Raw genomic sequence first — 56582 nt, 5'->3', positions numbered from 1 at the left:
CAGCCCTTGGTGTCGTCCTTAGGGTAGAAGTAAAGCACCAGGTTCTTGCCCTTGGCGTCCGCCAGCGCGAACGTCTCTTCCTCGGAAACGGGAAGGGAAAAATCGGGGGCCTTGTCGCCTTCTTTCAGTTCGGTCAAATTCTTACTCCTTTGTTCATTTAGCGTTCAAGCACAGGTCGGCATAAATGGCGACCGGATGGAGAGTTGCGCGCTTGCCAGCGATGCGCTTCGTCGTGAATATGCCTTCAGAGATTCGCGCCGGGCAGACCTGTTTCAGCGCAGTTTATACGCTTACGGAGCGGCTTTGGACGACAGCAAGCAAAAAGATTCCCTGATCAGAGGCGAACGTACCCGTTTCGGCCGCGGCGAAAACGTTTCGCTCCACAAGCTGCCTTCGGCCCAGGCGCATGAGCCGATGATCGTGCGCGCGTCGACGCATCGCAGCTTCACCCGTCACTGCTTTCGTTTCCTGGCGTTTTTCGGACTGTTCGCCGGCGGTCTTCTCCTCATCGTCTACTATGTGATCGAAAGCGGATCGCTGGACCGGTTTCTGGCCGCCAAGGCCAATGAGCAGATCGCGGCGGCGATGCCGGATGGCTATCACGCCCGCATCGAGACCGCGCGGCTGAGACTGAGCGGTGATCTTGACCTGAATCTCAGCGTGCGCGGCGTGACGCTGCTCGGCCCGGGCGAAAAGCAGATCGCGTCGATCGGAACCATGGATTTCGCCGTGGACCCGATCAAGCTCGCCGGCGGTCAGGTGACCGTCAATTCCGTGTCCGTCGATGACATCGCGGTTGATTCTGCGGCGCTGCCTTCCACCGGGACCTTCCGCCTCACCGAGCACCGGGTCGACAGCCTGCCGGTTCTGGTGGAGCAGATGTTCACCCATACCGATTTCGCCCGCGGCATTCTCACAGCCGCCGATACCCGCTCGATCTATCTGAGCGACATCGTGTTTCCGGTTGGCAGCGCTTCGCCGGGCAAATCCGTCAATGTCGATATCCGCGAGATCAATCTCAACCTTCTGGCCGACGGTATCCTGCGGGTCGATGGCGAGGTCCTGCTGGACGGAACGGCGGCCGCGTTTTCTGCCGAGTCGGTGGAGCAGGACGGCCGCACGCAAAGCCTGCAGGCCGAGGTTTCCAACCTGGTGCTGACGCCGTTTCTGCTGAGGACGAAGGAAGACGGCGAACCGATGCTCGGCCTTGAGGGGACAGCCGACCTCGTGCTTTCGCTTGAGCGGGCGCGCGTTGACGGCGAGCCCGCGGTCGCCGCGCAGATCGATGTCGGCGCCGGCCGTTTCGTCGCGGATTCGATCGCGCGACCCTTCAACGACGCCAATCTGAACCTGATCTACGATACCACCAAGAAATCGATCGAAATCAGCGATTCCTCGTTCGAATTCGACGGCAGCCAGTTTCCCTTCACCGCCGGGATCATCGATCTCGACCGCTACCAGCCGGATGCCACGGATGGCTATGCGCTGGACGTGCTGGTGCGCGGGGGACGGTTCAAGTCGCGCGAGCCGGGCCTGCCGCCGCTGATCTTTGACGCCAAGTTCACAGGGGAATACCGCGCCTCGATCCCGCGTCTGCTGCTCGACGATATCTCGATCAGCTCGCCCCAGGGCATGATGGCGGCCTCGTTCAAGGCGGTGTTCGGCGACGCAAGCCCGGAACTGAGCTTCGGTGCGCGGATCGAACGGATGGATACCGAGGCGGTCAAGCAGCTCTGGCCGTTCTGGATCGCCCGGAAGCCACGCGAATGGGTCAGCCGCAATCTCCATGGCGGCGTGATCACCAATGGCGACATCGCCATCTATCTCTCTGCCGGGCGTATCGAGGGACCGGGCATTCCGGTTCAGCTCGACGAGACCGAGATGAAGGTCGCCTTCGATATCGATGACACAAGGATCACGCTCAGCGACCAGATGCCCGATGTCGAGCGCAGCGACGCCCGCGTCGCGATCAATGGCGGTCGGGTCGATGTCGAGATCAGGGACGGCTCGCTCAGCGTTGCCAAATCCCGCACGGTGAAGCTGAAAGAGGGCACCTTCGCGATCGCCGACACCTATTCCAAGCCGCTGACCGGGGCTGTCGACATCATGCTCGCCGGCGAAGTCCGCGATCTGGTGAAGCTCGCCGAGGCGCCGCCGATCAACGCGCTGAAATCGACCGATTTCACCTCCGACCAGTTTTCCGGAAGCACAGAGGTCAATCTCAGGGCGAGCTTCCCCCTCGATCGTGACGTCGCCTTCGATCCGGACTGGCATGTCGTGGCCGATATCACCGATGGCGCGATCGCCACGCCGATCAGCGGCCACCAGGTGAGCGGTCTCAACGGACTGGTCGAGATCGTGCCCAGCCGGATCTCCTACGAAGGCAAGGGCAGTGCGGACGGCATACCGCTTGACGTGCAATGGAGCATGCCGCTCGGCAAGCCGAGTGCGGATGCCGAGGATGCTCAATCGGTGCTGTGGCTCGCCGGCAATCTGAGCGATGCGCAGCGCAACCAGCTTGCGCCCGGCCTTGAGGAGTATGTCAGCGGCCCGGTTTCCGTCACGGTCGAAGGCGGCGATGAGGGCAATATCATCGCGGTCGACCTGCAGCAGACGACCCTGTCTTTGCCCTTCATCGGCTGGCAGAAGCCGGCGGGCGTGCCCGCGACGCTGTCCTTCACGCTCACGCCCGGCGAAAACGGGGTGACGACGCTCGATGATCTGCGCCTGTCGGGCAGCGGGCTTGGCGCCAGGGGGCAGGTTACCCTCGACAAGGTTGGCCTTCTGGCCGCGACGCTGACCGATGTGGCGATCTCGCCCGGCGACAGCGTCAATATCGGCATGCAGCGCGGCGCGAGCGGGCTCGACGTGACCCTGACCGGCCGGTCCTTCTCGGCCAAGCCGCTGCTCGACCAACTCGTCAAAAGCGGCAATGGTGGTTCGATCGGCGGCGGGGGAAGCGGCGGCGGCAATGTCGACGTCCATTTCGATATCGCCCGGGTTTCAGGCGAAAACGACCGGCAGCTTTCCGGCGTCAACGGCGACATCAAGGTTCGGGCGGGCAAGATGGCGGATGCCACGCTGAAGGCGACCACTGCCTCGTCGCAGCCGATGGCGCTGACCGTGGCGCCCGACGGCGACCGGCAGTCGGTGTCGCTCAAGACCAGCGGCGCCGGCGCGCTGCTGCGTTTTCTCGGCATCTACCAGAAGATGACGGGCGGCTCGCTCAATCTCGACATGATCGAGACCGATGCCGGCTGGCAGGGCATGGCGACGTTGACGGATTTCCGGCTGATCAAGGACGAGCAGCTCAAGAAAATCCTGTCGGACCCCGTCGCCGCCAATGGCAAGAGCCTGAACGCCGCCTACAAGAACCAGATCAACGAGACCGACCAGCGCTTCCAGCGCGCCCAGGCTGTGATCGATATATCGAACGGCGTGCTGCGGGTCTCCGACGCCTTCGTGCGCGGCGATCAGGTGGGCGCGACCATCAAGGGCGTGGTGCGCGACGCCGCCGGCAATATCGACATGACCGGCACCTTCATGCCGGCCTATGGGCTGAACCGGATTTTCGCGGAAATCCCGATCTTCGGTCCGCTGCTTGGCAACGGCAACGACAAGGGCCTGTTCGGCATCACCTTCCGGCTCACCGGCAAGACGGAAAAGCCGGAACTGATCGTCAACCCCCTCTCGGCCATCGCGCCCGGCGTGTTCCGCAAGATCTTCGAGTTTCAGTGATGTGAGGCTTTGCGGCTTGTCGTGATGATCACATTCAGGGGAGTATCCGCATAGCCCCCCAATCTTCTCGCCCCGGAGGGGAGAGATGTCGCGAAAGCGACAGTGAGGGGGGAGCCTATCACCGCGAACGCCCTCACATTTGGAAATGCTGCGCCACCCTCACTGCCCCTTTCGGGGCATCTCTCCCGCCAGCGGGAGAGAGCATTGGGAGCAAGCTGCAGAGCTATGTGAGACATCCGGCCTTAGAGCAAGAGGCGAGTAGGCGATCGTAGGACGCCGACACCGCAGCCCGTTGTCACACCGGCCGCACCAGAATGTGCTTCTTCTTGCCCACCGATAGCTTGGCCACGCCTTCCTGCGACAGCGCGTCGGCTCCGACCGTCATGCGGTCGTCGGAGACTGCGGCGTCGTTGAGCTTCACCGCGCCGCCCTTGATATGACGGCGGGCCTCGCCGTTGGAGCCTGCAAGACCGGCCTGGACCATCAGCGTCAGAATGCCGATGCCGCCGTCGAGTTCGGCTTTCGCCACCTCGATCGTCGGCAGGTTTTCGGCGAGCGCGCCTTCCTCGAAGGTCTTGCGGGCGGTTTCGGCGGCTTCCTCGGCAGCGGCGCGGCCATGCAGCATGGCGGTCACCTCGGTCGCAAGGATCTTCTTGACCTCGTTGATCTCCGACCCGCCGAGCGCTGCAAGCCGCGCGATCTCGTCCATCGGCAGCGTGGTGTAGAGCTTCAGGAAGCGGCCGACATCGGCGTCCTCGGTATTGCGCCAGTACTGCCAGAAATCATAGGCCGACAGCATGTCCGGGTTGAGCCAGATCGCGCCATTGGCCGACTTGCCCATCTTGGCGCCCGATGCCGTCGTCAGAAGCGGCGAGGTCAGCGCGTAGAGCTGCGGGCAATCCATGCGGTGGCCGAGATCGATGCCGTTGACGATGTTGCCCCACTGGTCCGAGCCGCCCATCTGCAACCGGCAGTCATAGCGCTTGCAGAGCTCCACGAAATCATAGGCCTGGAGGATCATGTAGTTGAATTCCAGGAAGGACAGCGACTGCTCGCGGTCGATGCGCATCTTGACACTCTCGAAGGACAGCATCCGGTTGACCGAGAAATGGCGGCCGACATCGCGGAGAAATTCGAGATAATTGAGCCCGCGCAGCCATTCGGCATTGTTGATCATCAGCGCGGACTTTTCGCCGGCGTCGTAATCCATGTAATTGGCGAACACGCGCTGGATCGAGTTGATATTGTCCTCGATCATGTCGAGGGTCATCAGCTTGCGGGCCTCGTCCTTGAACGAGGGGTCGCCGACCATGCCGGTGCCGCCACCCATCAGCGAGATCGGCCGGTGACCGGTCTTCTGCAGCCAGTGCAGCATCATGATCTGGATCAGCGATCCGGCATGCAGCGAAGGCGCCGTCGGATCAAAGCCGATATAGGCCGTCACCCGCTCCTTCGAAAGAAGGTCATCAAGCCCGGTCTCATCGGAAATCTGATGAATGAAACCGCGCTCGGAAAGCGTGTGCAGGAATTCGGATTTGAACGTCGACATGGGGCTATCTTCGATTGCTGGATAAAGGTCGCGCGGGCTTTAGCACGGTTTTTCAGCCATGTGCACCTGTTTTGACGATGATCTGCGTTCAGTTGGCATGAAGACAATATTGCCCCGGGGTAGTCAGATCCTTCCTCTGTTATCCCCGCTCAGGGCGGCTCGCTTAAACTCTGAATCGAAGACTGAGTTTGCAATGAGGGAAGATGAATGATCAATACTGCCTATGGTACTTCGCCGGTCGACGCATTGCGGAAGCTTTCCGGTCATATAAATCGAGAGAAATTTGAAAAGAAATTCCGACAATTCGACGTATGGGCCGGTCCCTTGATTTGGGGGCCTTGGACTGAAGTTTGGGCCCAGTATGGAGTGAAGGGACCTGATGCAGACCGGCATGTCAGCTATGTCAAAATCTCTTTCGATACATTGTCCGATGCTCCGTCGCCGTTCCAAGTGGAAATAAAGGGAGGTGAACGGTTCATCAGCTCGGTTGGGCCGGGTGATGAGACAGTCACCGTTTCTGGCAACATTTCGACAGCAATTTCCGTAAGGTGCAAAAGCGCAACGCTCGGCCAGCATGTGCTGGTCACTGTCGAATAAGCGGTAGCAAAATCACCTTAATGATCGGGTAAATGGCGTAGACGATCGAAAAGTAGCCAACCAGAACGAAGCCGATAATGTTCAGGATTATAGTGGCGACTGCGAGCTTGATGTGTTTTCTCATAAAAACATAGTTAAGTCCCTGCAACAGGACCATCACCAATACGCCGATATAAATTGAATTCCCGATCGTCACGATACCCGAGAGGCGAACGAGATAGGGAAGGAGCGCATTAATGACGAGCCAGACTGCGAGTAGTCTGTATTTTGTTAGATCGTCCATCGCTCCGGTCCCGGTTGTTTCCCTTCTTAAATCTATAATTGATGGCCGTGGAAACCAAAGCGATATTTCCCTTAAGTTGAGATTCCGCCGGGAGATCACGTAAAAATTGCTTACCTGATCCGCTTCGGCGCCGGCTCCGGCACCAGTTCGCCGTCGAGGCGGCGGTCGAGGTAGTCCTCGCATTCCGCGAGCAACTCGTCATTCTTGCCGGAGAAGAAGTGGTTGGCGCCTGCCACCGTCTTCTGGGTGATCAGGATGCCTTTCTGGGTCTTCAGCTTTTCCACCAGCCCGTTGACGTCGCGCTGCGGGGCCACCTTGTCGGCATCGCCGTGGATGATCAGGCCGGAGGAGGGGCAGGGGGCGAGGAACGAGAAATCGTAGATGTTCGGCTGCGGGGCGATCGACATGAAGCCCTCGATCTCCGGCCGGCGCATCAGAAGCTGCATGCCGATCCAGGAGCCGAAGGAATAGCCGGCGACCCAGCAGGTCTTCGAATCGGGGTGCAGGCCCTGCACCCAGTCGAGTGCGGCCGCCGCATCCGACAATTCGCCCGAGCCGTGATCGAACTCGCCCTGGCTGCGGCCTATGCCGCGGAAATTGAACCTGAGCGTCGTGAAGCCGCGCTTCTGGAACATGTAGAACAGTTCGTAGACGATCGGATTGTTCATCGTGCCGCCGAAGCGGGGGTGGGGATGCAGCACGATCGCGATCGGTGCATTCTTTTCCTTGGACGGCTGGTAACGGCCTTCAAGGCGACCGGCCGGACCGTTGAAAATCACTTCGGGCATTTGCTCTCCGGAAATTTCGGCTCAAACACTCCAACCGGCTTGCAGCGACCCGTTTGACTTGACTAATAGGGTCATCTTTTCTAAAACCAGTTTAGAATTGTTCGAAAGAAAGAGGTCTTCTGTTCTGCGGTCCAAATAGGGCAAGCGGGCAGTGAATTTCAAGGAAAATGCGTTGCCGGGCTGTTTTGCCCGTGTAAACAGGGCCGCCAAAAGAAAGAACATGAGCACCAACCGGATTTATCTCGACTGGAATGCCACCGCGCCGCTTCTGCCTGAAGCGCGCGAAGCGGTGCTGGACGGTCTTGATCTTTGCGGCAATGCCTCCTCCGTTCACCGCGAGGGGCGGGCCGTCAGGGCGCGCGTCGAGGCGGCGCGGCGGCAGGTGGCGGCGCTTCTGGGGGCGGACCCCGCCCATGTCACGTTCCTCGCCGGCGCCACGGAAGCGGCAAACCTGGTGCTGACGCCCGATTTCCGCATGGGGCGCAGGGCTGTGACGCTTGGCGGGCTCTATGTTTCCGGCATCGAACATCCGGCTGTGTTTGAAGGCGGACGCTTTTCCGCCGAGCAGCGTCATGAAATTCCGGTTCTGCCCACCGGCGTGGTCGATCTCGATGCGCTCGATGCCATGCTTTCCGCCCATGACAAGAGCCTTGGCCTGCCGATGGCGGCGCTGATGCTGGTCAATAACGAGACAGGCATCATTCAGCCCGTCGCGAAGGCGGCGGAGATCGTGCATCGGCATGGCGGGCTTCTGGTGGTGGATGCTGTGCAGGGCGCGGGCCGCATTCCGGTATCGATCGAGGCGCTGGAAGCGGATTTCTTGATCCTGTCATCGCACAAGCTTGGCGGGCCGAAGGGCGTCGGCGCGCTGATCTCGCGCGGCGAGACGCTGATGCCGGCCCCGCTGGTGCGCGGCGGCGGGCAGGAAAAGGGCCATCATTCCGGTACGGAAAACGTTCCGGGCATTCTGGGCTTCGCCGCTGCCGCAGCTTATGCGGCGCAGGATATCGAGGCACGGAACCAGCGAATCGCGGCGCTGCGCGACCGGCTGGAGAATGGCATGCGCGCTGCGGCCGCCGATGTCGAAATCTACGGCGCGGACCTGCCGCGGGTGGCCAATACCGCGTTCTTCACCCTGCTGGGTCTGAAGGCGGAAACCGGGCAGATCGCCTTTGATCTCGAGGGCATCGCTCTGTCGGCTGGCTCGGCCTGTTCGTCCGGCAAGGTCGGCGAGAGCCAGGTGCTGAAGGCGATGGGGCGCGATACGCGCCTTGGCGGCTTGCGCGTCTCGCTCGGCTGGGCGACCACGGATGAGGATATCGACGCGGCGATCGCGGCTTTCGGAAAAATCGCCGCGCGCCGCAGGGCGGCCGGACAGGCCGCCTGAAAAATTGACGAATCGCAGGCCGCGCGGGGTGTAATTGCCGCGCAGTCTGATTAAATAGAGCGGTGAACCCGCTTGGGAATGCGAACCGCCGGACCTTGAACCCGGTTATGAGTGGAGTGACAATATGGTTGCCGTAAAAGAGACCGTCGATCAGGTCGCTGAGATCGACGTCGATCAGTATAAATACGGTTTTGAGACGATGATCGAGGTGGACAAGGCGCCCAAGGGCCTGTCCGAGGACATCATCCGTTTCATCTCGCACAAGAAGAACGAGCCCGACTGGATGCTGGAATGGCGTCTGGAGGCCTATCGCCGCTGGCTTACAATGGAAGAGCCGAGCTGGGCGCGCGTCAGCTACCCGAAGATCGATTTCAACGACATCTACTACTACGCTGCGCCGAAATCCTTCACTGGGCCGAAGACGCTGGACGAGGTCGATCCGGAGCTGCTCAAGACCTATGAGAAGCTCGGCATTCCGCTGCAGGAGCAGGAGATTCTCGCGGGCGTCGAGGAAAAGCAGCACCAGCCGAAAAACCGCGTTGCCGTTGACGCCGTGTTCGATTCGGTTTCGGTCGTCACCACCTTCAAGAAGGAACTTGCCGAGGCCGGCGTGATCTTCATGTCGATCTCGGAGGCGATCCGCGAATATCCGGAGCTGGTTCAGAAATATCTGTTCTCGGTCGTGCCGCGCGGCGACAACTACTATGCCGCGCTGAATGCCGCCGTGTTCACCGATGGCTCGTTTGTCTACGTGCCGAAGGGCGTCCGCTGCCCGATGGAACTGTCGACCTATTTCCGCATCAACGAGAAGAACACCGGCCAGTTCGAGCGCACGCTGATCATCGCCGAGGAAGGCGCCTACGTCTCCTATCTGGAAGGCTGCACCGCGCCGCAGCGTGACGAGAACCAGCTTCATGCCGCCGTCGTCGAGCTGATCGCGCTGGACGATGCCGAGATCAAGTATTCCACCGTCCAGAACTGGTTTCCCGGCGACAAGGAAGGCAAGGGCGGCATCTACAACTTCGTCACCAAGCGCGGCGATTGCCGGGGCGACAATTCGAAGATCTCGTGGACGCAGGTCGAAACCGGCTCGGCGATCACCTGGAAATATCCCTCCTGCCTGCTGCGCGGCGACAATTCACGCGGCGAGTTCTATTCGATCGCAGTCTCCAACGGTCATCAGCAGATCGATTCGGGCACCAAGATGATCCATCTCGGCAAGAACACGTCGAGCCGCATCATCTCCAAGGGCATTTCGGCGGGCGTTTCCAACAACACCTACCGCGGCCAGGTCTCGGCCCACCGCAAGGCGGAAAACGCGCGCAACTTCACCCAGTGTGACAGTCTGCTGATCGGCGACAACTGCGGTGCCCACACCGTGCCCTATATCGAGGCCGGCAATGCATCCGCCCGCTTCGAGCACGAGGCCACCACCTCGAAGATTTCCGAGGACCAGCTGTTCTACTGCATGCAGCGCGGCATTCCCGAGGAAGAGGCAATCGCCCTGATCGTCAACGGCTTCGTCCGCGAGGTGATCCAGGAACTGCCGATGGAGTTTGCTGTCGAGGCGCAGAAGCTGATCGGGATTTCGCTTGAGGGCTCGGTCGGCTGATCGGTGCCCACCGCTTTTAGACATGTATTCAAGCGCTTGGAGCGCTGACTTATTCCTTGAAGGAAACGAAAAATGCTTGAGATCAAGAACCTGCACGCACGCATTGCCGAGGATGGCACCGAGATCATTCGCGGGCTGAACCTGACGATTCAGGACGGCGAAGTGGCGGCGATCATGGGACCGAACGGGTCGGGCAAGTCGACGCTCTCCTATATTCTCGCGGGCCGCGAGGACTATGAGGTCACCGAGGGCGAGGTGCTCTATAATGGCGAGAACATTCTGGAGCTCGATGCCGCCGAGCGCGCCGCCAAGGGGCTGTTCCTGGCGTTCCAGTATCCGGTCGAAATCCCGGGCGTCGCCACCATGCAGTTCCTGAAGGTCGCGATCAACGAGCAGCGCAAGGCGCGCGGCGAGGAAGAGCTTTCGACGCCGGACTTCATCCGCAAGGTGCGCGAGGCCTCTGCCGAGCTGAAGATCGATTACGACATGCTGAAGCGGCCGCTGAATGTCGGCTTTTCCGGCGGAGAGAAGAAGCGTGCGGAAATCCTGCAGATGGCGCTCCTGGAGCCGAAGCTCTGCGTCATGGACGAGACCGATTCGGGCCTCGATATCGACGCTCTGAAGATCGTTGCCGATGGCGTCAATGCGCTGCGTGCGCCCGACCGTTCGGTGATGGTCATCACCCACTATCAGCGCCTGCTTGATTACATCGTGCCGGACACGGTCCACGTGCTCTACAAGGGCCAGATCATCAAGTCCGGCGGCAAGGAGCTTGCCCACGAACTCGAAGCCAATGGCTATGCCGATATCATCGGCGAAGCGGCCTGAGGCGGGAGCGTTGTGATGAATGTGCAAAACAAGATAACGCTGACGGCCGCCGAGGAGGCACTGGTCGCCGCCTTCGGTCGGCTCTCCGGCTCGCTGCCCGGCAATGCCGATGTCACGATGGAACGCGACCGGTTGGCTGGCGAATTGCGCAAGACCGGCCTGCCGACCCGGCGGATCGAGGCCTGGCACTATACCGACCTGCGCAACCTGCTGCGCGCCGTGCCCGAGGATGCCGGCGAGGCGGTAAACCCGTTGCCGGCCCTGTTGCAAGGCAGCGACGTTCTGCCGCTGGTGCAGGGCAGAGCCGGTGATGGACCCGCTATCGATGGGGTCGCGCGAAGCAAGGTTTCCGACGCGCTTTCAGGCGGCGACAAGACGGTGCGTTTTGCGCTGTCCCATGCCGACGACGCGATCGGACGCATCAACGGCGCGCTGGTCACCGATGGCTACGCGCTCGAGATCGACGCCTCGCTTGAAGTCCCGCTGGAGCTGCAGGCCGTCCACGGCGGCGGGCAGGTGCATACCCGCAACCGCTTGAACTTTGCAGATGGCGTGACCGGCATGGTGATCGAACGCCATGTCGCGCCGGAGGGCGCTGCAGCGCTCGTCAGCAACCTTACGGCGCTGACGCTCGGCAAGGACGCCGAGATCACCTATGTTGTGATGCAGAGCCAGGGCGCGGACGACACCCATCTCGGCAAGCTGAAGATTGAACTCGGCGAAAACGCCAAGCTGAAGCTGCTGATCGTCAACGCCGGCGGCAAGCTGGTGCGCCACGAGATCGACTGCGCGGTTGTCGGCGAGGGCGCGGACCTGATGCTGCGCGGCGTCAACCTGCTCGGCGGCGACACCCACACCGACATCACCTTCGACCTCGGCCATAACGTGGCGAACACGACCTCGACCGAGATCATCCGCAATGTGGTGTTCGACAAGGCGAAGGGCGTGTTCCAGGGGCTGATCCGCGTCGCCCCCGATGCCCAGAAGACCGACGCCAAGATGTCGTGCAACACGCTGCTGATGAGCGATTTCGGCTCGTTCAACGCCAAGCCGGAGCTGGAAATCTTCGCTGACGACGTGCAGTGCGGCCACGGCGCGACGGTGACGGATATCGACCCGAACCACCTCTATTACCTGATGGCGCGCGGCATTCCGCGCAAGGTGGCCGAAGGGCTTCTCATCCACGCCTTCGTTGCCGAAGTGGTGGAGGAGCTGGAGCACGAGGCGCTGTCTGAAGCCGTGGAGGCGATCATGGCCGACTGGCTCGATCGCCATGAGTGACCGGCTCTGCGATCCGGATTGATGGAGTTCATCCGTTATGGACACTAAGGTTTCCGCCTACGACGTCGAAAAGATCCGGCAGGATTTTCCGATCCTGTCGCGCACCGTGCATGGTGACAAGCCGCTGGTCTATCTCGACAACGGCGCGTCCGCCCAGAAGCCGCAAGTGGTGATCGACACGATCGCGAATGCCTATGGCCACGAATATGCCAATGTTCATCGCGGTCTGCATTTCCTCTCCAACGCCGCGACCGATGCCTATGAGGCCGCGCGCGAGAAGGTGTGCGCCTTCCTGAATGCCGGTTCGGTGAACGAGATCGTTTTCACCCGCAACACCACCGAGGCGATCAACACCGTTGCTTACGGTTGGGCGATGGAGCACCTGAAGGAGGGCGACGAGATCGTGCTCTCGATCATGGAGCACCATTCCAATATCGTGCCCTGGCACTTCCTGCGCGAGCGCATGGGCGTCAAGCTGGTCTGGGTCCCGGTGGATGATGACGGCGAATTTCACATCGAGGATTTCGAGAACTGCCTGAGCGAGCGCACCAAGCTCGTCGCGATCACGCAGATGTCGAACGCGCTCGGCACCATCGTCGACGTGAAAGAGGTCTGCCGCATCGCCCATTCGCGCGATATTCCGGTGCTGGTCGATGGGTCGCAGGGTGCCGTGCACATGCCTGTCGATGTCCGCGATATCGATTGCGACTGGTATGCAATGACCGGCCACAAGCTCTACGGTCCGTCGGGGATCGGCGTGCTTTACGGCAAGTTCGATCGACTGTCGGAGATGCGGCCGTTCCAGGGCGGCGGCGAGATGATCGCCGATGTGTTCGAGGACCGCGTCACCTATGCCGAGCCGCCGCATCGCTTCGAGGCCGGCACGCCGCCGATCGTCCAGGCTATTGGACTGGGCGCTGCCCTTGACTATATGCAAGGGGTAGGGCGCGCTGCGATCGCCGCGCACGAAGCGGATTTGACGGCCTATGCGCGTGAACAGCTTGGCCATGTCAATGCGCTGCGGGTCATCGGCAACGCCGCGAAGAAGGGCAGCATCTTCTCCTTCGCGATCGAAGGCGTGCATGCCCATGACATCTCGACGATCATCGACCGGCGCGGCGTCGCCGTTCGCGCCGGCACCCACTGCGCCCAGCCGCTTCTGGCGCGTTTCGGGGTCACGTCGACCTGCAGGGCCTCGTTCGGCCTGTACAATACCCGCGCGGAAGTGGATGCGCTGGTGGAAGCGCTGGACTATGCGCGCACATTCTTTGCCTGATAGGGGCCGAAAGCGGCCTGAAAGAGGATTGCCATGAGTGTCGAGGAAAAGACTGAAGACCAGACGGCCGGCGCGACTGCCTCTTCCATTCCCCCGGAAGAGCTGGCGCGGCTGAGCGACGACATCATCTCCGCGCTGAAGACGGTCTATGACCCGGAAATCCCGGCCGATATCTTCGAGCTGGGCCTGATCTACAAGATCGATGTCGATGACGACCGGGTGGTGAAGATCGACATGACGCTGACCGCGCCCGGTTGCCCGGTCGCCGGCGAAATGCCCGGCTGGGTCGAAAATGCCGTGGGCACGGTCGAAGGCGTCTCCGGCGTCGAGGTCGAGATGACTTTCGACCCGCCATGGACGCCGGACCGGATGTCGGAAGAGGCCAAGGTGGCGGTCGGCTGGTATTGACGCCGCCCGGCCGCGCTGATGCAATGCACTTCTAACGCCGGGCCTTGAGCCCGGATGTTGATGGAGAATGAAATGGGCTTTCAGGTCATCACCCTTACCGATGCGGCAGCGACCCGCATCAACGAAATCACCGGCAATGCCGGGCCGGATGCACTCGGTATCCGCATATCGATCAAGAAGGGCGGCTGCGCCGGCTTCGAATATGCGGTGGACCTCGTCACGCGCGACAATACCAAGGCCGGCGACGACACCGTCGAGCATGCCGGAGCGAAGGTCTGGGTCGATCCCGCTGCCTCGCTCTATTTGCTGGGCACCGAGATGGATTTCGAGGTCACCAAGCTCAGAACCGGTTTCGTGTTCCGCAATCCCAACGAGACCTCGGCCTGCGGCTGCGGCGAATCGGTGGAACTCAAGGCCGCCGATCTTGCCGAACTGGCACGGGCGCGTGAAACCGCGGCGCACTGATCGGTGGGCGGGCCTCAGCCTCTGAGGCCGTCATATTGTATCACGCAGATTTTTTCGCTGACGCCGTCCCCGTTCGAAACGCGGTAGCTGCAGGAAATATAGAGCGTTCCGTCGTCTCCTTCCGTCACGGAAGGGTCGGTGATCCGGCTGCCGTCTTCCGCCGTCTCCAGGCAGATCGGGTCGAGCCATGCAAGCGGCCGGTTGCCGCGATCGGATGACGTGCCGAAGAAGCCAACGCAAAGATGAAGGTTCCGGCAATCCTCATCGGGTGCGTAGACCACGACGAACGGGCCGAGAGACGGGTCGAATCGCGAATGCTTCAGCGACAGGGCCGAGATACCTGAATCTTGGCTTTTGATGTTCGCATTGAGGATCGGCACGGCCGGGGACCACGTGATCCCGTAATCGCAGGACTCACTCACGGCAATGCGGTCGAGATACAATTCCGGCGCCTTGGCGCGCAGAAAGGCCGTGAGCTTGCCGGACGGGCGCTGGACGATGCTCGGCTCGACGGTGCCGCGGCCGAGGATCGGGGTTTCGGCGTAGTTCCAGTGCGCTCCGTCATCGTCCGAGTAGAGCACGACCGAGAGGTTGACGGCATTGGAATGGACCGGCAGCAGCAGACGGTCTGCGCCGTTCTCCAGCCTGATCTTCTGCGGCTGGGAGCGCGTCTGCCAGCCCCGTTCATAGCGGTCAGCGCTGAACATGTTGAACACCGTGAGCCGCATGACGACCATGTTGTAGGTGTCGTAGACCATGTACAGGAACACGATGAGCGTGTTTCTCCTCATATGCGCCTGCAGCGCATCGAAGAACCGCAGGATGTCGGAAAACCTGCGCAATCTGTCCAGTATGGGGCGGAGCGCCGGCCGGTTCTCCAGTAATTGCTGCTTCACGTCCTTGAGATAGGTGTTGTCGAATTCCCTTATCCTGGCGATCAATGCGTCGATCATCGCGTCGATTGCGGCGGCATCCACCTCCGGCGCTGCCAGATTATGTCCCTTCTCGGAACTGAACGACGGCGCCTTTTCGAAGCTCTTTTTCGGCTCGAATACGCCGTTCAGAAGCGGCCAGGCGTTGGGATAGAGTGCCGCGGCGGCATTGAGGAAATCATCGCCGCTCACCGATGTCGTCAAAGGGTCGCCATCGATCGGGGCGGTCCAGCCCACCGAATGAATGCTGTCGAAGGCGTCGGTTACATTTCCCGCGCGCATGCGAAGCTGGGCGCTTGCCTGGGTTCCGTCACTGGTCATCTGCCAGAACAGCCGCATCTTCCCGGCATCGCAATGAAACACCGGGTTGGTGGCCGGATATTTGGAAACAGCGCCGTCCTCGCCATTGTCCGCGATTTTCGCGAGTGGTCGCCAGGCATAGTCCACGGGGTCAGCCGATGAGGCATAGATGGCGGAGGATTGACCGTCATGCGCATGCTTGTGGGACCAGGACACAAGTAATTTTTCACCGAGAAACGATATGCTGCTGCCGTGATTTCCGGACGCCCAGAACTCAGGATTCTCACTGTCAATGAATATTACTTTTGAATTTGCCCTCATGGTCGATCACCTGTAGTATTTGTCCCCTTAAAATGCATATATATTAAATATTAAATGCGGTAAAGCTTATTTTGTTTCGGTTTATACATGTATTTTTACATGATTTATTTAGAGAGGGTGCAAAAGGCTTGGTTGCTGCACTCGGTTTTTCGTTTTGCCTGTGTGGGTTCTCCGCCCCGCCGTGGGCCGGGCAGGGATGCTTGCAGGACATTTACGGGCGGTTGCCTCATCGTCCGCCCTTGCGCGCGCAGGCCTATCATGATGAATTGATCGCGCCGCGTTTCCGGCGCAATCCATCATCTGCGAGGCTCTTCCGTGACATCAGACAAGAATGCACTCTGGCGCGAATGGCCGATTGTGCTGATCTGGTGCGCGTTTTTGCTGTTTACCTTCGCGGGCGCGTCGTTGAAGCCGGACTATCTCGGAACGGCGGCCTCGTTTGCGGTGCTTGCCGTTATCTTCGCGGTCATGCTGATGGCGGTGTTTCGCGTGGTGCATCACGCCGAATGCTTGGCGGCGATCTTCGGGGAGCCGCTTGGCACGCTGATCCTGACCCTTTCCGTCATCGGCATCGAGGTGGCGCTGATCACCGCGGTGATGCTGACCGGCGACAACGCGCCGACGCTTGCGCGCGACACCATGTTTTCTGTGTTGATGATCGTGCTGAACGGGCTTGTGGGGCTGAGCCTCCTGATCGGCGGGCTGCGGCATGGGTTGCAGGTGTTCAACCTATCCGGCGCCAATGCCTATCTTATCGTGCTTCTGCCGGTGGCGATCACCAGCCTGATCCTGCCGAGCTTCACATCCTCGGCGCCGGGCGGCGGGCTGTCGACGCTGCAGACCGTGTTCCAGATCGTGATCTCTCTGGTGCTCTACGGCATCTTCCTGCTGTTTCAGACCGTGCAGAACCCCGTCAGCTTCCAGCAGCCGCGCCATGGCGACGAGGCTCCGGATGACCATCACCACCATCTCCAGCCGAAGAGCGCCGGCTTTCATGCCGCGGGCCTGCTTCTGGCCCTGCTGCCGCTGGTGCTGATGTCGAAGAAGCTCGCCGTCTATGTCGATTTTGGTATTGCCCAGGTCGGCGCGCCGGTGGCGCTGGGCGGCTTCATCGTGGCGATCATGATCCTGACGCCGGAGGCGTTGGCCGCGCTGGAAGCCGCGCGCAAGAACCAGCTCCAGCGTGCCGTGAACATTTGCCTCGGCTCTGCGCTCGCCACGATCGGGCTGACGGTGCCGGCGGTGCTGATCGCCGCGCATTTCGTCGGCCTGCCGATCGAGCTTGGCCTGACGCCGGCCGGCGTCGTGGTGCTGACGCTGTCGCTCGCCATCAGCATCGTCACCTTCGTCGGCACCCGCACCAATTCGCTTCAGGGCGTGGTCCATCTGGCGGTATTCTTCGCTTACGTTATCTTGATCTTCGACGGCGATTTCTAAGCTCTGCGCGGAGGCAGGCATGCGAAACGACATCATCTTCGGCGCGGTCCTGCCCTATGCGGCATTTCTGATCGCCCGCCACTTCGGCCTGTCGACCGTCCACGCGCTGGCGATCGGCTCGATATTCCCGATCGCGGTGATCCTCATCACCTATGTCAGAAACCGCAGGCTTGCCCCGATCAGCGTGATCACGCTTGCGGCGACGCTGGCCTCGCTTGTCGGCAGCCTCTATTTCAACAGCGCCTATCTGGCGCTTCTGAAGAACTCGCTGATCACTGGCTTCGTCGGCCTGGTATTCGCTGCCTCGCTGATGATGCCGCGGCCGCTGGTGTTCTATTTCGCCACCGAAAAGGGCGGGGAGGAGCGCGAGAGCGGCAACCGGCTCTGGGAAATCTCGCCGCCCTACCGGGCGCTGATGCGCCGGATGACCATCGCCTGGGCGGTCGTGCTGATCTGCGAGGCGACGGCGCGCGCGCTGCTCATCCCGTTGCTGCCGGTCGATATATTCCTGGTGGTCTCGGAGGCGATGTGGATCGTGGTGTTCGCGCTGATGATCTCGTGGAGCCTGCGCTATGGCAACCGCAAGGGCGAGGAGATTGCCTCCGCCGCCGGAGAAGGCGGGGACGATTGAGGGCCCCGGCGTATTGCCAAAGCCCGCCCCACTCTCCGCCGTCATGCTCGGGCCTGTCCCGAGCATCTAAGCACATATCACCGCGAGAAGCGTCTCGGATGATACGGCTTTTCCGCCAATTCCGCTCGCGTGGAGCCGTGGTTAGGTCCTCGGCACAGGGCCGAGGATGACGTCCGTAAAAAGGATAGGTTTGTCAGTAAATTGACGGGGCCAATTGAGCGGCAACGGCGCGCCAGCGTCGCAGACGATGCTCAGGCGCGCTCTTCCAGCAGCGCTTCGCCCTTCTTCTCGCGCACGAGATTGATGAAGCGGCGGAAGAGGTAGTGGCTGTCCTGCGGGCCGGGGGAGGCTTCAGGGTGATGCTGGACGGAGAAGACCGGCTTGCCGGCAAGCGCGATGCCGCAATTGGAGCCGTCGAACAGCGACACATGGGTTTCCGCGACGCCCTCTGGCAGCGAGGCCGAATCGACCGCGAAGCCGTGGTTCATCGAAACGATCTCGACCTTACCGGTGGTGTAGTCCTTAACCGGGTGATTGGCGCCGTGATGGCCCTGATGCATCTTTGTGGTCTTGCCGCCGAGCGCGATCGCGAGGATCTGGTGGCCAAGGCAGATGCCGAAGATCGGCAGGCCGCTGTCGATCAGCTCGCGAATCACCGGCACGGCATATTCCCCGGTCGCGGCCGGATCGCCCGGGCCGTTCGAGAGGAACACGCCATCGGGCGAAAGCGCCAGGATCTGTTCCGCCGAGGTCTTGGCGGGAACGACAGTCACCTTGCAGTCAAGACCGGCGAACAGGCGCAGGATGTTGCGCTTCACGCCGTAATCGATGCAGACGATGTGATAGCGGGCGTCAGCTTCGGCGAGCGTGTCGTAGCCTTCGTTCCAGACCCAAGGCTTTTCGTCCCATTTCGACGACTGGCCGGAGGTGGCCTCGACGGCGAGATCGAGACCTTCAAGCCCGCCCCAGGCCTTGGCCTTCTCCTTCAGCGCGTCGAGATCGAACTTGCCGGACGGCTCGTGGGCGATCACGGCGTTGGGCGCGCCATGCTCGCGGATCCAGGCGGTCAGCGCGCGGGTGTCGATGCCGGAAAGGCCGATGATGCCGCGCTTCTTCAGCCAGGCGTCGAGGTCTTCGCTCGAGCGGTAGTTGGAGGGCGCGGTGATATCGGCCCTGAAGATCGCGCCGACGGCGCCGCGGCGGGCGGCGGGCACCAGGTCTTCGATATCCTCGCCATTGGCGCCGATATTGCCGATATGGGGGAAGGTGAAGGTGACGATCTGTCCGAGATAGGACGGATCGGTCAGGATTTCCTGATAGCCGGTCAGCGCGGTGTTGAAGCAGACTTCCGCCTCGACGCTGCCGGTGGCGCCCACGCCCTTGCCGTAGATTACCGTACCGTCGGCCAGAACCAGCGCGGCCGTCGGCGTTTCCTGTGTCCATGGGGCAGTCATGATCATTCCTTGCTAGTCGCCGGCCCGGGGCCGATTGAACGGGCCCTGTCCCGATCCTATATATGAGCCCGAGCCAAAGGGTTCGCGGGCAAGCTGCGTTCGGGTAGGCCACTTTTTGATGCGGTTGCGGGAAAATAGTGAAACCGCGCTTGCGGGTCAATTGCTCTTGCGGCAAAGTTGTGGCATCTGCTCAAAATAAATGACGCACCCGAAGTTTTGATTTGATCGCAGCCCCGGTATTCGGTAAACGCCGCCGCCATTCGGCATGTGTCGATGCGGTACTTTGAAGATGGCGTTGCCAGGAGTGAATGAATGTTGCGCGATAAACTCGCACTTGCACAAAAAGACGCTTCGAAAGAGGAAGATCCGGTACGCTTCTGCACATTGAGACTGGTTCACGCGGCCATCAAGGACCGCGACCTGGCTCATCGTGCCAACGGCAAGGACCCCGTCAGCGATGACGATATCGCCGGGATTCTGTTCCAGATGCTGAAACAGCGCAAGGAATCCTCCCGCCTCTACGAAGAGAAGGGCCGGCCCGATCTTGCCGCTCAGGAGCGTCAGGAAATGGCGGTGATCCGCGAATTCCTGCCCGCCCAGTTGCCCGAGGACAAGATCCGCGAAGTCTGCGCCTCCGTGGTCGAGGAGACCGGCGCGCAGGGCCTGCGCGACATGGGCAGGTGCATCGAAACGCTGAAGGACCGCTATTCCGGCCAGATGGACTTCTCCAAGGCCTCCGGCGTGGTCAAGGACATGCTGAAATAGCGGGCTTAGCTTCCTTGCTTGAGGCAGGGGAGATGTTTTCAGCCTTGCGGCTTGCTCCCCATATTCTCTCCCGCTTGCGGGAGAGATGCCCCGAAAGGGGCAGTGAGGGTGAAGCAGCGCACCCGGTCGTTAGGGCGTTCGAGAGGAAAGACTCCCCCCTCACTGTCGCTTTCGCGACATCTCTCCCCTCCGGGGCGAGAAGATTGGGGGCTTTGCGGAACGACCATGTGCGATGGGCCTGCCGCGAGGCTGTTTGGATAGAGTGCCGCGCGAGCCCTCGTGTGGATATCTGGGAAAACCGGAAAATACCGAAGCCGATCTGGATAACGCTCCTATAGTGCCAGTCCCGGCCAGATGAGGCTTATATGCGTTTTCCGCCATCCTTTCTCGATGAAATCCGCGACCGTGTGCCGATCTCGGCATTGATCGGCCAGCGGGTCACGTGGGATCGCAAGAAGACCAATGTCGGGCGCGGCGATTACTGGGCCTGCTGCCCGTTTCACGGCGAAAAATCCCCGAGCTTTCACTGCGAGGACCGCAAGGGCCGCTACCATTGCTTTGGTTGCGGTGTTTCCGGCGACCATTTCCGTTTCCTCATCGATCTCGATGGCATGAGCTTTCCGGAAGCCGTGCAGCGTGTTGCCGATATGGCGGGCGTGGCGATGCCGGAGCGCGACCCGCAGGCCGAACGCCGCGAGGAAAAGCGCCGCACGCTCGTCGATGTCATGGAGCTTGCCGCAGGTTTCTTTCAGGATCAGTTGCAGACCGGGGCAGGGGCGAAGGCGCGGGCTTATTTGCGCGAACGTGGCCTTTCGGCGCGCACGATCGACACGTTCCGGCTCGGCTATGCGCCGGAAAGCCGCAATGCGCTGAAGGAGTTTCTGGCTTCAAAAGGCGTCGAGAAGCAGGAGATCGAGGCCTGCGGGCTTGTGGTCCATGGGCCTGATATCGCGGTTTCCTATGACCGGTTCCGCGACCGGATCATGTTCCCGATCCTGTCGTCGCGCGAGCAGGTGATCGCCTTTGGCGGCCGCGCGATGCGGCCGGATGCGCCGGCGAAATATCTCAATTCCAACGAAACTGAGCTGTTCCACAAGGGCAATGTGCTCTTCAACTTCGCCCGCGCCCGCCGATCGCTTTCCGGCGCGGAGGGGGCGAAGACGGTCATCGCGGTCGAAGGCTATATGGACGTGATCGCGCTGCATCAGGCCGGCATCGAAAATGCCGTCGCGCCGCTTGGCACGGCCCTGACCGAAAACCAGCTGCAACTGATCTGGCGGATGACCAGCGAGCCGGTGCTCTGCTTTGATGGCGATGGCGCGGGCATACGCGCCGCCGAGCGCGCTGCCGGCCTGGCGTTGCCGATGCTGAAGCCCGGCCATTCGCTGAAATTCGCGCTGCTGCCCGGCGGCAAGGACCCGGACGATCTGGTGCGCGAGGGCGGCCGGCAGGCGTTTGACGCGGTGATCGCCCAGGCCCGTCCGCTGGCCGATACCGTATTCGAGCGCGAGGCAGGCCAGCCGGAAGCCGGCGAAACACCGGAGCGGCGCGCGGCGATCGAGGCGCGGGTCAACGCGCTGGTGGCGACGATTGCGGACGAAAGCGTGCGTCGGCATTACCAGCAGGACTTCCGCAACCGACTTTATCAGAGGTTCCGGGGAGGCTCGCGCGGCGGCGGAAATTTCGTTGGCGGCCGGGGCAATTTTGCCGGGTCTGGCAAAGGGGGCGGGCGGTTCAGCGCGCCGCGCGGCAACGGCCTTCTTTCGGCGTCCGAGCGCCTGTCGCGGTCCCCGCTCGCAAGCCTCCGCCCGGCAACCGCCAATCTCACCTTCCGCGAATGCCAGCTCGTGTTCTGCCTGATCTCGCATCCCGAACTGGTGCGCGAGGATTTCGACAGCATCTCGACGCTTTCCTTCGAGGCAGCTGAGATGCGGGCGTTCTGGCCGGCCTTTCTTGCCGAAGCCTCGCGTCCCGACATGGGCCGGGAAAAGCTGCGGCAGCGGCTGGAGGAGGCGGGCTTCGCCGGTCTCGTCGACCAGATTTCCGCCCATGTCGGGCGCAATGTCAACTGGATCGCCGGACCTGATGCGGCGCTGGAGGATGTCCGCGAGGTCTACCACCAGGCGCTGGCGCTGCATAACCGCGCCCGTTCGCTGGCCCGCCACAAGAGCGAACTGGAACGCGAGATCGCCGAGGCGACGGAGGAGGGCAATGCGGAGCTGCTTTCCGAACTGATGCCGGCGCTGGTTTCCGTTCAAAACGAAATCGCCCGCATCGACAACCAGGAGGCCGAAATCGACGGTTTTGGCCTGATGTCGGGACGCGGCGGGAAATCCGGAGCGGGCGGATAAAGCGGTGTGTAAAGACAATTCCGGGAGGAGCCGGAGGCGATTCCTTTCGCCCGCCACTTGTATTTGCGGCGAAGCATTCTAAATTAACGTTTCTAGGGCCGACAGAGAAGCTGCATCGGTTCCTGTCATCGTGAGAAGCGTCTCATCGGCGGATTTTCGATATGAAATCACGCAAATACGGAAATGATGCTTGACGGATGGCGAAAATCTGGGAATCACCAGTGCGGATGGCAGTGAGCAGCACATTTTCATGATCTGGACAGCATTCACCGGGGGTGATGAAAACCGCCGCGTTGAAGACTGTCCTGTTCATGTGTGGTTTTTTGAATCCGGCAGACCTCGCAAAAGAGGTCCTTAATCATTTGCCGGTATGCCGCTTGGCAACAGCGACAAAGCGTCAGGGAAACAATATTTATGGCTACGAAAGTCAAGGAAAACGAAGAAGCCGAAACCGAACGCGAAGGCGGTACCGACGGCCCTCTCCTGGACCTTTCCGATGACGCCGTCAAGAAGATGATCAAGGCCGCCAAGAAGCGCGGCTATGTCACTATGGATGAGCTGAATTCCGTTCTCCCGTCCTCGGAGGTAACCTCCGAGCAGATCGAGGACGTCATGTCCATGCTCTCCGAAATGGGCATCAATGTCGTCGAGGATGAGGACGAAGTCGATAACGACAATAATTCCGACGATAGCTCCGACGACAGCGACAACGACAATGACAGCGACAGCACCGAAGTCGCGACCACGACTGGTTCGGCTGTAGCGCAGACCAAGAAGAAAGAGCCCACCGATCGCACCGACGATCCGGTGCGCATGTATCTGCGCGAGATGGGCTCGGTTGAGCTTCTGTCGCGCGAGGGCGAGATCGCCATTGCAAAGCGGATCGAAAGTGGCCGCGAGACGATGATCGCGGGGCTTTGCGAAAGCCCGCTGACGTTTCAGGCGCTTATCATCTGGCGCGACGAGCTGAACGAAGGCACGACGCTGCTGCGCGAGATCATCGATCTTGAAACCACCTATTCCGGTCCCGAGGCCAAGGCTGCACCGCAGTTCCAGAGCCCGGAAAAGATCGAGGCCGACCGCAAGAAGGCCGAGGAAAAGGAACAGGCCCGCAAGAAGCGCTCCGACGACGTCACCGATGTCGGCGGCGAGGGCGTGCAGCCGGAGGAAGACGACGAGGAGGATGATGAATCCAACCTGTCGCTGGCCGCCATGGAGGCCGAGCTTCGCCCGCAGGTCATGGATACGCTCGACCTGATCGCCGAGACCTACGTGAAGCTCAGGAAGCTGCAGGATCAGCAGGTGGAAGCGCGTCTTGCCGCCACCGGCACGCTGACCAACGCCCAGGAGCGCCGCTACAAGGAGCTCAAGGAAGGGCTGATCACGGCTGTGAAGTCGCTGTCGCTCAACCAGAACCGTATCGACCTTCTGGTCGAGCAGCTCTACGACATCAACAAGCGGCTCGTTGAGAACGAAGGCAAGCTGTTGCGCATGGCGACCCATCGCGGCGTCAAGCGTGACGACTTCCTGGAGCATTATCACGGCGCCGAACTTGACCCGAACTGGATGAAGTCGATCGGCAACCTTTCCGGCAAGGGCTGGAAGGAATTTGCCAGCCAGGACGGCGCTGATATCAAGGTGCTGCGCACCGAGATCCAGAGCCTTGCGACCGAAACCGGCATCTCGATCTCCGAATTCCGCCGCATCGTTCACATGGTCAAGAAGGGTGAGCGCGAGGCGCGCATCGCCAAGAAGGAGATGGTGGAAGCCAACCTCCGCCTGGTGATCTCGATCGCGAAGAAATACACCAATCGCGGCCTGCAGTTCCTCGATCTCATTCAGGAAGGCAATATTGGCCTGATGAAGGCGGTCGACAAGTTCGAGTATCGCCGCGGTTACAAGTTCTCGACCTATGCAACATGGTGGATCCGGCAGGCGATCACCCGCTCGATCGCCGACCAGGCCCGCACGATCCGCATTCCGGTGCACATGATCGAGACGATCAACAAGATCGTCCGCACCTCGCGCCAGATGCTGCACGAAATCGGCCGCGAGCCGACGCCTGAGGAGCTTTCCGAAAAGCTCAACATGCCGCTCGAGAAGGTTCGCAAGGTGCTGAAGATCGCCAAGGAGCCGATCTCGCTCGAAACCCCGGTGGGCGACGAGGAGGATTCGCATCTCGGTGACTTCATCGAGGACAAGAACGCGCTGCTGCCGATCGATGCGGCGATCCAGGCGAATCTCCGCGAGACCACCACCCGTGTTCTCGCCTCGCTGACGCCGCGCGAGGAACGCGTGCTGCGCATGCGCTTTGGCATCGGCATGAACACCGACCACACGCTGGAAGAAGTCGGCCAGCAGTTCTCGGTCACCCGCGAACGTATCCGCCAGATCGAGGCCAAGGCGCTGCGCAAGCTGAAGCACCCGAGCCGCTCGCGGAAGCTCAGAAGCTTCCTGGATAGCTGAGATGGCGAAAGCCAATATGCAATAACGAAAAACCCGGCTGAGAGGCCGGGTTTTTCGATTTTAAAATGAAGACGAGGTTTTACCCTCGGCGGCGCATCGCAAGTCTGATCGCCCTTCCGGCGGCCGACTGACAAAACCAGGCAATTTCCCGCTTCTCGATATAACCGTTCGCCGGACCGGCGCCCTGCCGCGCGCCGGTTCAAGGCGTTGTGGCGCAGAAAACAGAAACCTATTCCGTGACCTGCAGGTTGACGGCCTTGGGGCCCTTGCCGCGGCGGTCCGGCTCGGTGTCGTAGCTGACCTTCTGATTTTCGGTCAGGCCCGTCAGCCCGGACGACTGCACGGCGGAGATATGGACGAAGATGTCCGCGCCGCCATTGTCCGGCTTGATGAAACCGTACCCCTTGTCGGTATTGAAAAACTTTACGATGCCAGTTTCGGCCATGCTTCAAGGTCCTTTTCTCGCCCATCCCCTTGCTGGCGGAGGGGCAGATATTTCGATGCTCGTTTTGCCCTGAGGGGCAGCGCAGGCGTTTCTCGAATTTGGAGGAAAGGTGCCTTTTATTACCGCGGGTTTCGATTTGCCTGGACAACGAAAGCAGGCCAAATCAAGGTCCGCCCGAAAAATTAGCGTTTCCGGCGCGCATCAGATTATATGGTCTTCCCGTGCTCGCAAAATGCCCGAACATGAACAGAATGCGGTGTTTGGGGGTTTTTGGCAAGCGAAACTTTGGAATCGGACCTTCAGGCGGCGCTCGCGGCCCGGTATTTGTGTATTATCCCGTTCTAATCAGATGATTAGATGGAACTATTTCGGGTTATACTGTGTCAAAGCGTTCGCCCTGTGCTACCCTTGGGTGAGGGGAGCTCTACAAAGCCTGTGGCCTAACCGGGCTGGGCCTAGCTTTTGCCGACGAAGCTGGTGTAGGAGCGAGTAACCGGCCAAGCATGACGAGCGCGCGGGCGGTGCGCAAATACTTGACTGGCAAATACCGGGGGTCCGCCATGCGTCGTGACATGTTCATACGCTTACTTGCGTCTATTGTCGTGATCTGCTCTTTCGCGTCCGTCGGCGCGCGCGCGTTCGAATATCGCCAGATCGAGGGCTGGGCGGTCAGCTGCAACAACGCCTATACCTGCAACATATCCCTGACCTCGGCCGCCGGTGCGAGCGGCGGCGCCACGCTTGCCGCCATCCAGTGGCAGCGCTCGGTCGCCCCATCGGCCCCGCTCACCCTCAGCATTCCCTATCCGCCCGGTTTCCTGCCGCGGGGCGATGCCTCCGGCGCGATCACCATCGCGGTCGATGGCGTCACTGGGTTTTCCGCCGATATAGCGAGCCTCGTGCGGGAGGATGCGCTCGGTATGTTCGGCGTCAACGAGCCCGAGGTTCTGGTGGCGCTGTTCCGCAAGATGGCAGACGGCGCCAGGGCGACGATCCGCTACGAGGGCGGGATCGGATCGTTTTCATCCGAGATCGTGCTGACCGGGCTTTCCGACGCCGCCCGCTTCATCGACGACTGGCAGGGCCGCGGCGGCCGCACCGATGCGCTGATCGATGTCGGGGAGAAGACGCCGCCCGAAAGCGTCGATGTCTGGACGATCGACAGCTACGATCAGCTCCCGCCCTCGGTTCTGCGCAATCTGAGCGATCCCGAAAGCGCGTGCTATACCGATCAGTCGCATATCGATCAGGCGGACGCCTTCGCCTTCAGCACCGGCAAGAGCACCATCATGCTTCTGCCCTGCGGACCCTCCGGCGCCTATAACCAGCCCTACCAGCTCTATGTCGGCAAGGATGACGAGTTCCACCGCGCGGAATTTCCCAATGTCAGCGATGCCGGCATCACCGTTCTCGATACCGTCTACAACGTCAATTTCGATCTGAAGGAAAAGCTGTTGTCTTCGGTCTATCTCGGTCGCGGGCTCGGCGATTGCGGGCTCGCGCATTACTGGACGATCAACGAGGCCGCCGCCGGCAATCCTCTGGCGCTCACGCTGGAGCGCTCGAAAACGGCCTGTGACGGCGTCGATATCGGTCCGGAAAACTGGCCGGAAATCTGGCGCCCGCAAATGACGGCGGATGAGAGGCAGGAGCAGTAACGCTCACTCAGCCCGGTAGACCCGCAATAGTGCGCCGTCGGGTTCGTCCGTCACCAGCAGAACAGCGCCGTCGGGCGCAACCTTGACGTCGCGCAACCGGCCGAATTCACCGGCAAACAGCCGGTTTTCGGTCGCGGGCATGCCGCTATCGTCAAGGCCAATGTGAGACAGAAGCTGGTCCTTCAACGCGGTGACCAGGAAATCGCCATCCCATTCGGGAAACATATCGCCCCGGTAGACCGCGATCGCGCTCGGCGCGATTGACGGGTCCCAGTAGTAGAGCGGCTGTTCAAGCCCCGGCGCCTTGGTGCCCTGTCCGATCTTCGCGCCCGAATAATGCACGCCGTAGGAGATTTCCGGCCAGCCATAGTTCTGGCCGGCGCGCGGTATATTGATCTCATCGCCGCCGCGCGCGCCGTGTTCAACTGTGTAGAGCGTGTCCGTCTCGGGATCGATGGTGATGCCCTGCGGGTTGCGGTGGCCGATCGACCAGATTTCCGGCTCCCAGCCATCAGGCGTCGGGTTGTTTTGCGGGATCCCGCCATCGGGCGTGATGTGGAGGATCGAGCCGGCGTGATCGCCCGGGTCCTGCGCCCGCTCGCTTTCGCCGCGATCGCCGATGCCGAAGAACAGATTGCCGGCGCTGTCGATCGCAATGCGCGAGCCGAAATGACGATTGGTGCCGGAAAACCGGTTCATCGCGAAGATCTGGCTGACGTTTTCAAGGCGCGCCTTCTGACGGTCGAGCGTTGCGCGGAATACCGCCGTTCCCTGGCCGCCGTCGCCGGAAACGGAGGCGGTCAGATAGATGCGGCCGTTTTCGCTGAAGCCGGGATCGAGCGCGACATCGAGCAGGCCGCCCTGGCCGGCGGAATAGACCTCGGGAACACCGCTGACCTGTTGCGTTTTGCCATCCTTTGAAACGATGTTGAGGCGGCCGGGTCGCTCGGTGACCAGATAGCCGCGATCGGGCAGAACCTCGACGGCCCAAGGGTGAGTAAGACCATCGGCGATGCGCTCAACCTCAAGCGGCGGGCTCGCCTCCTGCGCGGCGGACGGAAACGGGGAAAAGGCAAGGGCCGCGATCATGCCGGCCAGGACGGGGGTGGCTTTCATCAAAGTCTCCTCTCGTTTTACCGGTGACGTATGGCGCTCTGCCCGCCGCTCAAGTGTCGCGGTCTACACAAACGCGTGAGCCGCGACACGGATGCCTTGCGGATTTCAGAAACCGTCGAGGTCGTTGCGCTGCTGGCGCTCGGCGTCGGCCTTCAGATGGCTCACGTTCTCGCGCCAGAGATAGGACGCACCGACGACCATGGCGAGGCAGATCGCGAACATCGCTGCGATCATCAGATCGCGCGCGGCGGTGTGGGACAGAAGGCCCTGAAGCGCGCTGCCGCCCGGCGAGGAAAAGGGCAGGTAGCCGTCAAACAGCATCGCCCCGCCATTCGTTCCCGGCAGAGGGGCGGATTGCCATGCCTGGTCGGCGGAAGCTCCGGCGGGCGCGAACGCCGTCAGTACCGGCAGCGCCGCAAAAGCAAAAATCCCGCGTTTGATGAAAATCGAGCGCCTGGCGATCCCTCTCGCCATCCGTTTGACCATCCTCATATGCCTTCTCCTTCGGCAATGTTTCAGCGCATCTTCATAACGCCATGTAAATACGTCGCCTTCTGGATGAATGATGGTCGAACACGAACCATTTTGAGGCGGAATCATGGGAGGGGATTTGTGCCGCCACTGAAGTTGAGACGGCGGAATATCTCCGGTTGCGCGCTGAAACGGTCAATCCGCGACGATAGCGCTTGAAACCGCGGGCGAATTGCGTTTAGACCAAACGCTTGGAAGTTGTCGCTCGCTATAGCGCATTCCAAGGATCAATCTAGATATCAGGACATTGAAAATGGCCCTTCTTGCTGACGCTCTCTTTCGTGTGAAGCCTTCCGCCACCATCGCCGTGGCGCAGAAAGCGCGCGAACTCAAAGCGAAAGGCCGCGATGTCATCAGCCTTGGCGCGGGCGAGCCCGATTTCGATACGCCCGACAACATCAAGGCGGCCGCGATCGACGCGATCAACCGCGGCGAGACGAAGTATACGCCGGTGGCCGGCATCCAGCCGCTGCGCGAGGCGATCGCCGCCAAGTTCAAGCGCGAGAACAATCTCGACTACACGGCCGCGCAGACGATTGTCGGCACGGGCGGCAAGCAGATCCTGTTCAACGCGCTGATGGCGACGCTGAACCCGGGCGATGAAGTCGTTATCCCGGCGCCCTATTGGGTCTCCTATCCGGAAATGGTGGCGCTTTGCGGCGGCACGCCGGTGTTCGTCTCGGCAACGCAGGAACACGGCTTCAAGCTTCAGGCCGAAGACCTCGAAAAGGCGATCACGCCGAAGACCAAGTGGTTCATCTTCAACTCGCCGTCCAACCCGTCTGGCGCCGCCTATACCCATGACGAGCTGAAGGCGCTGACCGATGTGCTGATGAAGCACGAGCAGGTCTGGGTCCTCACCGACGACATGTATGAGCACCTGACCTTCGGCGATTTCAAGTTCGTGACGCCGGCGGAAGTGGAGCCCGGCCTCTATAACCGCACGCTCACGATGAACGGCGTCTCCAAGGCCTATGCGATGACCGGATGGCGTATCGGCTATGCCGCCGGCCCGGCCGAGCTGATCACCGCCATGACCACGATCCAGAGCCAGCAGACCTCGGGCGCATGCTCGATCGCGCAGTGGGCTGCCGTGGAGGCGCTCAACGGCAACCAGGATTTCATCGCCGAGAGCAAGAAGGCCTTCGAAAAGCGTCGCGATCTGGTGGTCTCGATGCTCAACCAGGCCCCCGGCATCGAGTGCCCGACGCCCGAAGGCGCGTTCTACGTCTATCCGTCCTGCGCTGGGCTGATGGGCAAGACCTCGCCGGGCGGCAAGGTGATGGAGACCGACGAGGACTTCGTCACCGAGCTTCTGGAAGCGGAAGGCATTGCCGTCGTCCACGGCTCGGCCTTCGGCCTCGGCCCCAACTTCCGCATCTCCTACGCGACCTCGGAAGCCGAGCTTGAAGAATCCTGCATGCGCATCCAGCGCTTCTGCGCCGCCTGCAAGTAAGGCGCACGCTGCGGCTTTTTGTTACGAAGCGCGATTTGACAACGGGGCGTGCCGCAAGGCGCGCCCTTTTTCGTTGCGGCTCTCAGCGTGATGCAGCTATAGACTGTCTCCGCGTTTGCCGGATTTCCTTGTGGCGGCGCGGGGACCGAATGAGTGCGGGAGAACATGCTGCAAACCTTCCACGACAAACTTCCGTTGCGTCGCTTTGTCGTGGCGGGATTTCTGGCTGCCTGTCTGCTGCTGGCCGCCGTCGTCGCTCCTGCCTTTGCCCAGGATGCGCCAGCGCCGCAGACAACCGCCGATCAGCCCATGACCGTCGGCGTGCATGCCCTGCCGCCCTATGTCATGCAGAACAAGGACGGCAGTTGGTACGGGCTCGGCATCGACATGCTGGACGCGATGAGCCGCCGGCTCGGCAGGGAATATCGCCTCGTCGAAGCCATGCCCGATGCGATGGTGCAGGATGTTGCGGGCGGCAAGCTCGACATGGCGCTAGGCGGGGTGCCGATCAATGCGGCCGACGAGGCGGTGATCGATTTCTCGGTTCCCTATTACAGCGGCGACCTTGGCGTGGCGCTGCGCGTGGTCGACAAGATCGGCCCGACGATGATGTTCCAGCTTCTGACCTCGCCGGCCTTTCTCTATATGCTCGGCCTGCTCACCGGGCCGGTCTTCGTCATCGGCGCGCTGATCTGGTTGCTGGAACGGCGGGCCAATCCCGAACAGTTCGAGCCGCGGCCTGCGCGCGGCGTCTTCTCCGGCTTCTGGTGGGCGACCGTGACGATGACGACGGTGGGCTATGGCGACAAGGCGCCGGTGACCTTCTTCGGCAGGCTGCTTGCCATGGCGTGGATGTTCACGGCGCTGATCCTCGCCGCGATCACCACCGCGCAACTGGCCGCCGGTCTGACTTCGTCGCTGCACACCAATTTCGTCGACAATATCCATGACCTTTCAGGGCTCACGGTCGGCACGATCATTGATTCGCCGGCCGCCGCCGAACTTGGCCTGCTCAACCTTTCCTTCACCTCATTCGACACCGTCCCGGACGGCCTCGATGCGCTTGAAAACCACGATATCGACGCGCTCGTCTATGATCGCGCGATCCTGCAGTGGACGCTCGACGATTATCGTGACCTCTATCTGAGCAATCTGGAGTTCATGCAGCAAAACTACGCCCTGATCCTTCCCCAGAACGATCCGGATCGCGACGCGATCAATGTCGCGATCCTGCAGACGCTCGAGTCCCAGCAATGGCATCTCATTCTCGAACGCTACCTGTCATCGGGCGTGCGCTAGCTTTCCTTGATCGGCCTTCCAATATAGGCGGACATGCCCTTTACCAGCGCATCGAAGACGACGCGGCAGCGCGGCGAGCGGCGCAGGTCCTCGTGCATGGCGATCCACAGCGGGAGCTGGAACGGGATCTGGCCGTGCAGCACTTCCGTCAGCGCGGGGTCGCGTTCGCCGAGCGGTTTCTGGCAGAGGCCGAAGCCGCAGCCGGCGCGAATGGCGGCAAGCTGGGCGAGATTGCTGTCGGAACGGAAGGTAAAGCCGGGCAGGGCAAGGTCGGGAAAGGCCTCCAGCACATCGCGCACATAGGCGAGCTCCCGGTCGAAGCCGATCGTCGGCAGCCCCTTCAGGTCTTTGATCGTCCGCGGCGTGCCGGCTCGGGCGATCACGTCGTTGCGGGCAAAGCAGCCGATCGGGATTTTGCCGATATGGCGCACCACCAGCGCCGACTGGCTCGGCTCGACCATGCGCAGCGCGATATCGGCCTTGCGGTTCAGCAGGTCTTCCACGGCGTCGGAGACGGAAAGCTCGAACTCCAGCCTGGGATAGGCGGCCATGACCGGCGCGAGGATCTCCGGCAGGACTTCGACCGCGATGACATCGGAAGCGCTGATGCGCACGCTGCCGGAGATCTGGTCGCGGGTTTCGGAGGAGGCCCGTCGCATGGCGTCGGCGGAGGCGGCCATCGCCTCGGCGAGCGGCTTCATGGCCCGCGCCGTGTCGGTCGGCTCCAGTCCGCGCTGCGAGCGGGTGAAGAGCTGCTGGCCGGCGTCGCGCTCCAGCGCCTCGATATGGCGGCCGACCGTTGGCTGGGTCAGGCCCAGACGCCGCGCGGCGCCGGAAAGCGAGCCGCTTTCAAGCACCGCCAGAAAGGTGCGGTAATAATCCCAACTCTGCGTATCCATAAAAATATGTATATCAATAGCACGATTTTATACAATTCCGTTTAATGAGATTTACCCCGATATTGCAGTCACACTCGAATAAAGGAGACGGCAATGTCGGACATGAACAGACAACCCGTGGCGCTTGTTCTTGGAGCCACAGGCGGCGTTGGCGGCGCGGTGGCCCGGGCGCTGCATGATAGGGGCTACCATATCCGCGCGCTCAATCGCGACCCGTCCAGATTGGACGGACGTCTGGCGCATTATGAATGGATCAAGGGCGACGCGATGCGCCGCGCGGACGTGGAGAACGCGGCGCGGGGCGCGGAGCTGATATTCCACGGCGTCAACCCGCCCGGTTACAAGGACTGGGATAAGCTGGTTCTGCCGATGCTGGAGAATACCATCGGCGCGGCGCGCCTTGCCAATGCCCGCATCCTGTTTCCCGGAACGATCTATAATTTCGGGCGCGATGTGTTTCCCTATCCGCACGAGGATAGTCCGCAGAACCCGCACACCCGCAAGGGGCGCATTCGGGTCGCGGTGGAAGAGCGTCTCAGGGAGGCGGCCTTTGAGGGCACACAGGTTATTCTGGTGCGCGCTGGCGATTTCTTCGGCGGCGGTGCCGCAGGCAATAGCTGGTTCGGTCAGATGGTCAAGCCGCATGCGCCGCTCACCCGGATCACCAATCCGGCAACGCCCGGCGTCGGCCATCAATGGGCCTATCTGCCCGATCTCGCGGAAACCTTCGCGCAGCTTAACGACAGGGCAGGGCAGTTGCCGAAATTCGCCAACTTCCATTTCGAGGGCTTTTACGATGCCGACGGCATGCATGTGGTGGAGGCGATCCGCCGTGTCTCCGGCGACCCGAAGCTGAAAGTCAGCCGGTTTCCATGGTTTATCGTGCCGCTGCTTGCGCCGTTCATGACGCTGATGCGTGAGGTGCTGGAGGTGCGCTATCTCTGGAAGGAGCCGATGCACATGACCGACGAAAAGCTGGTTGCCGTGTTGGGCCGCGAGCCGCGCACCCCGCTCGATACCGCGATCCGCAACGCGCTTGAGGATATCGGGGTCACCCTGCCGAAATCCTCCGCCCCGGAACCGCTGCGCATCAAAGGCCCAGTATCGAGAGCATGATGAAGGTTGCAAACAGCACGAAATGCGTCATGCCCTCGATCGCATTGGTCTCGCCGTCATTGATGTTGATGGCGGCGACGACCAGCGTAATGGCGGTCATGGTGATCTGAACCGGGGTCATCGCCATGGTGAAGGGCTGCCCGGTGAAAAGCGCGATCGCCTCGATCACCGGAACGGTCAGGATCACTGTGGAAAGCGATGCGCCGAGCGCGATGTTGACGACCGCCTGCATGCGGTTGCCGAGTGCTGCGCGCAGGGCGGTCAGGATTTCCGGTCCGGCGGCGATCGCGGCCACCAGAATGGCGGTCAGCGCCAGCGGCGCGCCGGTTCCTTCGAGCCCGTCATTGAGGAAGGCGGACATGAACTCGGCGAGAAGCCCGATCACGGCCACGCCGGCGATGAGGGTGACGACGGAGGTCGTGGTGGAGCCTTCCTCCGCTGCATGGCCGGTCTCGCCTTCGGTAGCCTTCTTCATGCGCGGATAGCGGTAGGAGAAAAAGTAGCTGTGCTGGCCGACCTGCAGCTTCAGGAACAGCGCATAAAGCGCGATCATGGCGGCGATGGTGAAGCCGGAATAGATATGCCAGCTCGCCTGCGGCACGAAATCGGGCACGACCATGGAAATGCCCATCGCGGTCATGATCATCACCGAATAGGTCTTTCCCGAATCATCGTTATAGGGCTGCTCGCCGTGCTTCAGTCCGCCCAGCAGCGCCGCCAGCCCGAGAATGCCATTGATGTCCAGCATGACGGCGGCATAGATCGTGTCGCGCACCAGCGTCGGCTGCTGGCTCTCGCGCATCATGATGACGAGGATGATCACCTCCACCAGCACGGCGGAAAGGGTGAGGATCATGGTGCCGTAGGGGTCGCCGGCCTTGGCGGCGAGGATTTCGGCGTGGTGGGCCACCCGCATCGAGGCGCAGGCGATCGACACGACCAGCAGGGCCGCGGCCAGAAACGAAAAGATCTGCCCGGCATGCATCACGTCATGTTCGAGAAACCACGCAAGCGCGCCCACAGGAATTGCCTGCAGCAGCAGGACTTCACCGCGCAGAAAGGTCAGCATCGATTGACAAGGCCCCCATGATGGCGCCGGTGGCGGCGCGTTGATCCGTGAGCGCTCCTGACGTGCTCAGCCGCCGAGGGGAGGGTAGTCGACATATCCCTTGGCATCGCCGCCGAAAAGCGTTCTCTGATCCAACGCATTAAGCTGCGCATTGATCCGTAGCCGGCGTACCAAATCCGGATTGGCGATGAAGGCGCGGCCGAAGGAGATCAGGTCGGCCCGCTCGTTTTCCAGCGCGTCGATGGCAAGCTGGCGGTCATAGCCGTTGTTGAGCATCCACGCACCGGACCCATCGGTGCGGTAGTAGGTCTGGCGCATTTCCTCGTAATTGAACGGGCGCGGGCCCTGGCTGTAATTGCGGTCCCCGCCGGTCGCGCCCTCGATGATGTGGATATAGGCGAGGTCGTAGGCGCTGAGCTGGCTTGCCAGATAGTTGAACAGAACCTGCGGGTTGTCGTCATGGACATCGTTGGAGGGGGCCACCGGCGAAAGCCGGATCGCCGTGCGGCCGGGCCCGATCTCGCGCGAGATCGTGCCGACGACGTCGAACATGAAGCGCGCCCGGTTCTCGATCGGGCCGCCATAGAGATCGGTGCGGTGGTTGCTGCCGGAGCGCAGGAACTGGTCGATGAGATAGCCGTTGGCGCCGTGGATCTCGACGCCGTCGAAGCCGGCCTCCAGCGCGCGGGCGGCCGCGCGGCGGTAATCGTCGATGATTCCCGAAATTTCGAAGGGCTTCAGCGCGCGTGGCATCGAGGTTTCGATGAAGTCGCTGGTCGAGTCGGAATAGACCACGAAGGTCTTGGCGCGTGCCTGCAGGGCCGATGGCGCCACCGGCGGGTCGCCGAAGGGCTGGAGTGATTTGTGCGACACCCGGCCGACATGCATCAGCTGGCAGAAGATCTTGCCGCCGGCCTCGTGCACCGCCCTGGTGACATTCTTCCAGCCCTCGACCGCGGCATCGGTGTAGAGGCCCGGGGCGTTGGAATAGCCCTGGCCCTGTTCGGTAATCGCGGTGGCTTCCGAAATGATCAGGCCCGCGCTTGCCCGCTGGCGGTAATAGTCGACATTGAGTTCGTTCGGAACGGCTTCAGGCGAGCGGTTGCGCATCAGCGGCGCCATAATGATGCGGTTCTCGATTGTGACATCGCCGATCGTTATGGGGTCAAAGAGGTTAGCCATCAAATTCCTTCCGGTGCCTACTTGTAGCGGAGGCCCGGCGCAGGCGCAATTTGCAGCCTCCGTCCCGGCTTGCCGTTGCGACGGCGGCTTTGCCAAGCTTGCCTGCCGTCTTTCTACATGGCTTACGCTCTAATGTATAAACCAAAAGAAAGCGTTTACGCACCTCAAAGGTCAGCGTTTCGAAGGACGCCGGCGATGCACAAAAAAAAGGGCCTCCGAAACGGGGCCCTTGTAAGTGTGAAGGTAAAACCTCCAGAGGGGAACAGCTGCTGCAATACGGCTGGGATGCCGTATCGAACGCATCAGCTATACTCGATATGGTTCTTTTTTGTGCGCGTTGCAATAGTTTTCATCGCAGATTGCGGAAAAAAACAACAAATTCCTGCGGGCAAAAAAAGAGGGCCACCGGAAAAACCGGGGCCCTTTGAGTTAGAAGGTCTCTCAAAACCTCCAGAGGGGAACAGCTGCTGCGGTGCACCAGGGAGAAGTTGGGCACCACCTGCATCAGCTGCGAGCTATATGCCCCTGAATTAGGCATTTCACAATGCATCTTTGTGCATGGCTGCCATGCGAAAGATGAAAAATGCAGCAGCTTTTGCTCAAATTTAAGACGAGCGATGGTAGAGCTTAAAAAATAGGCGGAACTTACCGGGGTGTTGACAGCCTCTTCACCCCTTCTGCGTCATCCTCGGGCTTGACCCGAGGATCCAGGCAGGTTGGTACAGCGTTAAAAACAACCCTATAATTCAATTGGTTGGTCAGTATGGATGCTCGGGTCAAGCCCGAGCATGACTCTCTGGGTGGGGCATCAACGATCGAAAACTCTGAAGCCGCGGCTCTGTCAGCAGTCTGATTTACCGCATGTTTTTCGTGATAATGCGGCTGCGCGCGAGGGTTTGCCGCGCAGCCGAAGGGAGCGAGGCTCAGAAGCTCCAGTTGCGGGCCTTGGCCACGATGAAATCGCGGAAGACTTTCAGCTTGGCGGAGTTCTTCAACTCGTCCGGATAGCAGAAATAGGTGTCGAAGCTCGGCACATCGGCATGGGTGACGAGCTGCAGCAGGCCGGGATCGCGGCCGACGATATAATCCGGCAGCATGACAATGCCGATTCCCAGGAGAGCCGCCCGCTTGATCGAGGTCAGCGAATTGATTTGCAGGTGCGCTGGGCGCGGGCTGTCGGGCGAGCGGCCGGCGATTTCCAGCCAGTTCACGTCGAGCAGATAGGCAGGCGCCGGCTCGCCGAAGGTGATGATTCGGTGGTTGTCGAGGTCTTCCAGCGACTGCGGCTCGCCATGCCGGTTGATATAGGAGGGCGAGGCGTAGACATGCATGTGCACGGTGAACAGCTTGCGCTGGATCAGGTCCGGCTGCTGCGGCTGGCGCAGCCGGATCGCGCAATCGGCATGGCGCATGTTCACGTCCAGCTCCTCGTTGTCGAGGATGAGCTGGATCTGCATGTCGGGATAGAGCTGGAGAAACTCCTGCACCTTGTCGGTGAGCCAGCCCTGGCCGAGGCCGACCGTGGTGGTGACCCGAAGCTTGCCCGAGGGCTTTTCCTTGGTCTCGGTCAGCCGCGAGCGCACGCTTTCGAGCTTCAGCAGCACGTCGTTGGCGGTGCGATAAAGCAGCTCGCCCTGTTCGGTGAGAATCAGACCGCGGGCGTGGCGATGAAACAGCTTGACGCCGACATCCTGTTCCAGCGCGGAGACCTGCCGGCTGATCGCCGATTGCGAAAGGTGGAGCTTGTCGGCGGCATGCGTGAACGATCCTGCCTCCGCCGCGGCATGAAAGATCCTGAGCTTGTCCCAGTCCAGAGGCATGCTCGTGCTTTTCATTTGCCTTACTCCGCGGCAGCCAGTGTGCCGGTCTTTTGCCCTGTCAGAAAGCGTTCCGCCTCAAGTGCGGCCATGCAGCCCATGCCGGCCGCCGTCACGGCCTGACGGTAATTGTCGTCTGTGACATCGCCGGCGCCATAGACGCCTTCAATGCTTGTCTTGGTCGTGCCGGGCTCGGTCCACAGATAGCCGTTGGGCTTCAGGCGGAGCTGGTCGCGGATCAGGTCGACCTGCGGCGTGTGCCCGATCGCGATGAACACGCCATCGGCGGGTATCGTCTGCTTCTCGCCGGTCTTGACATTCTTCACCGCAACGCCGGTCACCGAAGGCGGAAGCGGCGGCACAGCGCTGGTGCCGACGATCTCCTCGACCGCGTGGTCCCAGACGATCTTGACGTTTTCCAGCGCGAACAGTCTTTCCTGCAGGATGCGTTCGGCGCGGAAACTGTCGCGCCGATGCACGACCGTCACGGACTTGGCGATATTGGCAAGGTAAAGCGCTTCCTCGACCGCGGAATTACCGCCGCCGACGACCACGACGTCCTTACCGCGATAGAAGAAGCCATCGCAGGTGGCGCAGGCCGAAACGCCGCCGCCGTTGAAGGTCTGCTCGCTCTCCAGGCCAAGCCATTTGGCCTTGGCGCCGGTGGCGAGGATGACGGTATCGGCGATCCAGGTTTCACCGGAATCGGTGGTGGCGATGAAAGGACGCTTCGACAGGTCGAGCTTGGTCACGATATCGTTGACGATCTCGGTGCCGACATTTTCCGCCTGGGCGAGCATCTGCTCCATCAGCCACGGGCCCTGGATCGGATCGGCAAAGCCCGGATAGTTCTCGACATCGGTGGTGATCGTCAACTGGCCGCCCTGTTCGAGGCCCGCGATCAGCACCGGCTTCATCATCGCGCGCGCCGCATAGATCGCGGCGGTATAGCCGGCGGGGCCGGAACCAATGATGAGCACCTGGGTGTGGTGGTCTGCCATCTCAAAATCCTTTCGGCGCGCCACAAAAAGGGGCACGCCGCAACAGTTGCAAGTCTGCCCCCATTTATGGCTGGAAGGCCGTCTGTTTCAAGGCCGGACGGCAAGCTACCAACAGACCATTTCTCCCAGTTGAAAGAATCTGGCTGTATGTTGTAATAAAATTGCGTATACGCCCGATTTTTCCCGCCGCAGGAGCCCTTGATGCGCGCCGATCTCGATTCTGTCGATCTTAAAATCCTGCGCGAACTCCAGCGGGACGGCCGCATGACCAATGTGGAACTTGCCGAGCGGGTCGGCATTTCCGCTCCGCCTTGCCTGCGCCGGGTGCGCCGGCTGGAGGAGGCGGGGATCATCGAGGGCTATAATGCGATGCTGAACGGGCCGAAGCTCGGCTACGATCTCGTCGCCTTCTGCATGGTCGGTCTGAAGCATCAGTCGGAGGTGGAGCTCAAGGCGTTTTCGCGCGCGAGCGAAGACTGGCCGATCGTGCGCCAGGCCTGGATGACCTCGGGCGAGACCGATTTCCTGCTTCACTGCGTGTGTGAAAACCTGATGCAGTTCCAGGACTTCGTCATCGAGGTTCTGACCGCCAACCCTCATGTCGATACCGTGCGCACCATGCTCACCATCCGGCAGATCAAGAAGGAAGGTCTGGTGGCGATCTGAGGCGCTGCCGGTGAGACAGGGCGGAGGTCCGGCCCCGGTGATAGCTACGCGCTCATCACCGCCTCATAGGCGGAAAATTCCTTCTCCAGCATCATCTCGACCGTGAAATTGGCAAGCACATGGGCGCGCGCGGCTTCGCCCATCGCCTTCAGCCGCGCCGGGTCGGCAAGCGCCGCGTCGATGGCTTCGGCAAGGGCGTCGGCGTTTGCGGGCGGGACCAGGAAGCCGGTCTCGCCGTCGATGATCGTCTCGAGACTGCCGCCATGGGCAGTCGCGATCACGGGCGTTCCCATCACCTCCGCCTCGATCGCCACCCGGCCGAAGGCTTCCGGGCGGGTGGAGGTTGAGACGACGAGGTCGGAGGAAGCCATGATCGCCGGAATGTCGCGGCGGCTCCCGGCGATGGTGACGCGGCTGCCAAGGCCGCGCTCGGCGATCAGAGCCTTGAGGTCGGCGATAATGCCTTCATTGCCCGATCCGACGATGGCAAGATGCCAGGTCTTGTTCGCCGCGCGATCGGCCGCCTCGACGAGGTAGCGATGGCCTTTCCAGTCGGTGAGGCGGCCGACAATGGTGACGAGCGGCGCGCCGCCTTCCGCCCCGAGCTCTTTGCGGACTTGCGAACGCTGTTCATCGCTGACAGTGGCGGGGTTGAACAGGTCCGTGTCGACGCCGCGCGGGGAGAGGATGATGCGCTCGGCCGGAAAGCCATAGACCGAGATGATGTGGTCGCGGATGAAGGCGGAATTGGCCACCACAACCGGGGCCTTCAGCATCACGCTGTTATAGGCCCGCTTGAACCCGTTGCCGTGGCTGTAGACGCCGTGGAACGTGGTCAGAAACCGAGGCTTGCGGCGCGACAGGCGGCAGGCCAGCCAGCCGGCCCAGGCCGGAGCGCGGCTGCGGGCGTGCACGATATCGATCCGGTTTTCATCGATGATCCGGGCAAGCTTCCTGGCATTGGCGACAATCGCGAATGGTGATTTGCGGCCGACCTCCAGCGGAATGTAATGCGTGCCGGTCGCCTTCAGAGCTTCCAGCAGCGGTCCGCCCGCGCTCGCGGCCCAGTTTTCGATATGCCTGCGGGCAAGATAGGACGCCATTTCCACGGTGCCGCGCTCAACGCCGCCATCGCCGAGCGCCGGCAGCAGTTGCAGAATTCTGGGTTGTGTCTTATCCATGCGAGCCAACGCCGCATATCGTGATGTGTTTCGCCAAATTCGGGCTTGCTCCGTCTGAAACTGGGGATAAAAAGGTGTCCGGAGAAGAGGGGGCGCCGCAACCCATCCGAATTTTCCCCCATTCTAAATTACTGCCAAGGTTGCATTCGATGTGCCATATTACCTACATGGCTGACAAGTATCCCGGCCTCGTCCTGATGCGTCGGGTTCCCGCCGGAATTTCAAGGATTTGAACTTGCAGACCATCGTATGCATGAAATGGGGAACACGATACCCTGCGCTCTATGTGAACCGTCTCTGGTCCATGATCAAGCGACACACCGTGCGCCCGACGCGGCTGGTGTGTTTTACCGATGACCCCACCGGCGTTGATCCGGCTGTCGAAGTCTTTCCGCTGCCCGAAATCCACATTCCGGACGCGATCGCCTGGACGCCGTGGCGCAAGCTCTCGCTGTGGCAGTCTCCGCTTGCGAATCTGTCGGGCGATGTCCTGTTTCTCGACCTCGATATTGTCATCACAGGCGATATCGATGCGATGTTCGATTACAAGCCGGGCGTTTTCTGCGCGTGCGAGAACTGGACCCAGATCGGCAAGGGGATCGGCAACACCTCCGTCTTCCGGTGGAATGTCGGCCGCAACACCCATATCTTCACCGATTTCGAGGCCGATGGCGAAGGCATATGGCGCAAATACGGGATCGAGCAGGTCTATATTTCCAGGGTCATCGACCGGATGGAATTCTGGCCGCGCGACTGGTGCGTCAGCTTCAAGCACACGCTCGTGCCATACTGGCCGCTGAATTTCTTCAAGACACCAAAGCTTCCCGAAGGCACCAGGATCGTGGCCTTCACGGGCAAGCCCGACCCCGACGAGGCGGCCGTCGGCGTCTGGCCGGTCGAGCAGGCCTGGAAAAAGATCTACAAACATGCCCGGCCGACGCCGTGGATCGACGAATACTGGCAATAACGCTCAGGTCGAGGCGCGGCGCTTGCTCTTCATGGCGTAATAGGGCGTGCGCTTGCGATAAACGGGCTTGCCGACGCGAGAAGGCGAACGGAACAGCCGTTTCTTCGGCACGGATTCGTCATGGCCGGCATGGGCGGTGAGAAAGCCGAGGCCGAACGCCAAAAGCCCGACCAGAGCCAGCGCCGAGCCGCTGCCGGCCGGATGTTTGCGGGCGGTGCGGGCCAGCGCATCCACCTCGTCGCGCACCATCGCGCTGGCGCGTTCCACGGGTGTTTTCTGGGAAAAGCGCAGGCGATCCATGATGTCGCTTGCGGAAGTCTTCTGTTCGAACATGTCTGTACTCCCATGCGTTTTGCGCGACCGTCGCACTCAATTGCGGCGGTAGACGGCTTCGCAGTGCGCTCGAAAGCCACGCCGCGAAGTCCAGTCGTATAACGCGAAACCAGGGCCGCCGGTTCCTTGAAGGGCTGCATGCCCATCCGGCGCGGAACGATCCTTTAGATGAACAGCATGGCCGCGACGAAAACGAAGGCGGCTCCGATCAGGATCGTATGCAGGGAACGTGATAAGCTCATATCGTCTCCTCCATTTATGGTTACGAATATATGACTATTTTCGGCGCTGACAAAGCGATTTTGTTGCTGCGGTGCGCAAACTGCGGCGAAAAAGCGGTTCGTTTTTCGCGCCTCACGGCTCGCCTGAAGCGCCTAAACCGTTCACAAACAACGGCTTAAGGTGCGATGCCTTTTGGTTATATAGCGATTGCTCAGGCTTATATCTTTTTTTCCACCGCGCGGCACGCTTGAGCTTTTGAGGCGTTACCGCCTATGTTCTGATCCATAGCAAGTCGAAAGGAAATCGATGGAGCAGGTTGTCCACGAAGCCGTTGCGCAGGCGGGGTCCCATGGCGGCGATTTCGCGGCCGTCGCGCTGGTCATTGCCATTGCCGCGCTTGCAGGTCTCGGTTTTCTGTGGCTCAGACAGCCGCCACTTGTCGGGTTCATCCTAGCCGGCATCCTGCTCGGGCCGACCGGTCTGGGGCTGATCGAGAACAATGACAGCGTGGCCTTTCTGGGCGAAATGGGCGTTGTCGTGCTGCTGTTCTTCATCGGCATGGAGCTGTCGATCAAGGCCTTCGTGCTTTCCTTGCGCCAGGCGCTTCTGGTGGTCGGCGGGCAACTGGTCAGCGCGGCCGTGCTGGCGGTGCTGATCGGTATGTTGCTGGACGTGACCGCCCGCGAAATCGTGATTCTGTCCTTCGTCATCGCGATTTCATCGACCGTGGTGGCGATGAAGATGCTGGACGAGATGGATGCGTTGCGCGGCGATGCCGGGCGGATCGCCGTCGGCGTGCTGATCGCGCAGGACATAGCGGTCGTGCCGATGCTGATTTTCGTTTCGAGCTTCGGGGGCGAGGGCTTCGATATCACCGCGACCGCGATCCGCGTGCTGGTGGCCGTGGGCATCATGGCAGGGCTGCTTTGGTATTTCGGCCGTTTTGGCAAGCTCAAGGTGCCGTTTGCCGAAAAGGTCGAGGACAAGGTGGAGCTCTTGGCACTCGGCGCGCTGGCGCTGTGCTTCTCGGCGGCTGCGATTTCGGGCGTCGCCGGGCTTTCGCCGGCCTATGGCGCGTTTCTCGCCGGCATCTGCATCGGCAACTCGACCTTGCGCAGCCGGGTCATTCCGGTGGTGGAGCCGATCCAGAGCGTTCTGCTGGTGATCTTCTTCCTGTCCATCGGCCTGTTGATCGACCTGACCTTCATCTGGGACCATCTCGCGATCGTCCTGCTGGCCGCCGTCGGCGTCGTTGCGGCGAAGTCGGTGCTCAACGTCATGTTCCTGCGCTGGACCGGCTCTTCGCCGCAGACGGCGCTGATTGCCGGGCTTTCCATGGCGCAGGTCGGCGAGTTTTCCTTTGTGCTTGCCGCTGCGGGGCTGGCCGCCGCGGCACTCAGCGACGATCTCTATCGACTCGTGATCGCGGTCACGGCAATCACGCTGCTGGTCTCGCCGGTCTGGGTCTCTGTCATGCGGCGCGTGGAGGCGACGCTGAAGGAGGGGCTCGAAAGCTACCGCAACGCGCTTGCCGTCGCCTATGCGCAGGAGCTGCGCGAGGTCGGTCGCGGCCGGGCCTTTGTCGGCCATGCCGTTGCCGGCTCGCGCGCAAGGCTGATCGCCTTCAACCACGCCCGCCGCGAACGCCGCCGCCGCAAGGCGGACAAGAAAGCGGCAAAACGCGCGGCTGCCTCGGCGGCGAAAGCCGAACCTGACGAGGGACGTCAGCACTGACAGGGGTTGCGTTGCCATCGATCGCGGCGCTAACTTAAAATCGTTCAGCCTTCCGGTCCTCGGAGGGCCCCGGATCGGCAGACCGGGAGGAGGGCGGGTCTCGCCTTCGGTTCGCCCGGTTCAGAGGCTTTCGACATGCATTTCCTGTCATTCCTGCGCGAAAACGCCCGCTGGGTGGGCGGCGCCTTCGTGATGAACTATTTTACGGCCTTCGGTCAGACCTATTTCATCTCGCTTTCGGCGGGCGAGATTCGCGCCGAGTATGATCTCAGCCATGGCGATTTCGGCCTGCTTTACATGGGCGCCACCCTGCTGAGCGCGCTGACGCTGGCGCGTTTCGGCCGGATCGTCGATTACAAAAGTGTGGTCCAGGTGGTGCTGATCGTTATGCCGCTGCTGGCGCTTGCCACGGTCATCATGGCGCTGTCGCACTGGATCGTCTTGCTTTTCCTTTCGCTCTACATGCTGCGTCTGTTCGGGCAGGGGATGATGAGCCATATCGCGGTGACGGCCATGGGGCGCTGGTTCAATGCCATGCGCGGCCGCGCCGTATCGCTGTCCTCGCTTGGCTTTCAGGTTGGCGAGGCGAGCTTTCCGCTGATTTTCGTTGCCGTCTCGGGACTGGTCGGCTGGCGGGGAAGCTGGCTTGCGGCGGCCGCGCTGATTCTGGTTGTCGGCCTGCCGGTGGTGATCGCGCTGATGCGGGTGGAGCGGGAGCCGCAGACCGCCGCCACGGAGAACGGCACAGCCGCCACCCCGCGCGACTGGACGCGCGGCGAAGTGCTGCGCGATCCGCTGTTTTGGCCGGTGCTCGCGGTCTTTCTCGCGCCGCCCTTTATCGGCACCACGATATTCTTTCACCAGGTCTACATGGTGGAACTCAGGGGCTGGACGCTGGAGATGTTTGCCGGCTCGTTTTTCCTGCTTTCGATCGCAAGCCTCACCGCGATGCTGGTAACCGGCGTGCTGGTCGACCGGTTTTCCTCCGTCGCGGTCATGCCCTTCATGCTGCTGCCGCTGGTCGCCGCCTGTTTCATCATGGCTCTCACCGGCGCATCGTGGAGCCCCTACGTCTTCATGCCGCTGATCGGCTGCGCCATGGGCGCATCGAGCACGCTCAACGGCGCGCTTTGGCCCGAGCTTTATGGGTCGCGCTATCTCGGCAGTATCCGGGCGAGCGTGATTGCCTTCATGGTGTTCTCGACAGCCGTGGGACCGGGGCTGACCGGCTATCTGATCGACTGGCATGTCAGCTATCCGGGACAGATCGCGGCAATGGGAATCGTTTGCGCGGCGCTTGCGGCGCTGATGTTCGGCCTGCGCGGCCGGCTGATCGCACGAGCGGCGGTGTAGACTTCAAACGAAAAACGCGCGGGCGAGAGCCCACGCGTTCAAAAAATGCCGATGGAAAGCCGGGATTACTTGATCTTGGCTTCCTTGAATTCGACGTGCTTGCGCGCGATCGGATCGTATTTGGTCTTGACCATCTTTTCCGTCATCGTGCGGCTGTTCTTCTTGGTGACGTAGAAAAAGCCGGTGTCTGCCGTCGACAGCAGCTTGATCTTGATCGTTGTTGCCTTTGCCATTTTATTCCGCCTTCAAGAGCCATCCGCTCTCCCTGATGGAAAACGGAACCGGTACGCCCGGACTTTAATTTGAAAATCAAGAAGCGCCCGCATCGGACGCCTCGCATGCTCGCCGGACCGGTGGCCACGGCAAAATCTGGCGGGACACTACGAATCCTGGCGTAAAAGTCAATACGAAGCCGTTCCAAAAGCCGAACTTGTCGCATTTCTTCGTCGGTTGCGTTGCAGTGGGCGCGTTTTTGCGCGAGTTAGGAAGGGCAAACAAGCCTTACCCGTAAACCACCAGTCGACCGCAGCCATGATTCCCTGGATAGAACTTGATAGCGCCGCCATTCCCGGCGAGAAAGCCGCGCTGCGGCTCAAGCGCCGCGGTGACGAGTTCTCGATCATGCTCGGCGCGAACGAGTTGATGAACAGCCGGCTTTTCGGGTCCGAGGAGGCGCTGGCGGAATTGTCCTGCGCGAAGCTGGCCGGGCGCAAGGCGCCGGTGCTGCTGATCGGCGGGCTCGGCATGGGGTTCACGCTGCGCGCCGCGCTTGCCGTGCTGCCGGACGATGCCAGGGTCGTGGTGGCCGAATTGGTGCCGGCGGTGGTGAAATGGGCGCGCGGCGAGATGGCCGAAGTCTTCAAAGGCTCGCTCGATGATCCCCGTGTCGAAATTCATACCGGCGATGTCGCAAGCCTGATCGAGAAATCGAAATCGGCATTCGACGCGATCCTGCTCGATGTCGACAACGGGCCCGACGGGCTGACGCGCGCCTCCAATGACCGGCTTTATGATGCCGGCGGGCTTGGGCGATCCGCAAGGGCGCTGCGGCCCGGCGGCGTTCTCGCGGTCTGGTCGTCCGGCCCGGACCCGCGCTTCACCGCCAGGATGGAGAAAGCCGGCTTTGCCACGGAGGTTCGGACCGTCCGCGCCAATGCCAAACGCCGCGGCGCCAAGCATGTCATCTGGCTGGGCGGCCGCCACGGATAAACTGAGAGTTGGTTTAGGGCGGATGCTTGTCCTGTGTCTCAACCGGCCCATATCTGAGATTAGTTTCGAAGTAGTGCGGGCCAAAACAACGATCGCGCCGATATGGAACGAAAACTGAGAAAAATTCTGCGTTTCGTCGAGACATCGGGTGTCATGTTCGCGGTTTTCGATGAAAACGATGTTCTGGTCTATGCCAATCGGCTGTACCGGGAGGCGTTTTTCCTCGCGGAGGAGGAGTATCCCTACTGGGGCGATATGATGCGGCGCAATTTCGAGGCGCGCCGCGGGACAATTATCGGCGAGGCCGATTTCGAACTCTGGCTGAAGGGCACGCTGTCGCGTCGCGGCAAGGTGCCGTTCCGCGCCTTCGAAACCGACGTCCACGATGGAAGCTGGCTGTGGATGACGGAAACCGTCGACGAGGACGGCTGGATGGTCTGCATCGCCAGCGACATCACCAAGCTGCTGGTGCAGGACAGCATGTTGCGCCGGGAGCGCGATATCGCGCTTAGACGCTCCCTGACCGACGACCTGACGGGCATTGCCAACCGGCGCTTCGTGATGGAGCGGCTGAACGACATGATCGCCCGGGACGGCGTGGCGGCCAGTGGCCGGCCCGGCTGTTTCGCCATTCTTGATCTTGATAATTTCAAACAGGTCAATGATCGTTTCGGCCACTTTGCCGGCGACCGGTTGCTGATCGACTTCGCGCGAGAGATCTCTCTGCAGGTGCGCAGGACCGATTGTTTCGGTCGTCTGGGCGGGGAGGAGTTTGGTCTGGTGCTGCCGGGCACGACCGGCGCCGAAGCGATCGTTATCATCAACCGCATGCTGGCGCAGATCAGTTCGCTGCGGCCGTTCCCCGATCACCCGGAATTCTCCTATTCGTGCTCGGCCGGCGTGGCCTCGGTGATCCCGGGCGAAGCGCAGAGCGAACTCTATGCCCGCGCCGACGAAGCGCTCTATCGCGCCAAGAGCGAGGGCAAGAACAGGGTCTGCGCGGCGGAAATCGCTGCTTGAGAAGGACCTGATGATGCCGGCAGTAGACAGCCGGCGCGTCAGTATTCGGCCGGCTGGTCGTCGCCCTTGCCGTCGAAGCCGTGCATTTTCAGCGCCCATTGCAGGCCGACGACGGCGCCCTTGATGGGCTGGATGATCGCGAAGGCGGCGATCGCCGTAAGCGGCACCCAGATGGCGAGATGGACCCAGTCCGGCACATCCAGCAGTTCCGCGCCGGTCATGTAGCCGCCGACCATGAAGTGGCCGAGGATCAGGATGACGAGATAGGCCGGCAGGTCATCGGCGCGATGGTGATGGATTTCGGTGCCGCAGGCCGCGCAGGCATCGACGGTCTTCAGGTAGCGGGAAAACAGCTTGCCCTCGCCACAGGCGGGGCAGCGGCATTTCAGCCCGTTGATGATCGCGGGCATCCGCTGACGGTCGCTTTTCTCGCCATAGCGATGATGATTGGCTTGGTCGGCCATGATCGTCTCCGTGAAGCGTCCGACTGTTTCAGAATGGCGCGCCAAAGGCAATCGCCGTCGGTCAGTCGAGCCGGCCGGTCTGGCCGCGATCACGCAGGTAGTGATCGGCGATCGTGCATGCAAGCATGGCCTCGCCGATCGGCACTGCGCGAATGCCGACGCAGGGGTCGTGACGGCCCTTGGTGCGCAGCTCCACTTCCTTGCCGTCCTTGTCGATCGTCTGGCGTGTGGTGAGGATCGAAGAGGTCGGCTTCACGGCGAAGCGGGCGACGATCGGTTCCCCGGTCGAAATTCCGCCGAGAATGCCGCCGGCATGGTTGGAAAGAAACCGCGGACGCCTGTCATTGCCGATCCGCATCTCGTCGGCGTTTTCCTCGCCGGTGAGTTCGGCGGCGTTGAAGCCTTCGCCGATCTCGACGCCCTTGACCGCGTTGATCGACATCAGGCCGGCGGCGATCTCCTGGTCGAGCTTGGCGTAGATGGGCGCACCAAGGCCGGCAGGCACGCCCTCGGCAACCACTTCCACCACGGCGCCGACGGAGGAGCCGGCCTTGCGGATTTCATCGAGATAGTCTTCCCACACCGGCACCATTTCGGCATCGGGGCAGAAGAAATCGTTGTTGCCGATCTCGTTCCAGTCCCAGTTGTCGCGGTTGATCCTGTGCTTGCCGATCTGCACCAGCGCGCCGCGATAGGTCACATCGGGCAGCACCTTGCGGGCAATCGCGCCGGCGGCAACGCGGGCCGCGGTCTCGCGCGCCGACGAGCGCCCGCCGCCGCGATAGTCGCGCAGGCCGTATTTGACGTCATAGGTATAATCGGCGTGGCCGGGGCGGTACTGCCGCGCGATCTCGCCGTAATCCTTCGAGCGCTGGTCGGTGTTCTCGATCATCAGCGAGATCGGCGTGCCGGTGGTGATGTAGGTGACGCCATCCTCCTGCGGCAGCACGCCGGAAAGCACCTTTACCTCATCGGCCTCGCGGCGCTGGGTGACGAAGCGCGACTGGCCGGGCTTGCGGCGGTCGAGAAAGGTCTGGATGTCGGAAAGCGTGAACGCGATGCCGGGCGGGCAGCCGTCAACCACGCAGCCAAGCGCCGGCCCGTGGCTCTCGCCCCAGGTGGTGACGCGGAACATGTGTCCGAATGTGTTGTGCGACATCAAAAACCTCCTGCGACCGGCCATTTCTCAAGGCTCGGCTCTATAGCAATTGGTCGAGGAGGAAAAGGCTCGACGCTACACAATCCAGCCGATCACGCCGGTCTCAGGGTCGAGGCACAGGATATTGTCCTGCGGGATCGCAAGTTCGGCGGCCTCCGCAGCGCTGGCGCCGCCGACGATCCTGAACAGCGAGCGGATGACGCCGCCATGGGCGACGCAGACCGTCGGCCCCACGACGTCCTTCAGCCATGCGCCGATCCGCCAGGACAGGATTTCATAGCTCTCGGCATCGTCGCCGGGCGGCACGAAGGACCATTTGTCCTTTTCGCGCTCCTCGAGAAGCGCCGGGCTGACCGTCGAGAGTTCCTTGAGCGTGCGGCCTTCCCAGTCGCCGAAGGAGAGTTCCTTCAGCCGGTCGTCGGTGCGGTAGAGTTCAGGCGTCAGCCCCATGGCGGCGCGCACGCGCTCCATCGTCTCGCGGGTTCTGGAAAGCGGGCTTGCGACGAAGTCAAAGCGATGGGCGTCGGCGCCGAGAATCTCGGCGAGTTCACTGCCATTGCCATTGGCCTGGCTACGGCCCGTCTCGTTGAGCGGTATGTCCTGCTGGCCCTGAAGCCGGTACTCGGCGTTCCAGTCCGTCTGGCCGTGGCGGATGACATAGATCTGCAATTTCAGCGTCCCGTGGTTGCTGGCGCGTCGCCCGATCAACTTTCATTACAGGCGGATGCGAAAGTTCAAAAGGAGGAGGGGGTTTTGCACACTTTTCGGCGGACCGACATGGCGTTGAAGACACCTGAAAGAAAAAGGCGCGGGATGGTCCGCGCCCTGGCCGGTCAGGTGCCGCTCAGTCCTTGACCACCGAAATGTCCGGCGCGTCGACGGCCTTCATGCCGACCACGTGATAGCCCGAATCGGCATGCAGCACTTCGCCGGTGACCGAGGTGGACAGGTCCGAGAGCAGGAACAGCGCGGTGTTGCCGACTTCGTCGATCGTGCAATTGCGCTTCAGCGGCGAGTTGTATTCGTTCCACTTCAAAATGTAGCGGAAATCGCCGATCGCCGAGCCGGCGAGCGTCTTGATCGGGCCTGCGGAGATCGCGTTCACGCGAATACCTCTGCCGCCAACATCGACGGCCATGTAGCGCACGCTGGCTTCCAGCGCGGCCTTGGCAACGCCCATGACATTGTAATGCGGCATCACTTTCTCTGCGCCGTAATAGGTCAGCGTCAGCATCGAGCCGCCGTCATTCATCATCTTCTCGGCGCGCCGGGCGATGGCGGTGAAGGAATAGACCGAGATATCCATCGATTTCGCGAAATTCTCGCGCGAGGTGTCGATATAGCGGCCGGTAAGCTCTTCCTTGTCGGAGAAGGCAATGGCGTGGACCACGAAGTCGATCTTGCCCCATTCCTGCTCAAGCGTGGCGAAAACCTCTTCGATGCTTGCAGGGTCCGTAACATCGCAATGGCCGGCCATCAGGGCGTTGAGCTCGTTTGCGAGCGGCTCGACGCGCTTCTTGAGATTGTCGCCCTGCCAGGTCAGCGCGATCTCGGCTCCGGCGTCATGACATGCTTTGGCAATGCCCCATGCAATCGAACGGTTATTGGCGACACCGAGAATAATGCCGCGTTTGCCTTTCATGAGGCCGGTTGCTTCCGCCATGTGTCGATGCTCCTTGAAACTCATCTGGTTTCTGCCTATGGCATAGGCGGCTAATCGGTTCAAGCTGACCTTTCCGCGTCGATGGCGCTTTCGCCGGCGAAACGCCGCTTGCAAGGCGCCGCGGTTTGGTCTTCTCTCATATCCATTCTCTCGCTTGCCGGGACGGACGTCCGGCGCGATTTTTCCGCGATTTGATTTTGACCGTGCGGCAGGCGAAACATGATCGGGAGTGACGACGATGGCTGACGACGGCGGCAAGGCTGATTTCACCGAGGAGAACGACCCCTTCGAACTGTTCGCCAAATGGCTCAAGGATGCCGAGGCGAGCGAGCCCAATGATCCGAACGCTGTCGCGGTCGCGACTGTCGACGAGGACGGCCTGCCCAATGTGCGCATGGTGCTGATGAAGGAATTCGACGCCAACGGCTTCGTGTTCTACACCAATTTCGAAAGCCAGAAGGGCCGGGAACTTCTCGGCCAGCCGAAGGCGGCTATGTGTTTTCACTGGAAATCGCTGCGCCGCCAGATCCGGTTGCGCGGCCCCGTGGAAGTGGTGACCGACGCGGAGGCCGATGTCTATTTCCAGTCGCGCCCGCGCGGCAGCCGCATCGGCGCCTGGGCCTCGAAACAGTCGCGCACTTTGGAAAGCCGGTTCGCGCTCGAAAGGGCGGTTGCCAAGACCACGGCGAAATACGGCGTCAGCGAGATACCGCGTCCGGCGCACTGGTCGGGCTTCCGGCTGAAGCCGGTCTCGATCGAGTTCTGGCATGACGGCAAGTTCCGCCTGCACGACCGCATCGAATTCCGCCGCAATGCCGCCGAGGGCGGCTGGCACAAGGTCCGCATGTATCCGTGAGGGAGTTATCGATGGCAAACGAACTTGAAGATCAGGTCGCCGGCCAGGAGAAGAAGCTGGTTCTCGCCCGTTTCGACGAGACCGATGCCTGGGATCTCGGCCAGCGGCTGGTGGACCGTGCGCTGGCGCTCGACGCGCCGGTGGTGATCGATATCCGCACACCGAGCCGGACGCTGTTTCATGCGGCGCTTCCGGGTTCCGCGCCGGACAACGACATGTGGGCGCGGCGCAAATCGAACGTCGTGTTCCACTTTCATCGCTCGTCCTACGCGATCGAGCTGGAACACCGCCGCAAGGGCCGCACCATCGGTCCCGAACTCGGCCTGAACCTCACCGACTACGCCGACCACGGCGGCAGCTTTCCCGTCCGCATTCGCCATGTCGGCGTCGTCGCGGCGATCACCGTCTCGGGTCTTGCCAGCAAGGACGATCACGGGCTGATCGTCGACGTGCTGACGGATTTCCTCAAGGAAGACTGAAGTCCGACCGCTGCCACGTCGTCGGAACCGGCTTTTGCATCATGATCAGCGGGAAGGGTAGGCCGTTGTCGTCGGTTTGCCGCCGCTTGATGCCGCAGAAGCCGTGGCGGCGGTAGAAGGCCAGCGCGCGGCTGTTGGCGGCGTAGACTTCCAGCAGCAGGTGGCCCTTCAGACGGAAGGCGTGGTCGAGCAGCGCCGAACCGATGCCGCCGCCCTGGCAATCGGGTGAGACGAACAGGCCGCCGATGAAGCTGTCGATCAGGCCGATGAAGCCGACGGGCGTTTCGCCATTCACGGCTACCCAGGTCTCGGTTTCCGGCAGGTATTTTTCAGAAACGAGCTTCTTCTGCGCGACGAGCAGTTCGGCCGGCAGAAAATCATGGGCGACGGACGAGGCCCGATGCCAGATGTCGACAAGCACGGCGTTGTCCTCCGCCCGATAGGGGCGGATGTCGGGTCCGGCAGAGGCCATGGCGGCGGAAGAAGGGGTTACGCAATACATGGGCGCATTGAGCCCGAAAGGCGTAAACAATCCGCTAAGCCGTGCCTTCAAAAGGCAGCGCTTCCGTCTTTCAGCTTCACGAGATCGTATACGTAGGATTTGTCGTTCTTCTTGCTGACCCACTCGCCCTCGAAAGGGGTCGCGCCCTGTTCTTCAGGTTCCACATTCCACGGGCGGCCGTTGATCGTGCCTGCACTGTCGACCGTGCACCAGCCTTTGCCGTTGCGCCAGACCAGCCGGATATCGAAGTCGATACGTTTCCAGGCGGGAAAGCCGTTTTCACTGCCGTGCGGTGCGAAGCGGTAGACCACGTCATCAATGCGCCGCCGGAATTCGTATTCGACCGTCACGCCTTGGTGCCGCCGACGGTGATCTGGTCCAGCCTCAGATGCGGCTGGCCCACGCCCACGGGGACCCATTGGCCGGCCTTGCCGCAATTGCCGATGCCGTTGTCGAGCGCGAGATCGTTGCCGACCATGGAGACGCGCTTCATCGCGTCCGGCCCGTTGCCGATCAGCGTTGCGCCCTTGATCGGCGCGCCGATCTTGCCGTTCTCGATCAGATAGGCCTCGGTGCAGTCGAACACGAACTGGCCGGAGGTGATATCCACCTGGCCGCCGCCGAAGGTGACGGCGTAGATGCCCTTCTTGACCGAGGCAATGATCTCTTCCTTGGTCTTGTCGCCGGCCAGCATATAGGTGTTGGTCATGCGCGGCATCGGCAGATCCGAATAGGACTGGCGGCGGCCGTTGCCGGTGGGCGCCACGCCCATCAGCCGGGCATTCATGCGGTCCTGCATATAGCCGGTGAGCCTGCCGTTCTCGATCAGCACATTGTAGCCGGACGGCGTGCCCTCGTCGTCGATCGAGATCGAGCCGCGGCGGTTTTCGATCGTGCCGTCATCGACGATGGTGACGCCGGGGGCTGCGACCATCTGGCCGGCGAGGCCGGAAAAGGCCGAAAGCCCCTTGCGGTTGAAATCGCCCTCTAGCCCGTGGCCGACGGCCTCGTGGATCATCACGCCCGGCCAGCCGTTTCCGAGCACGACATCCATCGTGCCGGCCGGCGCGTCGATCGCCTCGAGATTGACGAAGGCCTTGCGCAGCGCTTCTTCCGCGCCCGACTGCCAGTCCTGACGCGCGAACAGGTCGGCGAAGCTTTGCCTGCCGCCGATGCCGAACGAGCCGGTTTCCTGACGGTCGCCGTCGCCGACGACCACCGAGATGTTGAGCCGCGTCATCGGCCGCACATCGCTGACGCGATAGCCATCGGCGCGCAGGATTTCGACGATCTGGTGGCTGGCGGCGAGCGAGGCGGAGACCTGGCGCACGCGCGGGTCGCGTTCTCTGAGATAGGCGTCGATCTCGCCGAGCATCGCGATCTTTTCTTCGAACGACGGCGCGCCGATCGGGTTGTCCTCGGAATAGAGCCTGGTATTGGTGCCGCGCGGCGGCTCGGCATAGGTGCCGTCATAGCCATGGGTCACGGCCTTGGCGGTGGCCGCTGCCCGCTTCAGCGCGCCGAGCGACAGTTCGCCGGCATGGGCAAAGCCGCTGGCATCGCCCGCCACCGCCCTGAGGCCGAAGCCGTGACCGGTGTTGAACGCGCCGCCCTTCAGCCTGCCATCATCGAAGGACAGCGATTCGCTCTGCGAATATTCGACATAGAGCTCGCCGTCATCGGCGCCGTGCAGCGTGTCTTCGACAATGCCGCGTATCGTCGCTTCATCGGCATCGAAATGGCTGAGGAGGTCGCGGTCTGTCATGGTCGTTTCCGTCTTTTTATCCGTCATGCGTCCCATATAGGAACGATCGCGCCGCGATATCAGGGCAGGGCGTCATAGCCCTCGGCAAAGCCCGACAGATCGACCGGAATGCCGATCGAGTTCTGGTCCACCGAGAAGTTGAGCGTGAACACCGCTTGGGTTCCGGCGCGCAAAATCCGCATCAGGTCATCGTCGATATCGACCTCGACATAGCAGCCGTCGAGATAGCAGCGCGAGAAATAAGCCTTGCCGATATCGACGTTGTCGACGAACAGGTTCATGCCTTCGGGCAGGAAAACGCCGAGCGGGGTGAGAACGCGCAGCAATTTCGCCTCGCGGTCGGCGGTCTTCAGCACCGCGATCGAAAGGCCGATCTCCGGGCGGTCGTCGGCGATCACGTTCTGCATCAGTGCGCATTGCTCGACGCTGGAGCCCGGCGGCTGATCGCAGACCATCGACCATGCGCCGTGATTCTCTCTGACCACGCTGTTATCCGCCGGCGGCTCGGGCGGCGCCGGCTGCGGAGCGGGTTCGGCGTCGGGCGTTGCGGGTTCCTCAGATGTTTCCCCGGCGCTATCGTCCGTGGCCTCCTGGGCGAGAGCGGGCAGGGCGGCTGAAAACAGCAGGCAGGCGAGGCTCAACGCGCCGACCCTTCGAAGCGCATGATCTGCGGGAAATACGGGCATGGCGCGGGCTCCTCGGGTGAATTGATATCTCTCTTTTCCGATACCGGGCTTTGTGCCGCGTTCGAAAGAAATTTTCAACGGCTGAAGAAGGACTTGACCTGGGAAAGCGCGGCGAAATATCAGTGGGTGCGCATGCCGCGTGAGACAATTTGACGCTTCAAATTGGCAAATGCTATGGCATAATTGTGACTGAGGGAGAAAAACCGGTCGACGGTGTCGCCTGTTCGCCGGCCAAGGGGTGCGTCGGCGTCTTGAGATGCTATCATGGCGCTATCGCGCCGCGGGCGGTTTTGTTACTTCTGGCGCAAACGAACAGGATCCGGTTTGACCGAAGTCAAACAATGGTGGGAGAATTCAACGTGATGAATAAAACCAGAGCATGCATGACAGGTCTTCTCTGTCTTGCCGGCAGCGGGAGCGCCTTTGCCGCGCAGCCTGAGCCGTGGGAGATGACCCTGCAGCCGGCAGCATCGCCGATCATGCATCAGATTACCTGGTTCGAGCAGTATACGCTCTGGTTTATCGTGCCGATCGTGCTTCTGGTGCTGGCGCTTCTGATCCTGGTGATGGTGAAGTTCCGGGAATCGAAGAACCCGACAGCATCGCGCACCAGCCACAACACCGCGATCGAGGTTGTGTGGACCGTCGCGCCCGTGCTGATTCTTCTGTTTCTCGCGGTGCCGTCCTTCAACCTGCTCACCAACCAGCTCACCATGCCGGAAGAGCCCGATCTGACGGTCAAGGCGACGGCCACGCAGTGGCTGTGGAGCTATGATTATCCCGAGATCGAGGACGGCGCGATCTCCTACGCCTCCTATCTGCTGACCGATGAGCAGCGCGCCGAATACGGCAAGGAAGACAGGGCGGTCTATCCGCGGCTTCTCGCCGTCGACAACGAGATGGTGGTTCCGGTCGGCGCGACCGTGCGTCTGCTCGTCACCGCAGCCCCCACCGACGTCATCCACTCCTTCGCGATGCCGGCATTCGGCATCAAGATCGACGCCATTCCCGGCCGCCTGAACGAAACCTGGTTCAAGGCCGAGGCCGAAGGCATCTATTACGGCCAGTGCTCGGAACTCTGCGGCAAGGACCACGCCTTCATGCCGATCGCGATCCGCGCGGTTTCTCCCGAGCAGTTCACCACATGGCAGGCCTCCGCCGCCACTGACGTCGAAGCCGCGAACCGCGCTTTGATGGCAAGCATCGACAATCAAGAGCAGGGCGAAAACGCCGTCATGCTCGCCGACAAGAATTGAGGAGAGCGATATGGCCGAAGCAGCGCACGCTCACGATCACGACCATAAGCCCGGCTTTGCCGCGCGATGGCTTTTCTCGACCAACCACAAGGATATCGGAACGCTCTATCTGATCTTCGCGATCTGTGCGGGCATTATCGGCGGGCTGCTGTCCGTCGCCATGCGCATGGAGCTGCAGGAGCCCGGCATCCAGATCTTCAACGGCCTGGCCGCCATGGTTTATGGCGATGCCGGTGCCGCAGCGATTGACCAGGGCAAGCATCTCTACAACGTGTTCACCACCGCGCACGGCCTGATCATGATCTTCTTCATGGTGATGCCGGCGATGATCGGCGGCTTCGCCAACTGGATGGTGCCGATCATGATCGGCGCGCCGGACATGGCGTTTCCGCGTCTGAACAACATTTCGTTCTGGCTGCTCGTGCCCGCCTTCCTGCTGCTTCTGCTCTCGATGTTCGTCGAGGGGCCGGCGGGTTCGTACGGCGTCGGCGGCGGCTGGACGCTTTATCCGCCGTTCTCCACCAGCGGCATGCCGGGACCGGCGGTCGATCTCGCGATCTTCGCGCTGCACGTGGCCGGCGTGTCCTCGATCCTCGGCGCGATCAATTT

The 56582-nt window shown here is 61.6% G+C and carries 53 protein-coding genes (2 of these 53 running past the window's edge); 28 read left to right on the top strand and 25 right to left on the bottom strand.

What is annotated here, in order from left to right; all coding sequences use genetic code 11:
* Positions 1 to 137, bottom strand: the beginning of a protein-coding gene (gene bcp / locus V6765_RS13520) for a thioredoxin-dependent thiol peroxidase (RefSeq protein ID WP_448429582.1). It extends 331 nt beyond the left edge of the window; the window shows 137 of its 468 coding nt (coding positions 1-137); its start codon is at positions 135 to 137; its stop codon lies beyond the left edge, outside the window.
* Between the two features lie 166 nt (positions 138 to 303).
* On the opposite strand from bcp, the gene V6765_RS13515 reads away from it, so the two are divergent.
* Entirely contained in the window at positions 304 to 3738 is a 3435-nt protein-coding gene (locus tag V6765_RS13515) for a YhdP family protein (protein WP_448429580.1), read from the top strand.
* A gap of 295 nt (positions 3739 to 4033) precedes the next feature.
* On the opposite strand, the gene tyrS is transcribed toward V6765_RS13515, so the two are convergent.
* On the bottom strand, positions 4034 to 5287 hold the full coding sequence (gene tyrS / locus V6765_RS13510; protein WP_448429578.1) for a tyrosine--tRNA ligase: 1254 nt from the start codon (positions 5285 to 5287) through the stop codon (positions 4034 to 4036).
* Between the two features lie 207 nt (positions 5288 to 5494).
* Between tyrS and V6765_RS13505 the strand changes: the two genes are divergently transcribed.
* On the top strand, positions 5495 to 5884 hold the full coding sequence (locus V6765_RS13505) for a colicin Z C-terminal domain-related protein (RefSeq protein ID WP_448429576.1): 390 nt from the start codon (positions 5495 to 5497) through the stop codon (positions 5882 to 5884).
* On the opposite strand, the gene V6765_RS13500 is transcribed toward V6765_RS13505, so the two are convergent.
* Complete coding sequence (locus V6765_RS13500; protein WP_448429574.1) at positions 5871 to 6167, bottom strand: hypothetical protein; 297 nt, start codon at positions 6165 to 6167, stop codon at positions 5871 to 5873. The genes V6765_RS13505 and V6765_RS13500 overlap by 14 nt on opposite strands.
* 110 nt (positions 6168 to 6277) lie before the next feature.
* On the bottom strand, positions 6278 to 6955 hold the full coding sequence (locus V6765_RS13495; RefSeq protein ID WP_230718853.1) for an alpha/beta hydrolase: 678 nt from the start codon (positions 6953 to 6955) through the stop codon (positions 6278 to 6280).
* Between the two features lie 220 nt (positions 6956 to 7175).
* On the opposite strand from V6765_RS13495, the gene V6765_RS13490 reads away from it, so the two are divergent.
* The 7 genes from V6765_RS13490 (at position 7176) to sufA (ending at position 14212) form a co-directional block, all read left to right on the top strand.
* The gene (locus tag V6765_RS13490; RefSeq protein WP_448429571.1) at positions 7176 to 8342 is read left to right on the top strand and encodes a cysteine desulfurase family protein; all 1167 of its coding nucleotides are present in this window, start codon (positions 7176 to 7178) and stop codon (positions 8340 to 8342) included.
* Positions 8343 to 8466: 124 nt separating this feature from the next.
* Positions 8467 to 9954 carry a Fe-S cluster assembly protein SufB gene (gene sufB / locus V6765_RS13485; RefSeq protein ID WP_448429569.1) on the top strand — a complete coding sequence of 496 codons (1488 nt, stop codon included), beginning with the start codon at positions 8467 to 8469 and terminating at the stop codon, positions 9952 to 9954.
* Positions 9955 to 10026: 72 nt separating this feature from the next.
* On the top strand, positions 10027 to 10782 hold the full coding sequence (sufC, locus tag V6765_RS13480; RefSeq protein ID WP_448429567.1) for a Fe-S cluster assembly ATPase SufC: 756 nt from the start codon (positions 10027 to 10029) through the stop codon (positions 10780 to 10782).
* 15 nt (positions 10783 to 10797) lie between these two features.
* The gene (sufD, locus tag V6765_RS13475; protein ID WP_448429565.1) at positions 10798 to 12063 is read left to right on the top strand and encodes a Fe-S cluster assembly protein SufD; all 1266 of its coding nucleotides are present in this window, start codon (positions 10798 to 10800) and stop codon (positions 12061 to 12063) included.
* A 37-nt stretch (positions 12064 to 12100) separates the two neighbouring features.
* A complete protein-coding gene (locus V6765_RS13470; RefSeq protein WP_448429563.1) occupies positions 12101 to 13339 on the top strand; it encodes a cysteine desulfurase in 1239 nt (412 codons plus the stop codon).
* A gap of 33 nt (positions 13340 to 13372) precedes the next feature.
* Positions 13373 to 13747, top strand: coding sequence for an SUF system Fe-S cluster assembly protein (locus tag V6765_RS13465; RefSeq protein ID WP_018066388.1), 375 nt, complete (start codon positions 13373 to 13375; stop codon positions 13745 to 13747).
* 72 nt (positions 13748 to 13819) lie between these two features.
* Entirely contained in the window at positions 13820 to 14212 is a 393-nt protein-coding gene (sufA, locus tag V6765_RS13460) for a Fe-S cluster assembly scaffold SufA (RefSeq protein ID WP_448429561.1), read from the top strand.
* Positions 14213 to 14226: 14 nt separating this feature from the next.
* On the opposite strand, the gene V6765_RS13455 is transcribed toward sufA, so the two are convergent.
* Positions 14227 to 15660, bottom strand: coding sequence for an exo-alpha-sialidase (locus V6765_RS13455; protein ID WP_448429559.1), 1434 nt, complete (start codon positions 15658 to 15660; stop codon positions 14227 to 14229).
* Positions 15661 to 16080: 420 nt separating this feature from the next.
* On the opposite strand from V6765_RS13455, the gene V6765_RS13450 reads away from it, so the two are divergent.
* Both V6765_RS13450 and V6765_RS13445 read left to right on the top strand, forming a co-directional pair.
* Entirely contained in the window at positions 16081 to 17202 is a 1122-nt protein-coding gene (locus tag V6765_RS13450) for a calcium:proton antiporter (protein ID WP_448429557.1), read from the top strand.
* 19 nt (positions 17203 to 17221) lie between these two features.
* Entirely contained in the window at positions 17222 to 17833 is a 612-nt protein-coding gene (locus V6765_RS13445) for a VC0807 family protein (RefSeq protein WP_448429555.1), read from the top strand.
* Between the two features lie 251 nt (positions 17834 to 18084).
* Here the strand turns inward: V6765_RS13445 and carA are convergent, their stop codons facing one another.
* Positions 18085 to 19293: a glutamine-hydrolyzing carbamoyl-phosphate synthase small subunit gene (gene carA / locus V6765_RS13440; RefSeq protein ID WP_448429553.1), complete on the bottom strand. Its 1209-nt coding sequence runs from the start codon at positions 19291 to 19293 to the stop codon at positions 18085 to 18087.
* A 306-nt stretch (positions 19294 to 19599) separates the two neighbouring features.
* Here carA and V6765_RS13435 point away from each other — a divergent pair, with 306 nt between their 5' ends.
* The 3 genes from V6765_RS13435 to rpoD all read left to right on the top strand — a co-directional run bounded on the left by V6765_RS13435 (position 19600) and on the right by rpoD (position 24869).
* Positions 19600 to 20052 (top strand): GatB/YqeY domain-containing protein, encoded by a 453-nt coding sequence (locus V6765_RS13435; RefSeq protein WP_033410820.1) that lies wholly within the window; start codon positions 19600 to 19602, stop codon positions 20050 to 20052.
* A 365-nt stretch (positions 20053 to 20417) separates the two neighbouring features.
* Positions 20418 to 22403, top strand: coding sequence for a DNA primase (dnaG, locus tag V6765_RS13430; RefSeq protein WP_448429551.1), 1986 nt, complete (start codon positions 20418 to 20420; stop codon positions 22401 to 22403).
* A gap of 414 nt (positions 22404 to 22817) precedes the next feature.
* Complete coding sequence (gene rpoD, locus V6765_RS13425; RefSeq protein WP_448429549.1) at positions 22818 to 24869, top strand: RNA polymerase sigma factor RpoD; 2052 nt, start codon at positions 22818 to 22820, stop codon at positions 24867 to 24869.
* Positions 24870 to 25098: 229 nt separating this feature from the next.
* Here the strand turns inward: rpoD and V6765_RS13420 are convergent, their stop codons facing one another.
* Positions 25099 to 25314, bottom strand: coding sequence for a cold-shock protein (locus V6765_RS13420; RefSeq protein ID WP_018066559.1), 216 nt, complete (start codon positions 25312 to 25314; stop codon positions 25099 to 25101).
* A 572-nt stretch (positions 25315 to 25886) separates the two neighbouring features.
* On the opposite strand from V6765_RS13420, the gene V6765_RS13415 reads away from it, so the two are divergent.
* Positions 25887 to 26972, top strand: a complete 1086-nt coding sequence (locus tag V6765_RS13415) for a DUF1176 domain-containing protein (protein WP_448429547.1) — start codon at positions 25887 to 25889, stop codon at positions 26970 to 26972.
* A 3-nt stretch (positions 26973 to 26975) separates the two neighbouring features.
* On the opposite strand, the gene V6765_RS13410 is transcribed toward V6765_RS13415, so the two are convergent.
* Positions 26976 to 28088 (bottom strand): PQQ-dependent sugar dehydrogenase, encoded by a 1113-nt coding sequence (locus tag V6765_RS13410; protein WP_448429545.1) that lies wholly within the window; start codon positions 28086 to 28088, stop codon positions 26976 to 26978.
* 105 nt (positions 28089 to 28193) lie between these two features.
* Complete coding sequence (locus V6765_RS13405; protein ID WP_448429543.1) at positions 28194 to 28580, bottom strand: hypothetical protein; 387 nt, start codon at positions 28578 to 28580, stop codon at positions 28194 to 28196.
* 292 nt (positions 28581 to 28872) lie between these two features.
* On the opposite strand from V6765_RS13405, the gene V6765_RS13400 reads away from it, so the two are divergent.
* Together V6765_RS13400 and V6765_RS13395 are read left to right on the top strand one after the other, a co-directional pair.
* Positions 28873 to 30075, top strand: a complete 1203-nt coding sequence (locus V6765_RS13400) for a pyridoxal phosphate-dependent aminotransferase (RefSeq protein WP_448429541.1) — start codon at positions 28873 to 28875, stop codon at positions 30073 to 30075.
* 165 nt (positions 30076 to 30240) lie between these two features.
* A complete protein-coding gene (locus V6765_RS13395; RefSeq protein WP_448429539.1) occupies positions 30241 to 31374 on the top strand; it encodes a transporter substrate-binding domain-containing protein in 1134 nt (377 codons plus the stop codon).
* Here V6765_RS13395 and V6765_RS13390 read toward each other — a convergent pair.
* The gene (locus V6765_RS13390) at positions 31371 to 32273 is read right to left on the bottom strand and encodes a LysR family transcriptional regulator (protein ID WP_448429537.1); all 903 of its coding nucleotides are present in this window, start codon (positions 32271 to 32273) and stop codon (positions 31371 to 31373) included. The genes V6765_RS13395 and V6765_RS13390 overlap by 4 nt on opposite strands.
* A 93-nt stretch (positions 32274 to 32366) precedes the next feature.
* Between V6765_RS13390 and V6765_RS13385 the strand changes: the two genes are divergently transcribed.
* Positions 32367 to 33389: an NAD(P)H-binding protein gene (locus V6765_RS13385; RefSeq protein WP_448429535.1), complete on the top strand. Its 1023-nt coding sequence runs from the start codon at positions 32367 to 32369 to the stop codon at positions 33387 to 33389.
* Here the strand turns inward: V6765_RS13385 and V6765_RS13380 are convergent.
* The 4 genes from V6765_RS13380 to trxB form a co-directional block, all read right to left on the bottom strand.
* Positions 33364 to 34458 carry a calcium:proton antiporter gene (locus V6765_RS13380; RefSeq protein ID WP_448429533.1) on the bottom strand — a complete coding sequence of 365 codons (1095 nt, stop codon included), beginning with the start codon at positions 34456 to 34458 and terminating at the stop codon, positions 33364 to 33366. The two genes, V6765_RS13385 and V6765_RS13380, sit on opposite strands and share 26 nt — an antisense overlap.
* 66 nt (positions 34459 to 34524) lie before the next feature.
* A complete protein-coding gene (locus tag V6765_RS13375; protein WP_448429531.1) occupies positions 34525 to 35640 on the bottom strand; it encodes an alkene reductase in 1116 nt (371 codons plus the stop codon).
* A gap of 923 nt (positions 35641 to 36563) precedes the next feature.
* A complete protein-coding gene (locus tag V6765_RS13370) occupies positions 36564 to 37460 on the bottom strand; it encodes a LysR family transcriptional regulator VtlR (protein ID WP_448429865.1) in 897 nt (298 codons plus the stop codon).
* A 20-nt stretch (positions 37461 to 37480) separates the two neighbouring features.
* Positions 37481 to 38458: a thioredoxin-disulfide reductase gene (gene trxB / locus V6765_RS13365; RefSeq protein ID WP_448429529.1), complete on the bottom strand. Its 978-nt coding sequence runs from the start codon at positions 38456 to 38458 to the stop codon at positions 37481 to 37483.
* A gap of 198 nt (positions 38459 to 38656) precedes the next feature.
* On the opposite strand from trxB, the gene V6765_RS13360 reads away from it, so the two are divergent.
* Positions 38657 to 39124, top strand: a complete 468-nt coding sequence (locus V6765_RS13360; protein WP_230719010.1) for an Lrp/AsnC family transcriptional regulator — start codon at positions 38657 to 38659, stop codon at positions 39122 to 39124.
* 44 nt (positions 39125 to 39168) lie between these two features.
* Here V6765_RS13360 and V6765_RS13355 read toward each other — a convergent pair whose 3' ends face one another.
* Positions 39169 to 40305: a glycosyltransferase family 4 protein gene (locus tag V6765_RS13355; protein WP_448429527.1), complete on the bottom strand. Its 1137-nt coding sequence runs from the start codon at positions 40303 to 40305 to the stop codon at positions 39169 to 39171.
* Positions 40306 to 40540: 235 nt separating this feature from the next.
* Here V6765_RS13355 and V6765_RS13350 point away from each other — a divergent pair, with 235 nt between their 5' ends.
* A complete protein-coding gene (locus tag V6765_RS13350) occupies positions 40541 to 41272 on the top strand; it encodes a hypothetical protein (RefSeq protein WP_448429525.1) in 732 nt (243 codons plus the stop codon).
* Positions 41273 to 41275: 3 nt separating this feature from the next.
* Here V6765_RS13350 and V6765_RS13345 read toward each other — a convergent pair whose 3' ends face one another.
* A complete protein-coding gene (locus V6765_RS13345) occupies positions 41276 to 41605 on the bottom strand; it encodes a hypothetical protein (protein ID WP_448429523.1) in 330 nt (109 codons plus the stop codon).
* Positions 41606 to 42133: 528 nt separating this feature from the next.
* On the opposite strand from V6765_RS13345, the gene V6765_RS13340 reads away from it, so the two are divergent.
* Positions 42134 to 43561: a cation:proton antiporter domain-containing protein gene (locus V6765_RS13340; RefSeq protein ID WP_448429521.1), complete on the top strand. Its 1428-nt coding sequence runs from the start codon at positions 42134 to 42136 to the stop codon at positions 43559 to 43561.
* 135 nt (positions 43562 to 43696) lie between these two features.
* Complete coding sequence (locus V6765_RS13335; RefSeq protein ID WP_448429519.1) at positions 43697 to 44914, top strand: MFS transporter; 1218 nt, start codon at positions 43697 to 43699, stop codon at positions 44912 to 44914.
* A 65-nt stretch (positions 44915 to 44979) separates the two neighbouring features.
* Here the strand turns inward: V6765_RS13335 and rpmG are convergent, their stop codons facing one another.
* Positions 44980 to 45147: a 50S ribosomal protein L33 gene (gene rpmG / locus V6765_RS13330; RefSeq protein ID WP_018066542.1), complete on the bottom strand. Its 168-nt coding sequence runs from the start codon at positions 45145 to 45147 to the stop codon at positions 44980 to 44982.
* 298 nt (positions 45148 to 45445) lie between these two features.
* Here rpmG and V6765_RS13325 point away from each other — a divergent pair, with 298 nt between their 5' ends.
* Both V6765_RS13325 and V6765_RS13320 read left to right on the top strand, forming a co-directional pair.
* Complete coding sequence (locus V6765_RS13325; protein WP_448429517.1) at positions 45446 to 46123, top strand: spermidine synthase; 678 nt, start codon at positions 45446 to 45448, stop codon at positions 46121 to 46123.
* 102 nt (positions 46124 to 46225) lie between these two features.
* Positions 46226 to 47143, top strand: a complete 918-nt coding sequence (locus tag V6765_RS13320; RefSeq protein ID WP_448429515.1) for a sensor domain-containing diguanylate cyclase — start codon at positions 46226 to 46228, stop codon at positions 47141 to 47143.
* A 38-nt stretch (positions 47144 to 47181) separates the two neighbouring features.
* Here the strand turns inward: V6765_RS13320 and V6765_RS13315 are convergent, their stop codons facing one another.
* The 4 genes from V6765_RS13315 to fabI all read right to left on the bottom strand — a co-directional run bounded on the left by V6765_RS13315 (position 47182) and on the right by fabI (position 50429).
* Entirely contained in the window at positions 47182 to 47607 is a 426-nt protein-coding gene (locus V6765_RS13315) for a DUF983 domain-containing protein (protein WP_448429513.1), read from the bottom strand.
* 61 nt (positions 47608 to 47668) lie between these two features.
* Entirely contained in the window at positions 47669 to 48766 is a 1098-nt protein-coding gene (aroC, locus tag V6765_RS13310; RefSeq protein WP_448429511.1) for a chorismate synthase, read from the bottom strand.
* A gap of 75 nt (positions 48767 to 48841) precedes the next feature.
* Positions 48842 to 49435 (bottom strand): histidine phosphatase family protein, encoded by a 594-nt coding sequence (locus tag V6765_RS13305; RefSeq protein WP_448429509.1) that lies wholly within the window; start codon positions 49433 to 49435, stop codon positions 48842 to 48844.
* Between the two features lie 175 nt (positions 49436 to 49610).
* Positions 49611 to 50429, bottom strand: coding sequence for an enoyl-ACP reductase FabI (fabI, locus tag V6765_RS13300; protein WP_448429507.1), 819 nt, complete (start codon positions 50427 to 50429; stop codon positions 49611 to 49613).
* A 238-nt stretch (positions 50430 to 50667) separates the two neighbouring features.
* On the opposite strand from fabI, the gene pdxH reads away from it, so the two are divergent.
* Complete coding sequence (pdxH, locus tag V6765_RS13295) at positions 50668 to 51285, top strand: pyridoxamine 5'-phosphate oxidase (RefSeq protein ID WP_448429506.1); 618 nt, start codon at positions 50668 to 50670, stop codon at positions 51283 to 51285.
* An 11-nt stretch (positions 51286 to 51296) separates the two neighbouring features.
* Positions 51297 to 51764: a heme-degrading domain-containing protein gene (locus V6765_RS13290; protein WP_448429504.1), complete on the top strand. Its 468-nt coding sequence runs from the start codon at positions 51297 to 51299 to the stop codon at positions 51762 to 51764.
* Here the strand turns inward: V6765_RS13290 and V6765_RS13285 are convergent.
* The 4 genes from V6765_RS13285 to V6765_RS13270 form a co-directional block, all read right to left on the bottom strand.
* Entirely contained in the window at positions 51751 to 52185 is a 435-nt protein-coding gene (locus V6765_RS13285; RefSeq protein ID WP_448429502.1) for a GNAT family N-acetyltransferase, read from the bottom strand. The two genes, V6765_RS13290 and V6765_RS13285, sit on opposite strands and share 14 nt — an antisense overlap.
* Before the next feature lie 128 nt (positions 52186 to 52313).
* The gene (locus V6765_RS13280; protein ID WP_448429500.1) at positions 52314 to 52616 is read right to left on the bottom strand and encodes a hypothetical protein; all 303 of its coding nucleotides are present in this window, start codon (positions 52614 to 52616) and stop codon (positions 52314 to 52316) included.
* Positions 52613 to 54031 carry a metalloprotease TldD gene (tldD, locus tag V6765_RS13275; RefSeq protein WP_448429498.1) on the bottom strand — a complete coding sequence of 473 codons (1419 nt, stop codon included), beginning with the start codon at positions 54029 to 54031 and terminating at the stop codon, positions 52613 to 52615. The genes V6765_RS13280 and tldD overlap by 4 nt, the downstream gene beginning before the upstream one ends.
* A 59-nt stretch (positions 54032 to 54090) precedes the next feature.
* Positions 54091 to 54717 (bottom strand): invasion associated locus B family protein, encoded by a 627-nt coding sequence (locus V6765_RS13270; RefSeq protein WP_448429496.1) that lies wholly within the window; start codon positions 54715 to 54717, stop codon positions 54091 to 54093.
* 362 nt (positions 54718 to 55079) lie between these two features.
* On the opposite strand from V6765_RS13270, the gene coxB reads away from it, so the two are divergent.
* On the top strand, positions 55080 to 55973 hold the full coding sequence (gene coxB, locus V6765_RS13265; RefSeq protein WP_448429494.1) for a cytochrome c oxidase subunit II: 894 nt from the start codon (positions 55080 to 55082) through the stop codon (positions 55971 to 55973).
* 10 nt (positions 55974 to 55983) lie between these two features.
* Positions 55984 to 56582, top strand: partial view of a cytochrome c oxidase subunit I gene (gene ctaD, locus V6765_RS13260; RefSeq protein ID WP_448429492.1) — the start only. Its footprint extends 1051 nt past the window's final position; the window shows 599 of its 1650 coding nt (coding positions 1-599); the start codon lies at positions 55984 to 55986; its stop codon lies off the right edge, out of view.

It is taken from the genome of Martelella sp. FOR1707, assembly GCF_053484265.1.
The sequence above is the reverse complement of the archived record's forward strand: the minus strand, read 5'-3'. Positions and strand labels throughout refer to the sequence as shown.

What these genes read in the sequence shown, in the direction of transcription:
- tyrS (WP_448429578.1), bottom strand. Translation starts at nt 5,287, where the DNA reads ATGTCGACGTTCAAATCCGAATTCCTGCACACGCTTTCCGAGCGCGGT.
- V6765_RS13505 (WP_448429576.1), top strand. Translation starts at nt 5,495, where the DNA reads ATGATCAATACTGCCTATGGTACTTCGCCGGTCGACGCATTGCGGAAG.
- V6765_RS13500 (WP_448429574.1), bottom strand. Translation starts at nt 6,167, where the DNA reads ATGGACGATCTAACAAAATACAGACTACTCGCAGTCTGGCTCGTCATT.
- V6765_RS13495 (WP_230718853.1), bottom strand. Translation starts at nt 6,955, where the DNA reads ATGCCCGAAGTGATTTTCAACGGTCCGGCCGGTCGCCTTGAAGGCCGT.
- V6765_RS13490 (WP_448429571.1), top strand. Translation starts at nt 7,176, where the DNA reads ATGAGCACCAACCGGATTTATCTCGACTGGAATGCCACCGCGCCGCTT.
- sufB (WP_448429569.1), top strand. Translation starts at nt 8,467, where the DNA reads ATGGTTGCCGTAAAAGAGACCGTCGATCAGGTCGCTGAGATCGACGTC.
- sufC (WP_448429567.1), top strand. Translation starts at nt 10,027, where the DNA reads ATGCTTGAGATCAAGAACCTGCACGCACGCATTGCCGAGGATGGCACC.
- sufD (WP_448429565.1), top strand. Translation starts at nt 10,798, where the DNA reads ATGAATGTGCAAAACAAGATAACGCTGACGGCCGCCGAGGAGGCACTG.
- V6765_RS13470 (WP_448429563.1), top strand. Translation starts at nt 12,101, where the DNA reads ATGGACACTAAGGTTTCCGCCTACGACGTCGAAAAGATCCGGCAGGAT.
- V6765_RS13465 (WP_018066388.1), top strand. Translation starts at nt 13,373, where the DNA reads ATGAGTGTCGAGGAAAAGACTGAAGACCAGACGGCCGGCGCGACTGCC.
- sufA (WP_448429561.1), top strand. Translation starts at nt 13,820, where the DNA reads ATGGGCTTTCAGGTCATCACCCTTACCGATGCGGCAGCGACCCGCATC.
- V6765_RS13445 (WP_448429555.1), top strand. Translation starts at nt 17,222, where the DNA reads ATGCGAAACGACATCATCTTCGGCGCGGTCCTGCCCTATGCGGCATTT.
- carA (WP_448429553.1), bottom strand. Translation starts at nt 19,293, where the DNA reads ATGATCATGACTGCCCCATGGACACAGGAAACGCCGACGGCCGCGCTG.
- V6765_RS13435 (WP_033410820.1), top strand. Translation starts at nt 19,600, where the DNA reads ATGTTGCGCGATAAACTCGCACTTGCACAAAAAGACGCTTCGAAAGAG.
- dnaG (WP_448429551.1), top strand. Translation starts at nt 20,418, where the DNA reads ATGCGTTTTCCGCCATCCTTTCTCGATGAAATCCGCGACCGTGTGCCG.
- rpoD (WP_448429549.1), top strand. Translation starts at nt 22,818, where the DNA reads ATGGCTACGAAAGTCAAGGAAAACGAAGAAGCCGAAACCGAACGCGAA.
- V6765_RS13420 (WP_018066559.1), bottom strand. Translation starts at nt 25,314, where the DNA reads ATGGCCGAAACTGGCATCGTAAAGTTTTTCAATACCGACAAGGGGTAC.
- V6765_RS13415 (WP_448429547.1), top strand. Translation starts at nt 25,887, where the DNA reads ATGTTCATACGCTTACTTGCGTCTATTGTCGTGATCTGCTCTTTCGCG.
- V6765_RS13410 (WP_448429545.1), bottom strand. Translation starts at nt 28,088, where the DNA reads ATGAAAGCCACCCCCGTCCTGGCCGGCATGATCGCGGCCCTTGCCTTT.
- V6765_RS13405 (WP_448429543.1), bottom strand. Translation starts at nt 28,580, where the DNA reads ATGAGGATGGTCAAACGGATGGCGAGAGGGATCGCCAGGCGCTCGATT.
- V6765_RS13400 (WP_448429541.1), top strand. Translation starts at nt 28,873, where the DNA reads ATGGCCCTTCTTGCTGACGCTCTCTTTCGTGTGAAGCCTTCCGCCACC.
- V6765_RS13395 (WP_448429539.1), top strand. Translation starts at nt 30,241, where the DNA reads ATGCTGCAAACCTTCCACGACAAACTTCCGTTGCGTCGCTTTGTCGTG.
- V6765_RS13390 (WP_448429537.1), bottom strand. Translation starts at nt 32,273, where the DNA reads ATGGATACGCAGAGTTGGGATTATTACCGCACCTTTCTGGCGGTGCTT.
- V6765_RS13385 (WP_448429535.1), top strand. Translation starts at nt 32,367, where the DNA reads ATGTCGGACATGAACAGACAACCCGTGGCGCTTGTTCTTGGAGCCACA.
- V6765_RS13380 (WP_448429533.1), bottom strand. Translation starts at nt 34,458, where the DNA reads ATGCTGACCTTTCTGCGCGGTGAAGTCCTGCTGCTGCAGGCAATTCCT.
- V6765_RS13375 (WP_448429531.1), bottom strand. Translation starts at nt 35,640, where the DNA reads ATGGCTAACCTCTTTGACCCCATAACGATCGGCGATGTCACAATCGAG.
- V6765_RS13370 (WP_448429865.1), bottom strand. Translation starts at nt 37,460, where the DNA reads ATGCCTCTGGACTGGGACAAGCTCAGGATCTTTCATGCCGCGGCGGAG.
- trxB (WP_448429529.1), bottom strand. Translation starts at nt 38,458, where the DNA reads ATGGCAGACCACCACACCCAGGTGCTCATCATTGGTTCCGGCCCCGCC.
- V6765_RS13355 (WP_448429527.1), bottom strand. Translation starts at nt 40,305, where the DNA reads ATGGATAAGACACAACCCAGAATTCTGCAACTGCTGCCGGCGCTCGGC.
- V6765_RS13345 (WP_448429523.1), bottom strand. Translation starts at nt 41,605, where the DNA reads ATGTTCGAACAGAAGACTTCCGCAAGCGACATCATGGATCGCCTGCGC.
- V6765_RS13340 (WP_448429521.1), top strand. Translation starts at nt 42,134, where the DNA reads ATGGAGCAGGTTGTCCACGAAGCCGTTGCGCAGGCGGGGTCCCATGGC.
- V6765_RS13335 (WP_448429519.1), top strand. Translation starts at nt 43,697, where the DNA reads ATGCATTTCCTGTCATTCCTGCGCGAAAACGCCCGCTGGGTGGGCGGC.
- rpmG (WP_018066542.1), bottom strand. Translation starts at nt 45,147, where the DNA reads ATGGCAAAGGCAACAACGATCAAGATCAAGCTGCTGTCGACGGCAGAC.
- V6765_RS13325 (WP_448429517.1), top strand. Translation starts at nt 45,446, where the DNA reads ATGATTCCCTGGATAGAACTTGATAGCGCCGCCATTCCCGGCGAGAAA.
- V6765_RS13320 (WP_448429515.1), top strand. Translation starts at nt 46,226, where the DNA reads ATGGAACGAAAACTGAGAAAAATTCTGCGTTTCGTCGAGACATCGGGT.
- V6765_RS13315 (WP_448429513.1), bottom strand. Translation starts at nt 47,607, where the DNA reads ATGGCCGACCAAGCCAATCATCATCGCTATGGCGAGAAAAGCGACCGT.
- aroC (WP_448429511.1), bottom strand. Translation starts at nt 48,766, where the DNA reads ATGTCGCACAACACATTCGGACACATGTTCCGCGTCACCACCTGGGGC.
- fabI (WP_448429507.1), bottom strand. Translation starts at nt 50,429, where the DNA reads ATGGCGGAAGCAACCGGCCTCATGAAAGGCAAACGCGGCATTATTCTC.
- pdxH (WP_448429506.1), top strand. Translation starts at nt 50,668, where the DNA reads ATGGCTGACGACGGCGGCAAGGCTGATTTCACCGAGGAGAACGACCCC.
- V6765_RS13290 (WP_448429504.1), top strand. Translation starts at nt 51,297, where the DNA reads ATGGCAAACGAACTTGAAGATCAGGTCGCCGGCCAGGAGAAGAAGCTG.
- tldD (WP_448429498.1), bottom strand. Translation starts at nt 54,031, where the DNA reads ATGACAGACCGCGACCTCCTCAGCCATTTCGATGCCGATGAAGCGACG.
- V6765_RS13270 (WP_448429496.1), bottom strand. Translation starts at nt 54,717, where the DNA reads ATGCCCGTATTTCCCGCAGATCATGCGCTTCGAAGGGTCGGCGCGTTG.
- coxB (WP_448429494.1), top strand. Translation starts at nt 55,080, where the DNA reads ATGAATAAAACCAGAGCATGCATGACAGGTCTTCTCTGTCTTGCCGGC.